The 56916-nt window shown below is 59.7% G+C and carries 57 protein-coding genes and 2 pseudogenes (2 of these 59 cut by a window edge); 20 read left to right on the top strand and 39 right to left on the bottom strand.

Annotated elements, in window-relative coordinates; translation table 11 throughout:
- Window positions 1-200 carry the 3' end of a DUF1217 domain-containing protein gene (locus V8359_RS07210; RefSeq protein WP_336428093.1) on the top strand. 541 nt of this gene lie to the left of the window's left edge, so the window shows 200 of its 741 coding nt (coding positions 542-741); its start codon lies beyond the left edge, outside the window; it ends in the stop codon at window positions 198-200.
- A gap of 50 nt (window positions 201-250) precedes the next feature.
- Here V8359_RS07210 and V8359_RS07215 read toward each other — a convergent pair whose 3' ends face one another.
- Window positions 251-1666, bottom strand: a complete 1416-nt coding sequence (locus tag V8359_RS07215; protein WP_336428094.1) for a FliI/YscN family ATPase — start codon at window positions 1664-1666, stop codon at window positions 251-253.
- A gap of 84 nt (window positions 1667-1750) precedes the next feature.
- Here V8359_RS07215 and V8359_RS07220 point away from each other — a divergent pair, with 84 nt between their 5' ends.
- From V8359_RS07220 to V8359_RS07260, 9 genes are all read left to right on the top strand, one after another.
- On the top strand, window positions 1751-2146 hold the full coding sequence (locus V8359_RS07220; protein WP_336428095.1) for a FlgB family protein: 396 nt from the start codon (window positions 1751-1753) through the stop codon (window positions 2144-2146).
- An 11-nt stretch (window positions 2147-2157) separates the two neighbouring features.
- On the top strand, window positions 2158-2550 hold the full coding sequence (gene flgC, locus V8359_RS07225; protein ID WP_336428096.1) for a flagellar basal body rod protein FlgC: 393 nt from the start codon (window positions 2158-2160) through the stop codon (window positions 2548-2550).
- 38 nt (window positions 2551-2588) lie between these two features.
- Window positions 2589-2876: a flagellar hook-basal body complex protein FliE gene (gene fliE / locus V8359_RS07230; protein WP_336428097.1), complete on the top strand. Its 288-nt coding sequence runs from the start codon at window positions 2589-2591 to the stop codon at window positions 2874-2876.
- 3 nt (window positions 2877-2879) lie between these two features.
- The gene (locus V8359_RS07235) at window positions 2880-3149 is read left to right on the top strand and encodes a flagellar biosynthetic protein FliQ (protein WP_336428098.1); all 270 of its coding nucleotides are present in this window, start codon (window positions 2880-2882) and stop codon (window positions 3147-3149) included.
- 3 nt (window positions 3150-3152) lie between these two features.
- Window positions 3153-3869 (top strand): flagellar hook-basal body complex protein, encoded by a 717-nt coding sequence (locus tag V8359_RS07240; RefSeq protein ID WP_336428099.1) that lies wholly within the window; start codon window positions 3153-3155, stop codon window positions 3867-3869.
- Window positions 3870-3931: 62 nt separating this feature from the next.
- Window positions 3932-4717 (top strand): flagellar basal-body rod protein FlgG, encoded by a 786-nt coding sequence (gene flgG, locus V8359_RS07245; protein WP_336428100.1) that lies wholly within the window; start codon window positions 3932-3934, stop codon window positions 4715-4717.
- Window positions 4717-5133: a flagellar basal body P-ring formation chaperone FlgA gene (gene flgA, locus V8359_RS07250; protein ID WP_336428101.1), complete on the top strand. Its 417-nt coding sequence runs from the start codon at window positions 4717-4719 to the stop codon at window positions 5131-5133. Before flgG ends, flgA begins: the two co-directional genes overlap by 1 nt.
- An 8-nt stretch (window positions 5134-5141) precedes the next feature.
- Window positions 5142-5876 (top strand): flagellar basal body L-ring protein FlgH, encoded by a 735-nt coding sequence (gene flgH / locus V8359_RS07255; protein WP_336428102.1) that lies wholly within the window; start codon window positions 5142-5144, stop codon window positions 5874-5876.
- Window positions 5877-5885: 9 nt separating this feature from the next.
- Window positions 5886-6389, top strand: coding sequence for a flagellar basal body-associated FliL family protein (locus V8359_RS07260; RefSeq protein ID WP_336428103.1), 504 nt, complete (start codon window positions 5886-5888; stop codon window positions 6387-6389).
- Between the two features lie 79 nt (window positions 6390-6468).
- Here the strand turns inward: V8359_RS07260 and V8359_RS07265 are convergent, their stop codons facing one another.
- The 10 genes from V8359_RS07265 to V8359_RS07310 form a co-directional block, all read right to left on the bottom strand.
- Window positions 6469-6897: a hypothetical protein gene (locus V8359_RS07265; RefSeq protein WP_336428104.1), complete on the bottom strand. Its 429-nt coding sequence runs from the start codon at window positions 6895-6897 to the stop codon at window positions 6469-6471.
- Window positions 6894-7979, bottom strand: a complete 1086-nt coding sequence (locus V8359_RS07270; RefSeq protein WP_336428105.1) for an EscU/YscU/HrcU family type III secretion system export apparatus switch protein — start codon at window positions 7977-7979, stop codon at window positions 6894-6896. Before V8359_RS07270 ends, V8359_RS07265 begins: the two co-directional genes overlap by 4 nt.
- 2 nt (window positions 7980-7981) lie before the next feature.
- Window positions 7982-8749 (bottom strand): flagellar biosynthetic protein FliR, encoded by a 768-nt coding sequence (locus tag V8359_RS07275; protein WP_336428106.1) that lies wholly within the window; start codon window positions 8747-8749, stop codon window positions 7982-7984.
- The gene (gene flhA / locus V8359_RS07280; protein WP_336428107.1) at window positions 8746-10827 is read right to left on the bottom strand and encodes a flagellar biosynthesis protein FlhA; all 2082 of its coding nucleotides are present in this window, start codon (window positions 10825-10827) and stop codon (window positions 8746-8748) included. The genes V8359_RS07275 and flhA overlap by 4 nt, the downstream gene beginning before the upstream one ends.
- Complete coding sequence (locus V8359_RS07285; RefSeq protein ID WP_336428108.1) at window positions 10824-11618, bottom strand: transglycosylase SLT domain-containing protein; 795 nt, start codon at window positions 11616-11618, stop codon at window positions 10824-10826. The genes flhA and V8359_RS07285 overlap by 4 nt, the downstream gene beginning before the upstream one ends.
- 187 nt (window positions 11619-11805) lie before the next feature.
- Window positions 11806-14100 (bottom strand): hypothetical protein, encoded by a 2295-nt coding sequence (locus tag V8359_RS07290; protein WP_336428109.1) that lies wholly within the window; start codon window positions 14098-14100, stop codon window positions 11806-11808.
- Window positions 14100-14969 (bottom strand): flagellar motor stator protein MotA, encoded by an 870-nt coding sequence (gene motA / locus V8359_RS07295; RefSeq protein ID WP_336428110.1) that lies wholly within the window; start codon window positions 14967-14969, stop codon window positions 14100-14102. Before motA ends, V8359_RS07290 begins: the two co-directional genes overlap by 1 nt.
- A gap of 70 nt (window positions 14970-15039) precedes the next feature.
- Window positions 15040-15642, bottom strand: coding sequence for a MotE family protein (locus tag V8359_RS07300; protein ID WP_336428111.1), 603 nt, complete (start codon window positions 15640-15642; stop codon window positions 15040-15042).
- Window positions 15642-16013: a hypothetical protein gene (locus V8359_RS07305; RefSeq protein WP_336428112.1), complete on the bottom strand. Its 372-nt coding sequence runs from the start codon at window positions 16011-16013 to the stop codon at window positions 15642-15644. The genes V8359_RS07300 and V8359_RS07305 overlap by 1 nt, the downstream gene beginning before the upstream one ends.
- Before the next feature lie 9 nt (window positions 16014-16022).
- Window positions 16023-16529 (bottom strand): flagellar basal body-associated FliL family protein, encoded by a 507-nt coding sequence (locus tag V8359_RS07310; protein WP_336428113.1) that lies wholly within the window; start codon window positions 16527-16529, stop codon window positions 16023-16025.
- A 123-nt stretch (window positions 16530-16652) separates the two neighbouring features.
- On the opposite strand from V8359_RS07310, the gene fliF reads away from it, so the two are divergent.
- The 4 genes from fliF to fliP are packed head-to-tail and all read left to right on the top strand — an operon-like array spanning window position 16653 to window position 19940.
- Window positions 16653-18308 (top strand): flagellar basal-body MS-ring/collar protein FliF, encoded by a 1656-nt coding sequence (gene fliF / locus V8359_RS07315; RefSeq protein WP_336428114.1) that lies wholly within the window; start codon window positions 16653-16655, stop codon window positions 18306-18308.
- Window positions 18308-18907: a hypothetical protein gene (locus V8359_RS07320; protein ID WP_336428115.1), complete on the top strand. Its 600-nt coding sequence runs from the start codon at window positions 18308-18310 to the stop codon at window positions 18905-18907. The genes fliF and V8359_RS07320 overlap by 1 nt, the downstream gene beginning before the upstream one ends.
- Window positions 18907-19206, top strand: a complete 300-nt coding sequence (locus tag V8359_RS07325) for a FliM/FliN family flagellar motor C-terminal domain-containing protein (RefSeq protein ID WP_336428116.1) — start codon at window positions 18907-18909, stop codon at window positions 19204-19206. Before V8359_RS07320 ends, V8359_RS07325 begins: the two co-directional genes overlap by 1 nt.
- The gene (gene fliP, locus V8359_RS07330; protein WP_442970337.1) at window positions 19203-19940 is read left to right on the top strand and encodes a flagellar type III secretion system pore protein FliP; all 738 of its coding nucleotides are present in this window, start codon (window positions 19203-19205) and stop codon (window positions 19938-19940) included. Before V8359_RS07325 ends, fliP begins: the two co-directional genes overlap by 4 nt.
- 485 nt (window positions 19941-20425) lie before the next feature.
- On the opposite strand, the gene V8359_RS07335 is transcribed toward fliP, so the two are convergent.
- The 15 genes and pseudogenes from V8359_RS07335 to V8359_RS07405 form a co-directional block, all read right to left on the bottom strand.
- On the bottom strand, window positions 20426-21538 hold the full coding sequence (locus V8359_RS07335; protein ID WP_442970347.1) for a flagellar basal body P-ring protein FlgI: 1113 nt from the start codon (window positions 21536-21538) through the stop codon (window positions 20426-20428).
- The gene (locus V8359_RS07340) at window positions 21538-22545 is read right to left on the bottom strand and encodes a flagellin (protein WP_336428118.1); all 1008 of its coding nucleotides are present in this window, start codon (window positions 22543-22545) and stop codon (window positions 21538-21540) included. The genes V8359_RS07335 and V8359_RS07340 overlap by 1 nt, the downstream gene beginning before the upstream one ends.
- A gap of 2 nt (window positions 22546-22547) precedes the next feature.
- Entirely contained in the window at window positions 22548-24002 is a 1455-nt protein-coding gene (flgK, locus tag V8359_RS07345; RefSeq protein ID WP_336428119.1) for a flagellar hook-associated protein FlgK, read from the bottom strand.
- Window positions 24003-24064: 62 nt separating this feature from the next.
- Entirely contained in the window at window positions 24065-25366 is a 1302-nt protein-coding gene (locus V8359_RS07350) for a flagellar hook protein FlgE (protein ID WP_336428120.1), read from the bottom strand.
- Between the two features lie 115 nt (window positions 25367-25481).
- Window positions 25482-26327 (bottom strand): flagellar motor protein MotB, encoded by an 846-nt coding sequence (locus V8359_RS07355; RefSeq protein ID WP_336428121.1) that lies wholly within the window; start codon window positions 26325-26327, stop codon window positions 25482-25484.
- An 89-nt stretch (window positions 26328-26416) separates the two neighbouring features.
- A complete protein-coding gene (locus V8359_RS07360) occupies window positions 26417-28051 on the bottom strand; it encodes a peptidoglycan-binding domain-containing protein (RefSeq protein WP_336428122.1) in 1635 nt (544 codons plus the stop codon).
- 23 nt (window positions 28052-28074) lie between these two features.
- Entirely contained in the window at window positions 28075-29295 is a 1221-nt protein-coding gene (locus V8359_RS07365) for a phenylacetate--CoA ligase family protein (protein ID WP_336428123.1), read from the bottom strand.
- 20 nt (window positions 29296-29315) lie between these two features.
- Window positions 29316-30140 carry an ABC transporter ATP-binding protein gene (locus tag V8359_RS07370; protein ID WP_336428124.1) on the bottom strand — a complete coding sequence of 275 codons (825 nt, stop codon included), beginning with the start codon at window positions 30138-30140 and terminating at the stop codon, window positions 29316-29318.
- Window positions 30141-30256: 116 nt separating this feature from the next.
- Entirely contained in the window at window positions 30257-31537 is a 1281-nt protein-coding gene (locus V8359_RS07375; protein WP_336428125.1) for an ABC transporter substrate-binding protein, read from the bottom strand.
- Window positions 31538-31611: 74 nt separating this feature from the next.
- A pseudogene (locus V8359_RS07380) lies at window positions 31612-31761 on the bottom strand (branched-chain amino acid ABC transporter permease); the annotation flags it as partial.
- Window positions 31762-31953: 192 nt separating this feature from the next.
- Window positions 31954-32877 (bottom strand): annotated as a pseudogene (locus V8359_RS07385) (branched-chain amino acid ABC transporter permease); the annotation flags it as partial.
- 35 nt (window positions 32878-32912) lie between these two features.
- Window positions 32913-33374: a hypothetical protein gene (locus V8359_RS07390; RefSeq protein ID WP_336428126.1), complete on the bottom strand. Its 462-nt coding sequence runs from the start codon at window positions 33372-33374 to the stop codon at window positions 32913-32915.
- 13 nt (window positions 33375-33387) lie between these two features.
- Window positions 33388-34401: a branched-chain amino acid ABC transporter permease gene (locus V8359_RS07395; RefSeq protein ID WP_336428127.1), complete on the bottom strand. Its 1014-nt coding sequence runs from the start codon at window positions 34399-34401 to the stop codon at window positions 33388-33390.
- A gap of 75 nt (window positions 34402-34476) precedes the next feature.
- On the bottom strand, window positions 34477-35295 hold the full coding sequence (locus V8359_RS07400) for an ABC transporter ATP-binding protein (RefSeq protein ID WP_336428128.1): 819 nt from the start codon (window positions 35293-35295) through the stop codon (window positions 34477-34479).
- A gap of 60 nt (window positions 35296-35355) precedes the next feature.
- On the bottom strand, window positions 35356-37329 hold the full coding sequence (locus tag V8359_RS07405) for an AMP-binding protein (RefSeq protein WP_336428129.1): 1974 nt from the start codon (window positions 37327-37329) through the stop codon (window positions 35356-35358).
- Window positions 37330-37525: 196 nt separating this feature from the next.
- On the opposite strand from V8359_RS07405, the gene V8359_RS07410 reads away from it, so the two are divergent.
- Window positions 37526-39445, top strand: a complete 1920-nt coding sequence (locus V8359_RS07410) for a hybrid sensor histidine kinase/response regulator (RefSeq protein WP_336428130.1) — start codon at window positions 37526-37528, stop codon at window positions 39443-39445.
- Window positions 39442-40143, top strand: coding sequence for a response regulator transcription factor (locus V8359_RS07415; RefSeq protein WP_336428131.1), 702 nt, complete (start codon window positions 39442-39444; stop codon window positions 40141-40143). The genes V8359_RS07410 and V8359_RS07415 overlap by 4 nt, the downstream gene beginning before the upstream one ends.
- Before the next feature lie 4 nt (window positions 40144-40147).
- On the opposite strand, the gene V8359_RS07420 is transcribed toward V8359_RS07415, so the two are convergent.
- The 3 genes from V8359_RS07420 to ubiA form a co-directional block, all read right to left on the bottom strand.
- A complete protein-coding gene (locus V8359_RS07420) occupies window positions 40148-40474 on the bottom strand; it encodes a hypothetical protein (RefSeq protein WP_336428132.1) in 327 nt (108 codons plus the stop codon).
- Entirely contained in the window at window positions 40461-42374 is a 1914-nt protein-coding gene (locus V8359_RS07425; protein ID WP_336428133.1) for an OmpA family protein, read from the bottom strand. Before V8359_RS07425 ends, V8359_RS07420 begins: the two co-directional genes overlap by 14 nt.
- Window positions 42375-42473: 99 nt before the next feature.
- A complete protein-coding gene (gene ubiA, locus V8359_RS07430; RefSeq protein WP_336428134.1) occupies window positions 42474-43439 on the bottom strand; it encodes a 4-hydroxybenzoate octaprenyltransferase in 966 nt (321 codons plus the stop codon).
- Window positions 43440-43450: 11 nt separating this feature from the next.
- On the opposite strand from ubiA, the gene V8359_RS07435 reads away from it, so the two are divergent.
- The 3 genes from V8359_RS07435 (at window position 43451) to V8359_RS07445 (ending at window position 46160) form a co-directional block, all read left to right on the top strand.
- On the top strand, window positions 43451-44185 hold the full coding sequence (locus V8359_RS07435; RefSeq protein ID WP_336428135.1) for a 16S rRNA (uracil(1498)-N(3))-methyltransferase: 735 nt from the start codon (window positions 43451-43453) through the stop codon (window positions 44183-44185).
- The gene (locus V8359_RS07440) at window positions 44182-44706 is read left to right on the top strand and encodes a hypothetical protein (protein WP_336428136.1); all 525 of its coding nucleotides are present in this window, start codon (window positions 44182-44184) and stop codon (window positions 44704-44706) included. Before V8359_RS07435 ends, V8359_RS07440 begins: the two co-directional genes overlap by 4 nt.
- Window positions 44707-44789: 83 nt before the next feature.
- Window positions 44790-46160, top strand: a complete 1371-nt coding sequence (locus V8359_RS07445) for a glutamate--cysteine ligase (RefSeq protein ID WP_336428137.1) — start codon at window positions 44790-44792, stop codon at window positions 46158-46160.
- A gap of 68 nt (window positions 46161-46228) precedes the next feature.
- Here the strand turns inward: V8359_RS07445 and pnp are convergent, their stop codons facing one another.
- The 9 genes from pnp to rbfA form a co-directional block, all read right to left on the bottom strand.
- The gene (gene pnp / locus V8359_RS07450; RefSeq protein ID WP_336428138.1) at window positions 46229-48370 is read right to left on the bottom strand and encodes a polyribonucleotide nucleotidyltransferase; all 2142 of its coding nucleotides are present in this window, start codon (window positions 48368-48370) and stop codon (window positions 46229-46231) included.
- A 169-nt stretch (window positions 48371-48539) separates the two neighbouring features.
- Window positions 48540-49409: a DMT family transporter gene (locus V8359_RS07455; protein ID WP_336428139.1), complete on the bottom strand. Its 870-nt coding sequence runs from the start codon at window positions 49407-49409 to the stop codon at window positions 48540-48542.
- Between the two features lie 129 nt (window positions 49410-49538).
- The gene (gene rpsO / locus V8359_RS07460; RefSeq protein WP_336428140.1) at window positions 49539-49808 is read right to left on the bottom strand and encodes a 30S ribosomal protein S15; all 270 of its coding nucleotides are present in this window, start codon (window positions 49806-49808) and stop codon (window positions 49539-49541) included.
- 137 nt (window positions 49809-49945) lie between these two features.
- The gene (locus tag V8359_RS07465; RefSeq protein WP_336428141.1) at window positions 49946-51058 is read right to left on the bottom strand and encodes a calcium-binding protein; all 1113 of its coding nucleotides are present in this window, start codon (window positions 51056-51058) and stop codon (window positions 49946-49948) included.
- 87 nt (window positions 51059-51145) lie between these two features.
- Window positions 51146-51679 (bottom strand): DUF1643 domain-containing protein, encoded by a 534-nt coding sequence (locus V8359_RS07470; protein ID WP_336428142.1) that lies wholly within the window; start codon window positions 51677-51679, stop codon window positions 51146-51148.
- A 49-nt stretch (window positions 51680-51728) separates the two neighbouring features.
- Window positions 51729-52649, bottom strand: a complete 921-nt coding sequence (gene truB, locus V8359_RS07475; protein ID WP_336428143.1) for a tRNA pseudouridine(55) synthase TruB — start codon at window positions 52647-52649, stop codon at window positions 51729-51731.
- Between the two features lie 62 nt (window positions 52650-52711).
- A complete protein-coding gene (locus tag V8359_RS07480) occupies window positions 52712-54040 on the bottom strand; it encodes an MATE family efflux transporter (RefSeq protein WP_336428144.1) in 1329 nt (442 codons plus the stop codon).
- Window positions 54041-54184: 144 nt separating this feature from the next.
- Window positions 54185-54919, bottom strand: a complete 735-nt coding sequence (locus V8359_RS07485; RefSeq protein ID WP_336428145.1) for a phosphodiester glycosidase family protein — start codon at window positions 54917-54919, stop codon at window positions 54185-54187.
- Window positions 54903-55298 carry a 30S ribosome-binding factor RbfA gene (gene rbfA, locus V8359_RS07490; protein WP_336428146.1) on the bottom strand — a complete coding sequence of 132 codons (396 nt, stop codon included), beginning with the start codon at window positions 55296-55298 and terminating at the stop codon, window positions 54903-54905. The genes V8359_RS07485 and rbfA overlap by 17 nt, the downstream gene beginning before the upstream one ends.
- Before the next feature lie 83 nt (window positions 55299-55381).
- On the opposite strand from rbfA, the gene dapB reads away from it, so the two are divergent.
- The gene (gene dapB / locus V8359_RS07495; RefSeq protein ID WP_336428147.1) at window positions 55382-56194 is read left to right on the top strand and encodes a 4-hydroxy-tetrahydrodipicolinate reductase; all 813 of its coding nucleotides are present in this window, start codon (window positions 55382-55384) and stop codon (window positions 56192-56194) included.
- Between the two features lie 14 nt (window positions 56195-56208).
- Here the strand turns inward: dapB and V8359_RS07500 are convergent, their stop codons facing one another.
- Window positions 56209-56916 carry the 3' portion of a pyridoxal phosphate-dependent aminotransferase gene (locus V8359_RS07500; RefSeq protein ID WP_336428148.1) on the bottom strand. Its footprint extends 447 nt past the window's final position, so the window shows 708 of its 1155 coding nt (coding positions 448-1155); its start codon lies off the right edge, out of view; it ends in the stop codon at window positions 56209-56211.

Consider the following 56916-nt stretch of genomic DNA (forward strand, 5'->3'; position numbering starts at 1 on the left):
ACCGGCAGGTGGAGGAATTCTCGGACAGGGCACAGCGACAGCTTGGTCTAGAAAGCCTTTCAGAGCTTGAAGATCCAGCAAACATGGAAAAGCTGGTTAAGCTTTTCATATTACGTGATCAGGTGGCTGGGTTCGCCACTCAGACACCCGGTTCAGCCGCGCTGACCCTTTTGCAGAACATGCGCCCCGTGCGGGCGTGACACCGCCTCCATGCCGACCGCATCAGACCGGCACGGATGACGGCCGTCGCTCAGGCGCCCAAGGCGGGCCGGTCGCCCTGTGGCGGGCCCGGTGGCACGCTGGCCGGACCTTGCTGCCGGGGGGAACGCGCCGACCCGGCCCGCCGCAACATCAGCGCGAGCCGGTCGAAACTGTCGCTGATTGCCCCGGCTTCCTTTTCGGCGAGAAAGGCATCAAGTTCGGGCCAGGCGCGCACCGCCTCATCCAGTGTCGCATCTCCGCCCTCGCTATAAAGCCCTGCGCGAATCATCGTCTCGGACCGGTCATAAGCACCCAAGAGAGCCCGAGCGCGCGAGATGAGCGCATTCTCGTCATCGGTGGCCGCCGCAGGAAGGCTCCGGGAGACGGAGCGCAACAGGTCAATCGCGGGATAACGCCCGCGCTCGGCGATCTCACGGTCCATCACGACATGACCATCGAGCACACCGCGCAGGATATCGGCCACCGGCTCGTCCATGTCCGAGCCCGCGACCAGAACACTGAGAAGGGCGGTGATATCGCCCTGCGCGCCCGCTCCCGGTCCGGCCCTTTCGCATAATGACATGATCATATGCGCGGTCGAGGCCGGATAGCCGCGCAGCGCCGGCAATTCGCCTGCCGCCACCGCAACCTCGCGGTGGGCCTCGGCAAAGCGCGTGACCGAATCAGCGAGGAAGAGCACATGCGCCCCCGCGTCGCGAAAATGTTCCGCCACGCACATCGCTGTCCAGGCACAGCGCCGCCGGATCAGAGGCGAGCGATCCGAGGTGGCCGCCACGACGACCGACCGGCGCATCCCGTCGCGGCCCAGCACGGTTTCGACGAAATCCCTGAGTTCGCGCCCGCGCTCCCCGATCAGGGCGAACACGACCACATCCGCCTGCATGTGGCGGCCAAGATGGCCCAGAAGGCTCGACTTTCCGACGCCTGATCCGGCAAATAGGCCGACACGTTGACCGCGCACCACGGGCAGCATCGTGTTGAACACGGCCATCCCCGTATCGAGCCGCGGGCCCATCGCACGGCGTGCAGATGCGGCCGGCGGCCCGGACCGAAGTGCGCGCGGCACCGCCCCCCGCATCAGAGGCTTGCCATCAAGCGGTAGACCGAACGGATCTATCACACGTCTGATCCAACTCCGGGAAGGGGCGATATCATCGTCACGTTCGACCACCACGCGATCCCCAAGGGAAACGCCGACCGGCGCGTCCTCGGTCAGGATCAGGGCCGTATCGGCATCCATTTGCAGGATTTCCCCATAGAGCACATGCGCCGTAACATCGTGGCTTCGGCGTGTGATGGCGACACGGTCCCCAAGGCCCGCGCTCTGTGCAAGGCCGCAGGCGCGCAGGGTATGACCGCTGATCGACGTCACGCGACCGACGACATGCCCCGCCCGTAATGAAGCGATTTCGGCGCAGAGGCCGGACAACTCGGGTGCGAACATAGAACTCTCCAAAAATCTTCTGAAAACAATTTCTAAAGGAATCACGGTTAAGCCTTGGTTGAAACGACCCGAAGGAATTGTCCGATGTTCCAGAATCTCGAAGTATTTCAACTGGCACACATGATGGCCCGTCATGCCGGAACCCGGCAGGCGGTTGTGGCGCAGAATATCGCCAATGCGGACACGCCCGGTTATGCGTCGCGCGATGTGCAGCCCTTTGGCGATCTTATCGGCATGACCGGCGCGGCCTCCGCCACGTCGCTGCGCGCGACACGACCGGGTCATCTGGGTGCTCACGACAGCGCCACGCCCGCCGTGGTCTCTGACCGGCGCGATGCCATAGCGGACCCGAACGGCAATTCCGTATCGCTCGAGACGGAAATGATGACGGCGGTGCAGGTCAAACGCGATCACGACCGCGCGCTCGCAATTTACCGTTCCTCGCTCACCATCCTGCGCAGCGCTTTGGGCCGCAGATAAGGAGACCTGACATGAATGATTTTTCCGACGCACTGACCGTTTCGTCCAGCGGGCTCAAAGCTCAGGCGCAACGCCTTCGGCATGTGTCCGAAAATATCGCCAATGCCGATACCCCCGGCTATCGCCGCAAATCGGTTCCGTTCGAGCTTGGGACCAGCCGCCCGGATGGGCCGGCTCTGGTTTCGGCGGGTTCGGTGAACCTTGATCGCGGTGCCTTGGCACGCATCCACGATCCCGCGCACCCGATGGCCGACGCATCAGGGTATTACGACGGATCGAACGTCAATCTTGTGATCGAGATCGCAGACGCGCGCGAGGCGCAGCGAAGCTATGAAGCCAATTTGAAAATGTTCGATCAGGTGCGGCAGATGTCATCCAGCCTGATGGATCTTCTCCGCCGCTAAAAACCCCGAAAGCCCCAAGAAAAGGAGGTATATCCAGAATGGATATCAATGCACTCAGCGCAGCCCAGAAATACACCGCCCAGCGTCCTGCCACGGCCCCGAACCCGTCCGTCACACCCGGTGACGCAGCGCAAAGAATGGTCCATGATTTTGCCACGACCTTGCAGGAGGCCGAGACCACCGCAACCGGCGCCATGACCGGTGAGGCCGATCCCCACGCGCTTGTTCAGGCTCTGGCTCAGGCGGAGCTGGCAGTCGAAACAGCGGTCACCGTGCGCAACAAAGTGGTCGAAGCCTATCAGGAAATCCTTCGGATGCCGGTCTGAGCCATGGAAAGCGAAGTCGTTTTTTTCGACACGCTCCGGCAAGGTCTCTGGGTCGCGGTCATCGTTTCGACCCCGATCCTGATGGTCGCGCTGGTGACCGGTCTGGGCGTGGGCCTGTTTCAGGCTCTTACATCCATTCAGGAACTGACCCTGACCTTCGTGCCGAAGCTCGCCGCGATCGTGGCGGTCTTCTGGCTCAGCATGGGGTTCATGACCAAGACGCTCGTTTCATATTTTCAGGATCATCTGATCCCGATCATCGCAGGAGGCTGACCGATGGAAAACGCAGGATACACGACCTTGACCCGGCAATCGGGGCTGATGCGCGAAATGCAGGTCGTGGCGAACAACATAGCCAACGCCGCAACAACGGGGTTTCGGCAGGAGGGGCTCGTCTTTGCCGAACACGTGCAACGCACCGAAGCGGGGCCGTCGCTGTCGATGGCCTCCGCTGATGTGCGGCACACCTCGATGATGCAGGGCGCGCTGACCCAGACAGGCGGCGCGCTTGATCTGGCCATCGAGGGCGAGGGGTTTTTTCTGATCGAGACACCGGCGGGTGAGCGGCTGACCCGCGCGGGAAGCTTCGCGCTCTCGGCTGCGGGCGATCTTGTGACACCGGACGGGTTTCGGGTTCTCGACGCCGGCGGTGCGCCGGTCTTTGTGCCGCCCAATGCGACGGGCCTGGGAATATCCGCGGATGGCACGCTCAGCGCGGATGCGCGCCCTTTATCGCAAATTGGGCTGGTCAGGCCCGCGGATATCAACGGCCTCGTGCGCGAGGATGGCGTGATGTTCCGGTCCGAGGCCGGGCATGAGCCCGCCGAAACAGGCCGCATTCTTCAGGGCTTCCTCGAAGGCGCCAATGTCGATCCCGTGTCCCAGATCGCACGGATGATCGAAGTTCAGCGCGCTTATGAAATGGGGCAGAGCTTTCTCGATGCCGAAAATGAGCGGGTCCGGTCCGCGCTTCAGACATTTGTCCGTTCCTGACGTTTCACGCGGCCGCATGACCGAACATCCCCGTGTCGCGACCCATAGTAGAGGAGAATGATATGCGAGCCCTGAAAATAGCCGCGACCGGAATGGCCGCGCAACAGATGCGGGTCGAAACGATCTCGAACAATCTCGCGAACATGTCCACCACCGGCTACAACACCCGTCGGGCCGAGTTTGCCGACCTGCATTATCAGCAACTTGCCCGCGCGGGCACGGTAAACGCCGCCGATGGCACGGTGCTGCCCACCGGTGTGCAGCTTGGTCTTGGCGTCCGTCCCTCAGCGGTGAGTGTGCATCTTTCTCAAGGGTCGCTGTCGGCCACCGGTGGCGATCTTGACATCGCAATCGAGGGGAACGGATACTTTGAGATTGAACTGCCTTCGGGGCAAGCGGCCTTTACCCGCGACGGTGCCCTGAAACGGTCTGCCGATGGTCAGATCGTCACCTCGGACGGCTTTGCCGTCGCCCCTCAGATCACGATCCCCGACGATGCCCGCTCGATCTCGATCAACGGCGCGGGCGAGGTGTATGCCTTTTTCGCCGACGCCACGGATTCACGGCTTTTGGGGCAATTCTCACTTGCAGGTTTCACCAATCCCAAAGGTCTCGAGGCGCTGGGCGCCAATCTTTTCTCCGAGACCGAAGCCTCGGGGCCCGCCATCGTCACGACGCCCGGTCAGGACGGGCTTGGCACGCTCAGGCAGGGCTATCTTGAAGACAGCTCCGTCGATCCGGTGCGCGAAGTGACGGAACTGATCGAGGCGCAGCGGGGCTATGAGCTGAATTCCAAGGTCATCTCGGCAGCCGATCAGATGCTTGGCGCGACGACACAGGTGCGCTGATGCGATTGGTGTTGCCCCTTCTCCTCGCGCTTGCCGCACCCGCCGGGGCCGAAACGGTTCTGGCCGCGCGAACATTGCGCGCGCAAACCATCGTCACGGCGGCGGACCTCGTGGTCAAAGATGTGAACGTGGCCGGGGCCGCCCGATCCATCGACGAAATCGTCGGGCTTGAAACACGTGTCGCGCTCTATGCGGGCCGTCCCGTCCGCCCCGGCGACGTGGGACCGCCCGCAATCATCGAGCGCAATCAGATCGTGCCGCTTGTCTTCGACCGTGCCGGCCTCATGATCCGGAGCGAAGGCCGGTCCCTCATGCGGGCCGCAACCGGCGACTACATCCGCGTCATGAACCTTGAATCGCGCATCACGGTCAGCGGCCGGGTGAGCGCGGATGGCCGCATTTACGTATCAGACTAGGAGTTGTCATGACCTACCGGATGGTTCTTATCGGCGGTGCCGCCACGCTTATTCTTTCGGGATGCGGTCGCATGGATCACATTGGCAAACCGCCCAGCTTCAGCCCGACCATGAACGGCGATGAGCATGTGGCCATGCTTGACCCCGGACTGCCAAGGGCGACCGAGCGCAGACGCGCCATGGACGGCTCATCGCTCTGGACCGCCGGACAGCGCTCGCTTCTGGGGGATCGGCGCGCGATCAAGCGCGGTGACATCCTGACCGTGGTCATCGAGATCGACGAGGAGGCGGAGATTTCCAACTCTACCTCGCGCTCGCGCAGCGGGTCCGAAAACATGAGCGTGCCGCATCTTCTGGGCCTGCCACAACGGATCAACGAAGAGCTACCCGAGGGGGCGAGCATGGATAACGCCGTCGCACTCGACAGCAGTTCGCAGTCGGGCGGTGACGGATCGGTCAGCCGCAGGGAAGAGTTGACGCTTCGCGTCGCGGCAACGGTCATGCAAGTGCTGCCGAACGGAGTTCTTGAGATACAGGGCTCTCAGGAAGTGCGGGTGAATTTCGAGCTGCGCGAGCTTTTGGTCACCGGCTACGTCCGCCCCGAGGACATCTCGCGCCGCAACGAAATCACCTATGACAAGATCGCCTCGGCGCGCATTTCCTATGGTGGGCGCGGACAGATCACCGACGTTCAACAACCAAGGATCGGCCAGCAAGTTCTGGATGCGGTCCTTCCCTTCTGAGGTTGGCCCATGAAGAAAATGCTTCTGATACTGGTGATGATGATGCTTGGAACTGGTGGCGGCGTGGGCGCGGGATTCGCGTTACGCAAACCGCCGGTAACACATGACACGACCGAAACTTGCGTGCCCGCAGCCGATGCCCCGCAAGCGGCGCAGACCCCCCCGGCCCAAGACAAAGGTGCGGACAGCCAGTATGACTATGTCAAACTCGACAATCAGTTCGTGGTGCCCCTTGTCGACCGCGACGAGATGCGCGGGCTGATCATCATGTCGCTCAGCCTCGAGCTTGTGCGCGGCAGCGCCGACACCGTTTATGTGAAAGAGCCGAAACTGCGCGACGAGTTCCTTGAAGTGCTGTTCGAACATGCGAACATGGGCGGATTCAACGGTGATTTCACAGCAGCCGATCGCCTTGAAGCATTGAAGGTCAGCCTCGGCGAAGTGGCACTGCGCGTTCTGGGCCCCATCGTGTCCGACGTTCTCATCACAGATATCGCGCGGCAAGCATCCTAGAGCCCGATACCGACACCGCGCGTCGCCGGCCAAGTCAGAAACAGACGGGGTGCGCGATACGCCTTTGGCCTCGCCACTGTCAGAAGCGCGGGTCGGCGATGGACAGCAGAAGCTGCGCCAGCCGTGCGTCTTCATCGGTGCGCGCCAGACGGCGGCGCCGATCTTTGCGCGCGGTCGCGGCAATATCTTCAGCGGCGCATTGTTTGCCATGTGCCCGGCTGAGGCGGGTCATCACCGCCTCCTTTCCCGCAAGATGCCGCGCCAGACGGCGCATCAGGTCCATCCGCTTGGCATCATGCCATGCGGACCATGCGATTTCTGCGCCAATGGCCCGCGCCCCATGCAAATCATCGGGTGAGAGCATCGCCATATCGCGCTTGTGAGCATCGAGCCTTGCTATGTCGCTGCGCAGGGCGGCCTCTTTTTCAAGGAAAGCACGCAACCGGTTCTTCTCGGCTTCGAACGCAAGCCGGGTTACATCGATCAGGTCATCTCGGGTCCCGCTCATCCGAATGCCCGTGCCCGGCGGCGCATGGCATCGGCAAAGCGGATCGCCGCCGCCACGGCGCGATATTGGTCGGTCGGAATTTCCTCTCCGATTTCGGCGGCCGCGAAAAGCGCGCGCGCCGTGGGCGGGTCATGACGGACCGGCACTCCCGCCTTTGTCGCGGCGTCGCGGATGGCAAGCGCCATGTGATCAAGTCCTTTGGCCACACATTCGGGTGCCGACCCCGGCGCACGGCTCCATTTGAGGGCCACAGCGTAGTGTGTCGGGTTCACGATCACCACATCTGCGCCGGGCACATCGGCCATCATCTGGGATGAGGCGATTTCGCTCGCACGCTGACGACGCTGCTGTTTCATATGCGGATCGCCCTCGTGCTGTTTATGCTCGTCCTTCATATCCTGATGAGACATTCGATTGCGCCTTAGATGATCAAACCGCTGCCAGAGAAAGTCTCCTCCCCCGATGATCAGCGCGACCGGCACGACCACCAGCATGAAATCGAACATTTGCCGCACCATGAGAAAGCCGATGCCCCGCGGTTCGGCATGAACGGCGCCCGACATGACAGGCAGGCGTTGAACCAGGAAAACAGCCAGAAGCACAGAGTAACAGGTCAGCTTGGCAAAGCTCTTGGCAAACTCAAAAAGACCCGACGGCCCGTATTTTTGCTTGGCGTTCGAAAGAGGATTGATCCGCTGAAGCTTCGGCTTGAGCTTATCGGGGGCTGGAACGAAGCTTCGTGTGCCGATAACCGCGAGCAGCGCAAGACAGGCAGGGATGAGAAACCACGCCAGAAGCCCACCGGCCACCGACCAGATCAACCCGCCAACCACCGGCTGTGCCGGGCCGTCGAAGAATGTCGCGCGCAACCTGTCGGGCTGTGCCAGAAGCGTCATGAGCGCGTTGGCCACATGCTCGACGCTGGGCCCGCCCACCACAAGCGCGGCAAGCAGGACGCCCGAATATCCCGCCGCCGATGTCAGGTCCGCCGAGCGCGCGAGCTCACCCTTTTTGCGCGCTTCGTCAAGCTTGTGCTGTGTCGGCTCGTGCGGTTTGTCGGTATCGGGATCCTGCGCTGACATGGTCAGCCTCCGAAAGGATTGGCGACAAAGGTTTCAAGCGCACGAATCCAGACGCTCAGCATCACCGGCGACAGAAGCATGAGCCCCAGAAGCCCGGCCGCACTTATCGCGGGGGCCCCGACAAAGACGACCATGAGCTGTGGCATGGCCCGGTTTATGATACCGAGAGTGAGATTGTAGAGCACCGACACGATGAGAAACGGCGCCGCCAGCCGGAAGGCCAGCGCGAAGGCCGCGCCGACCTGTGCGATACCCCAGTCCGCCACGGCCGCGGCATCGGGCAGGGCTCCGATGGGAAAAACCCCATAGGTCCTGATGAACATCTCGGCCATGCGCACATGCAGGCCAAGAAGCATGGCAAGGGCCAGTGCAGCGATGACAAGCACATGTCCCATGGCAGGCATCGGCGTGGTCCCCGCCGATCCGAGGATCTGTGACAACGATGTCGCCTGAGCTGCAATCGATCCTGCGGTCTGAAGCGCGAGAAGGAAGAGGCGAAGGCCTATACCGATAAAAAGACCGATACCCGCTTCGATCAGGATGAGCGGTATCAACGCCGTAAAACCGGGTGGTGCGCCGATATAGGGCCGGATCGCCGGCGTCACGATCAGCGTGAGCGCCATGGCAAGCCCCAATTTGACCCGCACTGGAACCGAGTTTTCGCCGAACCCCGGAAAGAGCGACATCACCGGACTCGCACGCAGAAAAACAATAAAATGCGCCCACACGATTTCGTGGCCAAGCGACAAAAGGGCAGCTGCACCCGTCATGCGGCGACCACCCCCACGAGCGATGGCTGCGCCTCAACACCGACCTCCTCGAACGAGAGCACCGGGTTGGTGATATTTCGGGCCATAAGCACCGTGCGCAGGAATCGACGCCGCGTCGATGCCGTGACGATTGCGGGAGCGATGCCTTGATTGCCCGCAGTCTCCACCTGTTCGGCGACCCCGCCTGTGAGCGAATTGAACAGATGCGGCGGCAGCGCCACATCGAGCCGCCCGCGATCACCATCCATCTGGTAGCTGGCGAAGATATCCTCCCACTCCGGGGCCAGTTGAATCAGCGGCAGCGTTCCGTCATCACGCATCAGTGCCGAGACAAGCTGAAATCCCAGCCTTTGGCGCACATGCTCGCAGATCGCCTCTGGTTGGCTATTGGTCTGACGCGCTTCGGCAACCGCCTCGATGATAAGTGGCAGATTGCGGATCGACACCTGTTCGGCCAAGAGCAGCCGCAGCACCGAATGAAGAAGGTCCGTTGGCACGCGATCGGGGATCAGCTCATCCAGGAGTTTGCGGTTCGCCTCGCTCCGTGCCGGATCAGACAGGTTGACCATTTCATCAAGCAGCCTGCGCATCGCCTTCATGCTCAGCAAACGGCTGAGGTTCTTGCGGATGATTTCAAGAAGGTGAGTCGCCAGTATCTCGGGCGGGGCGACGACCGTTGCTCCGCCCAGCGCCGCGTCTTCTTGGCTTTCCGACCCGATCCAGCGGGCGGGCGCCCCGTAGACAGGTTCGCTCACCGCTTCGCCAGGGGGAAGACCCGGAATATTGTCGGGATCGAGAACGAGAACCTGCTCCGCCCTGAGCCAGGCCCGGGCCCGCTCCACGCCAAGTATCCGGATCACATAGGCCCCGGGGGGCAATGACGGATCATCAGTCAGGCGGATTTCGGGAAGGATAAGGCCGTAACGCGTCGCGACATGCGCGCGCATGTTGGCAATCCGGGCGTCGAGCCCGGTCCCTTGGTCAAGAACCATGGACACCAGGTCCGGCGCGAATTCGACGTGGATATCATCAAGCTCAAGCACGTCGCCCATCGTCTTCTGTGAAGGCACGGGTGTGTCGCTGACCTCGGGGGACTTGTCTTGCAGGACCTTTGCCCGGCCATTCAGCACATAGGCCGTCACGCCAAGGCCGACACCACCGATCATGAAGGGCAGGAATGGCAGCCCGGGGATAAGCGCGAAGAGCCCCATCAGCACCGCAACCGTCGCCAACGCGATGGGATGCCTGCCAAGCTGCTCGCTCAGCGCGAGATCAGTCGATCCGACCGCACCGCCGCGCGCCAAAAGAAGTGCCGACGCGATGGAAATCACCACCGCCGGTATCTGGGTCACAAGACCGTCGCCCACGGTGAGGATCGCATACGTCTTGAACGCCTGGGCCAAGGGCATGCCATGCACGACCGCCCCCATGATCAGCCCCATCACAAGGTTCAGCAAGGTGATGAGAAGCCCGGCGATCGCGTCACCCTTGACGAATTTCGACGCCCCGTCGAGCGAACCGAAAAAGGTGGTTTCCTGTTGTTCCCTGTCGCGGCGCGCGCGCGCTTCTTCGTGGGTGATTGCCCCGGCGGACATATCACTGTCGATGGCAAGCTGTTTGCCGGGCATCCCATCCAGCGCGAACCGGGCCCCGACCTCGGCCATTCGCGCCGCGCCCTTGGTGATAACCATGAAATTGACGATCAACAGAACCGCGAACACCACAAGCCCGAGAAATACGCTTCCCCCCATCACGAAGCTGGCGAATCCCTGAATGACATCTCCTGCCGCACTGGTGCCCGTATGACCCTGACCGATGATCAGCTTGGTCGAGGACACGTTGAGCGACAGACGCAGCATGAGCGACGCCAGAAGCACCGTGGGAAAGGCCGAAAAATCAAGCGGCCGTTCGATGAACAAGGTTGTGGTGAAGATCAGGATGGCCAGGGCAAAGGACGCGGCCAGCCCGATATCAAGCACCCAGGCCGGCATGGGCAAAATCATCATGACGATGATCGCCATGAGCGCCATCGACAAGAGCACCGTCGGTTGAAAGAGCGCGCGCAAGGATAGGCTCATCTGGACGACCTCGCGCCTGTCACGTTTGATTTCGTGACGAACGCCCGGTCTCGGCTTTGCCGGGCTGGCACCAACGATCCCAGCCGCCCACCGCCATTGCTATTCGCAAACAGGGGGCGGCTTTTGGTCGCCACGGCCCGGCTGCGGGTCTGACGCGGCGTTTTATGTTCGGGCGGCAGCGCCTTGAGCTCTTGCTCATAGCGCGCGATATAGCGCTTTGCGTAGGCCGGTGTGCGAGAGTGATAGGTACCGGCGGCAAGTGACCAGTCACCCGTCTCGCGATAGAGGCGATTGAGGAATTGCGCCGCATAGAGTGCGTTCTGACGTGGATCAAACATGGAATCGATCGACGCGAAACCCGCGTGATGCCAGCGGTAGTTGATCTGAAAGCATCCGACATCAAAGCTTTGCGCGCCTCGGTCAAACGCCGCTTGCGCGAATATCCGGGCCTCTGCGCGCGTGCTGAACCAGTGTCCCTTGCCCTCCATGTTGACGGTCCAGGGCCATGGCTGTGAATGGCCGTCACGATAACGCCCGGTTTCGGTGCGTGTGATTGCCCGCAGGACCGTGATTGGAACCCCTGTCGCGACAGAGGCGTGGCGGGCGGCAAGGTCACAGCTTTGTTTCGGTGCGACCTCGCCCGCTTTGGCCGCCGCCGGGGCCGCGCCCGGCATCGTTCCGAATGACATGAAAAACACGATTAAACCGCAATTAAGCATCCACACAGGCGGGCCGGAGCGATGTTCCAGCCCTTGCCTTGGGCGGGTTTTCAGCACGGGCATATCGGTCATTCTGTCCTCGCCTCATGGCGGCGTTCTGCCGCTCCGATTCCGTGTCTAGGGCCAAAGCCTTTAGATTCGGTAAGCAGGATCAGGAGCGCGAAGGAACTTGATCGGGGGCCGCCCCTGCGGCGGGCCACACGCCATGGGTCTCGCACCCCGACACATCCTTGAAATACGGCGGCGCCGATGAACGACCTCAATCATCGGCAAGCGGACGGGCGCTCAGCATGGCCTTGATACGCTGCCGCGAGACGCTGCTTTCGGTCAAAAGAGCCCTGCCCGAGCCAAGCGGCGCTTCGGGGTTTTCAGGTTCGGCGCCATCCGTCAAACCGGCAGCCAGCTCCGCGATATCCGGCGCCGTATCACCGGGAACCTGAGCCCAGTCTTCCGCCTCTATTGCGGTGCGCCGGGCATCCTTGTCGCGCCCGGCGGAGGCGAAAAGAATGCGAGCAGCATCGGTCTCACCGGTCATTTCGCGTGCTTGGGCCCGCAAAAGATTGGCCTCATCATCTTGTAACCCAAGAAGCGCAACCTCGGCATTTCGGGGGTGTCCCAGCGACAGGGCGATCTCGGCGCGGATGATCCGCCGGTCACGTCCGGCACGACCCTCCGCCGGCTGATCCACAAAGCGCGACGCCGCATCCGGGAAGCCAAGGGAGAGCAGACGTTGCGCCACCGTGTTGGCGACCACAGTATCGAGCAACGGCACGTCTTCGGGTGAAAACCGGATGGATTGAGCGATGAAGGTCAAATCCTTCGCGTTCCGCTCAAGAAGCTGCATCAGGACATCGTTCAGCCCAATTACCGCAGCTTCGTCCAAGTCAGGTGTGAGGCGCTCAAACTCAGTGAATGCACGGCCAAAATCACCCGCCCCGGCAATCGCGGCGATGTAGGCACGGATGAGGTCTTTTCCCACAGGTTCGTCCCGAAATTCGAGCGCATAGGAACCGGCAAGTTCGGCCATGTCCTCGGCTATCCCGCGGCCCGCCGCGAGCCGTGTGTCGATGCTATGGACAAGGGCGGTTGCCGCATGATTGGAATTGCCCGCGACCACGGCATCAAGATCGGCCTCCGAGGCGCCCTCCGTGCCGCTTGCCAGTCCGGCTTCGGCTCGCGCGAGACGCTCCTCGTCCGACGCCGCTTCCGGCGTCCTGTTCAATCGCCGCAATATCCGGTCCGCCGCCTTACGATGGCCCGCCGCCAGAAGCCGCCGGGCCAAAACAGGGCCAAGATGATCCCGCAGATGCGCAGGAAGCTCACCAAGAGTCCGCTGCATCGCATTCTGATTGATCGCCAGAGCGGGCGGCAGCGGATCCTGCGCCAACGCAGACCAGAAGGAAGCATTCGTATCGCACGCGGCCTGACCATCCAGAACACCGGGGGCAGAGGCCGATCCGTTATCCACGATCTCGGCCATGGCCCGGACGACCCGGGCAGCCACGGTATCCTCCCCCTCAATCAGCATAAGTGCCTGACGCGCCTCGGCACCGAACCCGAAGAAAACGAAGGTGCGAGCCAACCGAAGCGCGGTTTCAGGGTCTGTTTTGTCGAACTCACCACTCATCTCGGACCGCAACCGTCCGATCGAAACGGAAAACTCGGTGTCATCGTTCCAAGCCGCGACGTCGAGATATTCAGCCTTGAGGCAAGGGCCGCCATCCGGCGTTTGCGCCGTGGAATGCATGGCACCTGGCAAGTTCATAGCCGTTGTGGTGGCCATGTTCGCCTGACTCAGGGATGTTTCAGACGGTGTTTCAGACCCCGATGTGGCCTCTTCGCTCTGTGGGCGGTCAGGGGCACCCTTGGCCCCTGATTGTGGCGTGGGCTCGGATTGATGGCGCCGGGGTGTGAGCAGATTTTGAGCGGTGGCGCGCGAAATCTCACGCAAAAGGGTGTGGCGCATAGAAATGGTATCGACCTTCGCCACCTTGTTTGGCGATGATTCCGAAGCCGTAGCTAAACCAGAGACTGTTTCACCCGAATATGACCCAAACTGAAACCCCGCAGCGACAAGATCACGCGCGGTGGCAACCAGCCCGCTACCTTTCGGAGTGAGCGGGACGGCAAAGCTGGGTGCTTTAGACAAAGCTCTGTCAGGGGTGTCACCGGTAGCCCGTTCTGGCAGTTCCGCATTCGGATCCTCACGGATGTCGAGAACAAGCATCGCCGTGCCCGCCCAACTGGCGTCGACCCGGCACTGACACGCCAGTTCAAGCCGCAGCCCCGATCCGGTGCGAAGCGGGGCCACAGCGGCCAGCCGTTCCTTGCCGATCCGGTCGAAAATACTGTTCAGACGGAATTCCATCCCGTCGCGTTCAAGGGTGAGCCGATGGTCGGACCCATCTTGCAACATCCGAAAGCCGACGCGCTCGGGCATATGCAAAACAAGTCGCGTGAAAGTCGGATGAACGCCAGAGCGCACCTCGACCGTCTCAGCCTGCACATCCGCTGCCAGAAGGCTGATCGCGATGGCTCCTACCAGGCGCCACATCAGGCCGCCTCCTGCTTGATGGCCTTGAGCGATTCTTCGAGATCGTTGAAATCGGGTCGCGCATGCGACGGTGTGTTTTGCCGCCCCACCTCGATACAGATATTGGTGGCATGGTTGTGCAGGTTGGCGACCAGAACCTCACGGATCAGTTGATAGAAATGGCCGTCTTCCTCGACCACGGCCTTGACCTTGTTCGCGAATGGCCCAACCAGCCCATAGGCCAGAAACACGCCCAGAAAAGTCCCGACAAGCGCGCCACCGATCATCTTGCCCAGAACTTCCGGCGGCTGATCGATCGAGGCCATGGTCTTGATCACACCAAGCACCGCAGCCACGATCCCCAGCGCGGGCAGCGCATCCGCCACAGATTGCAACGCGTGACTCGAATGGAGCGCATGGTGCAGGTTTGCCTCCATTCGCTTTTCAAGAACTTCTTCGACCTGATGAGGATCGTCATAGTTCATCGACGCGGAGCGCAACGTATCGCTTATCAGGGCCACCGCCTCACGATCCTTCAGGATTTTGGGGTATTTGCCGAAAATCGAAGAGTCGGCGGGCGCTTCTATATGTTCTTCGATGGCGACCGGATTTTGCCGTGCAAGATGGATCAACTCAAAAAGCAGGCACAATAGATCGCGGTAATCGGCATGCTTCCACTTCGGCCCCTTGAAGACCTTGGCGATATCCCGGGCGGTTTGCTTGACCGTGCCCATGTCGTTGCTCAGCAGGAAGGCGCCTGTTGCGGCGCCGCCGATCATCATCATCTCGAACGGCAGCGCCTTCATGATGATTCCAAGCTTGCCGCCAGCGGCCAGATAGCCGCCGAACACCATCACGAAGATCACCAGAATTCCGACGATACCGATCATTGCATGCTCCCGGGCTGTTCATCGGATGACTGTCGCAGGTCCAAGTTAATATTCCTTGAGCGTCAGCAACTTATTCAGTGGGAACATCGGCGTTTCGTCCCGCCAGAATGACGCTGATTCCGAGCGCGGCCCCGGCACTTAGTCCGGCCATGACGCCCGCCGCCGCCTCGGGCCGCATCCGGCCGAGAAAACCCGCCGCAAACTCGGGACTCATTTCCTCGAAAAGCGCCGCGGCCTGTTTGGGTTTCATGCTTTCATAGACCCTGACAAGACGCCCTATGTCGTCCTCCGCCGCCGTATCGGCGATGGAAATGGTTTCAGCCAGCTTTTCTTCGGCGGCGACAAGGCGGGCAAGCTTGCGCTCGATCTCTTCATCGGCGACGCGAAGCGCCTGCATCCTTTCGGAAAGCGCGGTTTCCCGTTTTTGAAGGCGGGCCTCGCGGGTCTCGAACGCGGTGAGCATCTCCTGAAAATCCGGCGGTGTCTCACAGTGAGTGGTTTGACCCGCGGCCGCGAGAGCGGTCGCCTCGGTATCGCTTTGCCCTTTGGCCCATGCCTGACCGGCGTCTTGCCCCATCCGAAGCATGGCCGAACAGATCATCAGGCCCGCCACGATCATGAGCGCGCCCTTCATGCGGCGCGGGCGCCGACGCGGTTTTGTTCCACCCGTCATCACGCGGCGCCCTCCATCTCACGGCGGCGAAAGACCGGGCCCACGGGCGATGTCTCTGTGGGGGTTTGCGCCGGTTCCGGCGGCTCTTCCTGAAGGTCATGCATGGACGCCACCATGAGTTCTAGCCGCTTGGCCACCCCCTCCGCACGTTCGGTGAGTTCGTCCAGTGACTCTGTTGATGCGACGGCGGTTCCTTGCGCGGCCTGCAATGTGCGGGTCAGATCATCGACCTGCGCCGAGAGCACCGCGACAGCGCCGCCCATCCCCTCCTCGAGATCGTTGAACCGGCTTAGCCTACGGGCCAGAACGAAGCAGTAGAACGCGGCGCCAAGGGCCCCGGCCACAAGCAGAATATCAGCAATCATTTCCATGACATGTCCTCAGTTCAAAACGAATTCCATGATCAGCAGGTCTTTGACCCGCTCACCACCAGCGACAATCCGGACGCGCCGCAGCATCTGAGACCTGAGCCGGGTCAGTGACGCCCGATCCGTGAGATCGCGCACATCCAGCGCCCGCAGATAGCTGTTGAGCACATCGACGACCCGCGGCATCAGTGCCGCGACCTCCTCCTGATGACCTGCGCCAACCTCAAGCTGAGCGTAGAAACGCAGGTGCTTTCCGGTCGCCCCCTCGCCCAGCGAAACCACAAGCGCGGGCACCGGCACATAGGCGACATCAGGCAAATCCGGGAGCTCCGACGCCGCGGATTTCTCGGTGTCGGAGGCCTTCGCGGTCTTTTCCGATTCGGGGCCAAAGAGCATGCCGGAACTCACTGCGAAAAATCCACCACCGCCACCAAGGGCAGCAAGTAAAACCCCGATTATCAAAGGTAATTTCGAAGGTTTTTTCGAGACGCTCTCTTCGTTTTCGTCTTCTTCACTCATTCGGGCACCCGTGTTCTGTCACTTGGGCAATTTAACCGGGAGGCACTAACCGATTGTTAAACCTGATCGGCGAAACAGGGAGTCGCAGGATGGGCAGAACGCCCGCCATGAGGAGGCGAAGAATTGCAGCAGATCGTGAATGCCTGGTCCGGGCTCGACCTCAGGAAGCGTGTGATCGCGGGTGTGGCCACGCTCGCCATGTTCGGTGCAGTTCTGGGTCTGGGGCAAATGGTGGCCACGCCATCGCTCTCGCTACTCTATTCAGGTCTGGAAAGCGGATCTGCGGGCGATGTCGTGAGCGCGCTGGAACAGCGTGGCGTCGCCTACGAAGTGCGTGGCGGCTCGATCTTCGTGGACGCCGCGAAACGTGATGCTCTTCGCATGACTCTCGCCGCCGAAGGGCTACCCGCAAACTCGGGCAAGGGATACGAGCTTCTGGATGGGCTGTCGGGCTTTGGCACCACCTCACAGATGTTCGATGCCGCCTATTGGCGCGCGAAAGAAGGCGAACTGGCGCGCACATTGGTTTCAAGCGCGAACATCACCTCGGCCCGTGTGCATCTCGCCAACACCGGCGGCAACCCGTTTCAGCGGGATATCTCGCCATCCGCATCGGTCATGGTCACCGCGCCGGGCACAGACGTGCCGACGAAACAGGCACAGGCGATCCGATATCTCGTCGCGTCGGCCGTGCCCGGCATGACACCCGAAGATGTGTCGGTCATAGACAGTTCCGGGGGCCTTATTGGTGCGCCGGACGATGTTCAGGGCGACGCGGGCGAAGACCTGACCGATACCTTGCGGCAGCGCGTGCATCGCCTTCTCGAGGCGCGTGTAGGGGCGGGGAATGCCGTTGTCGAACTGAGTGTTGATATCGTCAAGACAACCGAGCATATCCGCGAACGCAGCATCGACCCAAGCAGCAGGGTGGCCATCTCGACCGACACCGAGGAGCGCACCAACTCGTCATCCGACAAGGGCGGTGGCGACGTGACGGTGGCCTCGAATCTTCCGCAAGGCGATGCCGCTGGCGGCGGCAACTCAAGCAGCCAGACAAACGAAACGCGGGAACGCGTGAACTATGAGATTTCGCAGACCGAGCGGGAACTCACACTTGCGCCCGGCGCGGTCAAGCGGCTGACAGTTGCAGTGTTGGTCAACGGCAGCACCGAAACTGCCGCGGACGGGTCCACAGAATTCGCGCCGCGCCCTGAAGAAGAGCTTGCCGCGCTGCGCGAGCTTGTCTCGTCGGCCATCGGGTTTGACGAAACGCGTGGTGACGTGATCACGATCAAGACCATGCAGTTTTCCCCCCCGATCGAGGCGGGCACCCTGCGAGAGCCATCATTCCTGACCTCGCTGGGGATCGACATGATGTCACTGGCGCAGGCCCTCGTTCTGGCGGTCGTGGCGCTGATATTGGGGCTCTTCGTGATCAGGCCAATCCTTTCGGGTGCGCGCTCGGGCGATGTGGCGCGGATCGCCCCACCTGCCGCGGGCGAAAGACCATCTGGCGATATCTCGGCTGCCGAAACAGGGGCTCCGCTTGCTTCGCTGACCGGTGAGATCGACGACGGCGATCTCGATCCTGCCACGATGTCCCTTGTCCCCACCGATCCGTCCTCTCGCACTACGGACCCTGAAACCGCGCTTCAGTTGGCGCGCGAGGGTGCCAATGGTGATCCGGTGGACCGGCTTCGCGCCATGATCGGTGAACGCCAGACCGAAACGGTCGAAATTCTGCGCAACTGGCTTGAAGGCGAGGAGGAAAAGGCGTGATGGGCATATCTCATCTGCTGGAAGATTTCGGAGCCGGGCGCGCGCAGGATATGGCTGATCTGGGCGAGGGCGCTCTCGAGGACCTGCGCCTTGACGCCTATGAAGACGGGTATAAGGCCGGATGGGACGATGCCGTCACGGCACAAGCGGAAGACACCCGGCGCATCTCGTCAGATTTCGCCGGCAACCTCGCAAACCTGTCCTTCACCTACGAAGAGGCCCTTCAGGGCATGCTCCGCGATCTGCGCCCTCTGCTGGAGGAAATGGTGAGCAAGGTGTTGCCCCCTCTCGCACAAGATAGCCTTGGCCCGCGCATTTCAGAACTCTTGCTCGCCGCCGCCCAAGACGGGGCCAAGCCACCGATTGAGATCGTCGCGGCGCCCGAGCATGCGGAGATGCTGGAAAGGCTCTGTGAAGAGAGCGGCACATTGCCGGTGTCGCTGAAATCGGAACCGACACTCGGGCCGGGTCAGGTTCATCTGAGCTTTGGCACGCGCGAGCATGAGTTGAATCTCGATCGGCTGCTCTCGGACATTTCAGACGCGGTCGCGACATTCTTCGACGCTCTTCCCCAACAGGACCAGAAGGAAACAGCCTGATGACCGATGCTTCCCGATCCGCTGACAGCCGCGCGACCGATCCCGGCAACCCGTTCGCAAGTGTGCCGATTGAAATCACGATTTCGGTCGGGAAGGCGCGTCCTCTTATCCGCGATCTGCTCAGCCTGAGCCGTGACGCCGTGCTGCCGCTGGACAAGCGCGTGGAGGATCCTGTCGAGCTTTATGTCGGGGACAGGCTTATCGCGCGCGGTGAGCTTGAGGAGATGGAGGGCGAACATAAAGGGCAGCTTTCGGTGCGCCTGACCGAGGTTGCAGATCTGCGGGAAAACCTGGGATGATCAGGCGCGCCCTCTGGCTGGTCGCATGTCTGGTCGGGGTACTGGCCATGGCCACACCCGGCTTTGCCCAGGATGTTTCGATTTCTCTGGGCGAAGATGGAGGGCTATCGGTCCGGACGATTCAGCTTATCGCGCTGATCACCGTCCTGAGCCTGGCGCCGGGGCTGGCGATCATGATCACCTGCTTTCCGTTCATGGTCACTGTGCTGGCGATTTTGCGCCAGGGGATCGGCCTTCAACAATCGCCACCGAACATGCTGATCGTGAGCCTTGCGCTTTTTCTCACCTATTTCGTCATGGAACCGGTGTTCAGCGAAGCCTGGACGCTTGGTATCGAACCGCTTCTTGCCGAAGAGATCGCGCCCGAAGATGCCTTTTCCCGCGCTATCGGGCCGTTTCGGGAATTCATGGCGGCACGCATGGACGGGGAAACATTCGCCTCGATGGCGGCCCTGCGGCCCGACACCCAAGGCCTCGTGCCCGGCCCCGAGGCGCCGCTATCCGTCATGATACCGAGCTTCCTTCTGTCCGAAATTTCGCGCGCTTTTCAGATCGGCTTTCTGGTCTTTCTGCCATTTCTGATCATTGATCTGGTGGTTGCGGCAGTTCTCATGTCGATGGGTATGATGATGGTGCCCCCTGCAATCGTCTCACTTCCGTTCAAGCTGGCCTTTTTCGTGATCGCCGATGGCTGGCGCCTCATCGCCGATAGTTTGGTGCGAAGTTACTTCTAGCACGTGATCTTTCGGGTGCTTTGAGTAGCTATCGGTCCACGCCTACGGCAGACTATATTTGCCTTGGGCCACCCGGACGGCGAATGCGGCACGCACGCGTTGGCCGGTTTACGAACCCTGTCGGCGGTGCGTCTCAGAGGCCCATCACGCGCATGTCTATCCAGAGCGCTCTTGACCAAGAGGGGATGCCCGAACAGCCCTTACCCGCCATTGTGGATGCATATGACGTGCGAGGGCCGATCTTCTGTTGCCTCGGGCGCGAGACCCGATAGCCCATAACGCGTTCAGTCGAGAGCTCGGGCATCATGGGGCGAAGCAACCATGACAGCCGGGACGCGCGGGGCGGTCCAAGTCAAACTTCGCCTCAAAACTGGATTGCACTTGGCAGACAGGCCCTTGCGTTGCCTCCTTGCGCGCCGGCATCTGGTGTGGCTCGCTGCGCTGTTGACCTTAACGCGACTTGCTTGAGAGCGAGCCCGGCAAACTCAGCGCACCACGAACTCCGCGTGAAGCGCCCCTGCCGCCTTGATGCTTTTGAGGATGTCGATCATGTCACGCGGTGACACCCCCAGCGCATTCAACCCGGCAACCACTTCCGAAAGCGTCGTGCCTTCGGGCACTTCCGCCAAACCTGTGCCGGGCTCTTCCTCGATCTCTGCCTTTGTTCGCGGGACGACGATTGTCTCGCCCTCGGCAAATGGGTTGGGCTGAACGACGACCGGGGTCTCCTCGACCCGAAGCGTCAAGTTCCCTTGTGAAACCGCGATCCGGGAGATGCGCACATCGTCCCCCATGACGATTGTCCCCGAGCGTTGATCCACGACGACCCGCGCTTTGCGCTCGGGCGCCACGAGGATATTTTCCACAGTCGCGAGCGCATGCGCCGGTGAGGCCGCCCGCGTGCGCGCGATATCAAGCCGCACGGTTCCCGAGTCGAGCATGACAGCGACCGGGCGGCCAAAGGCACGGTTGATCTCGGTTTCGATCCTGCGCGCCGTTGTGAAATCGGGCTCTCTGAGCGCCAGTCGCAAACTTTCCAGTGAGGACAGATCGAAATCCACTTCGCGCTCGACCCGCGCGCCCGAGGGAATCACACCGGATGTCGGCACGCCTTGAACAACTGCGGCGGCATCGCCCTCGGCGGCGGCCCCCCCGGCGATGATGGTGCCTTGGGCCACGGCATAGATGTCACCGTCAGCGGCGTTCAGGGGTGTCATGACCAGCGTTCCACCCAGCAGGCTGTTGGCGTCACCGATCGCCGAGACGGTGACATCAACCTTGCCACCTGCACGGGCAAAGGGCGGCAGACTGGCCGTGACGATGACCGCAGCCACGTTCTTGGGGCGAAATTGCTCACCGCTGACGTTCACGCCCAGCCGTTCGAGAATGTTGGCCATGATCTCTTCGGTAAAGGGTGCGTTTCTCAGGCCATCACCGGTGCCATTGAGACCGACGACAAGGCCATATCCGACCAGATCATTGCCCCGCACCCCATCAAATTCCACCAAATCCTTGATCCGGATCTGGTTGGCCCGGGCCGGCTCGAAAGAGATCACAATAGCGATTAAAAAGAGGGCGAAAGATCGGAGATATGCCATCATGAGAGGAAATTCATCAGGTTGAGGCGCGCTGACCGCGCGGTCACGGTGTAAAGCATCTCGAGCTGAAACTGAACATTCTCAAGCTCGGTCGCCGTGTCAAAGGGATCGACCGCCAGAAGGTCGTTTCGCGCCAAGCCCAGGCTTGTCTGCTCTGCCGCGATCCTGCTCGAGGCGGCATCAATACGCGATTGCGCATACCCCAGATCGGCCTGCGCACCTGCAACCGCGGCTTCAACGCCAAAAAGCCGCGCACCGGCATTCGACATCAGGTCGGCGCGTTCGCCCTCGGTAAGCGGCAGCGCAGCATCCCCCGCGACCACCAGTGTGATCGTATCGCGAAGGGCGTCGCGAAAGACATCGCTATCGGCGCGCAGATCGAGCGCGATCGACTGACCGGCGCCAAGCTCAAAGGGCGACATGTCGGTGGTGCCCCCGGTATAGACCAAGGTTTCATAAGCGCCGCCCGGCGCAAAAAATGCGTCCATCGCCGCATTGAGGGATGCCGGATCGGTCACACCCGACGCCGCCGCTCTTGCGGCTATGAGAATGTCATCCGCGCCCGCAAGCGCGGGGCCGGACACATCTGTGCCGGCAAATAGGGGACGTCCGGCGACATTGATATTGAGAGCCGAAGTCACCGTATCAAGGACACCTTCGGCAAGCGAGGTGACCGCCGCACGTTGTTGTGGTCCGGCACTGTCGTTGATCAGCACCGCCGCAGAGGCGAGGGTCGAAACTTCGTCCCGGATGGTCTCCATTGCGGTCTGCATGGCCTCGGTGACAAAACCTGCCTCCTTGCTGACGTTGGCCAGCGCGGTGTTCACCGTGATCTGATGTTCGATATCTGAGAGGTGCGACAGGTTCCCCGAAAGATGCGCACTCAGGTCCGCGACCTGGCCCGACGCCAACTCCTGCGTCAGCCGGGTCAGCTGTGTTTTGAGCAAACTGTTTTGCCGCGTGGTCATCAGGCTCTGCGACAAATCACCGATTGACGTGAAACTCATGGTCATATCCTCAGTAGCGATTGCATCATGTCATCCACCACCTCAAGCATCCGCGCATTTGCCGCAAAGGCCTGTTCGATGATCAGAAGGCGCTGTGTCTCTGCGTCCGAGTCCACCCCACCTTTCAGAAGAAATGCATCCAGCTCGCCTTGTCTGGCCCCTGCGAAACTGACGCTCTGTTCTTGGGTCAAACGCTCTTGTGCGATCGAGGACAGGAATGTTCCCGCGTGACCGGCGAGAGAGGCCCCAGCACCAGAAAACCCGGTCGACGGGATGGGTTGGCGATCCGCGATTGCTACCCGCATAGCATTGAGCAAAGTGGCATCACCTTCGGCACCGGGGGTCGTGGCACCAAGCCCGTCGCGTAGTTTTCCGATGTCCCCTCCGGCATCCGGGTCGACACGCGCATTGAGTTGCAGACGCCCGGCGAGGCCAGTCTCGTTGCCGGGCGCAAAGCTGGCCCCACTGTCGGTGAAAAGCCCCGGCTCACCTACGGCGCGGCTGGTATCCAGGCCAGGGGCCTGAATCCTCTCGACGAGGTTTTGCGCAAGCGCGTCGAGGCGGGACTGTGCGGAAACGGCATGATCGTCACGCAGCTCGAAAAGGGCCGCCATGCGCCCACCTTTCATTTGGGCGGCGCCGCCGGATGTCGCGACAGGCTCACCATTCATGCGCAAGGCCGAGAGGGCGCCGCCCTCCACGGTCATGTCTGCCACGATGGCATTCGCCTGCGTGAATTCGAACTCGGTTGGGACGCGGTCAAGAAGCACGGCCCCACCTGTCGACACGAGACCCACCCTGCCATGATCGCCGGGCACCTCCCTGACCGGGACAATCTCGGCGATCCGGTCCACGATGACCTGTCTCTGATCCTCAAGCGAGGAGACGTCGAAACCGCGCAGATGCGCATCCTGTATCTGTGCATTCAGGCTCTGAACCTGCGTCAAAGAAGTGTTGAGTGTGTCAACCGCGCCTGCGATCTGAGCCTCCGCGGATTGGCGCTGCGACTGAATTTCTTGGGAAATGGCGTTGAAGGCTGTCGCCACAGCCGCAGCACGCGTCACAGCCGCAGAAAGCCTTTCCGGGGCCTCCGGGCGGCTCGCCGCTGTCGCAAGCGCGGCGTCGAAGGCGGCAAGCCGCGCACCGAGCGAGCCGGGATTTTCCGGCGTTCCGACCACGCTTTCGAGCCGCTCAAAGAATGCGGCCCCCGTTTGCGCGTGCGCCATCGCGCCATCCGCAGCACGACGATCAGCAAGGACACCGCGATCCATGTGGCGGACGATAGACTGAACCTTGACGCCGCCGGAGCTTCCCCGCGCATCTGCGCTTAGCTCGATTTCGCGGCGGCCATAACCCGGCGTGTGCAAGTTCGCCAGGTTGGACGACACGACACTCGCCGCCCGCGAATTCGCTGTGAGGCCGGACAGGGCATTGGACAGTGCATGCGTGAGCGACATGGCGCACATCCTCCTTGTTAACGGTGTTTGGTGGCGATAGCCGGACCGTGGACGGGACGGCATCAACGTTTGATGTTGGTGGTTTCCTGCAACATCTCATCGACGGTCTGGATCACCTTGGCGTTCGAGGAATAGGCCCGCTGCGTTTGAATCATGTCAGTCAACTCACCGGCGACGTCTGTTGCCGATTCCTCGCGGGCGAAAGAAACAACATCACCTGTCGGGCCATCGCCCGCATCCCAAAGGAAGAACGACCCGCTGTCCGGCGAGGGCATATAGGTCTGCTGATCAAGTGAGACCATGCCGTTCGGATTGGGCAGATCGACCAGCGGCACCTGATAGATGATCTTGGTGATGCCCGTGTCGAACGACGCATGAACGAACCCGTTTTCATCAACCTCCGCTTGGGTCATATTGCCAACGGGCGAGCCATCCTTCGAGATCGAAAGAGGTGCGAAACTATCGGAAAGCTGCGTGAGGCCGTCGGTACTGCCAAGCTGACCGATGTTGATCTCCATCGGCCCGCCCTCGACATTTACGATGACCTGACCTGTTGCGGCATCGTAGGTTCCGCCGGACACGGTGTTCACGCCCAGAAGTGTCCCACCACTCGCGCGGGCATCATCGAAATCAAGCGTGTATTCCCCGACAACCGCATTTCCTTGCGCCGAATCTTTGAACGTCATTGTCCATTGGTTCGAATTGCCGGTTGCCGGCACAGTCGGGGTGAATTCAACAAGAATGTTTTCCGATTTTCCGAGGTTGTCGAAATATTCCACCGAGAGTTGTTGCCCCGTCCCATCCGCAGCTGCGGCGGTTTCGGTCGCGGGCAGGTTGAGGCCAAGGCGGATAGCGGTTGTCGGTTCGCCGGTGAGCTGATTGACGTTGATCTGAACCGGCTCAAGCCCGTCGCTCGTGTCGCGCGGAAACTCCGGCACGGACCCGTCCGCGTTCGCCGGCCAACCAAGAAGAACCAGCCCCGAATCCGTTTTGAGTATACCGTCGGCATCGGTGCGGAAAGATCCGGTTGTCGTCAGCAACATCTGGCTTCCGCCGTTGCCGACCTCGACCTGACTGGCCGCAGCGACAGGAAGAAACCCCCGGCCTCGCACCGCGAGATCGGTTGGATTCGATGTCGTCACGAGTGAGCCGCTCTCGTCAATCAGGCGCTGTGTCGAAGACCGGACGCCCCCGGCGGAATAACTTCCCCCGTTTCGCGAGATCACCAGAGACTGAAAATCCGCTTCAACCCGTTTATACCCATGTGTGGCCGAGTTCGCGATGTTGTCGGAGATCGCCGCAAGCCGCGTTGCATTCGCGCTTAGCGCTGCGACACCGGCATTCAACGAAGAGGAAATGGTCATGGACACGCCTTTCTGCTGCATCATCTGCTGTTGGCATCAGGCATAAGGCCGGTCGCTTAACACCGGGCTAACAGATAAAATTACGTGCAACTCTCCCTGCTCAATCGGATGTCGTTCACTCCCTCCCGGTTCTGAGAAAGATCACTTCAAGCCGGTTGTTCCGAAGCGCCATCGGGTCGCGCACAGCAGCAGAGCGATCTGCATGCCCCGTCACGCGGCGAAAACGCAGAGCTTCAACGCCGAATTGTTCCAACATAAGACGCCCCCGCTGGGCCCGCGCCGTACTCAGATTCCAAACGGGATTATCCTTGAACGGCACCGCTTCGGCACGCGTATGAGCCGCCACCGCCATCGGGTTGACGACAATTCCCGACAAGCTTGCCACAACTTCGGTCAGAGCCTCCAGGAGAGCAGTGGGCGCGTCGCTCTGGCGCTCGAACAGCGTGGCACCGTCAAGATCGAAGAGCTCGATCACGAGACCCTCGTCGGTCACCCGCGTGATGATATGCCGTTTGAGATCGAGACTAACGAGGCTTTCGCCGGTCAGTCCCTTCAGCGCCTCGTCGATCGTGCGTTTGAGTGCCTCGGACTCGGCTTGCGCCCCCTCGGAGGCAAGCCCCGTTTCACCGCGTGCCACTTGGGATTCCGTCACATGTTCGCGCGCGGCACCTGTGCCGTCTTTTGGAAGGGTATCCTCCGCAAAGACATTTTCGCCACCGAAATCACCGTTGCCACCGCCAGACACGCGGCTGATCGGGATTGTCGGGCTGAAGTAATCCGCCAACCCCTTGCGTTGCTTTTCGGTCGTTGCGTTCAGCAGCCACATCAACAAAAAGAAAGCCATCATGGCAGTCACGAAATCGGCATAAGCGACTTTCCAGGCACCCCCATGATGCCCGTCGCCACCAGTGACTTTTTTCCTTTTGATGATAATGGGCGCCGCATTGCTTTGCGCGCTCATGACTCACCACCTTTTCTCACCCGGGATCAGGGGTAGCAGGGCGGCACTTACTGCGGCCTTAACAAATCAAATTACAAATGTTTTTCGCGCTACTGGCCCTGCAAAAGGCGCTGCACGGTGGCATCCGAGACATAGCCGGTGGCGGCAAGTCCGCGATCGGTCTGATACTGTCGTATCGCCTCGCGGCTGCGCGCGCTGAACGTGCCGTCGATTGTGCCGGGGTTGTAGCCCAGAGACCGAAGCCGCTGCTCCACAAGAAGGCGTGCCACCGTGTTTCCCGCCGCCCGGCGCTCTTCGGCGCGGGCCTGGGCTATCTCGGCCTGTGTCGGGCCGGGGGTCACCATGATATCGAGTTGCTTGCGCGCGTCTCCGGCAAAAAGCCCGTCTGGGTAAGCTTCGAGAAACGCACGGTAATCATCCGGTGTCCCGCCCTCGCGCGCCTCTTCCCACGATGCACGTTCCTCGGCCTCACGGGCTTCGCGCTGATCTGCCTCGATCTCCTCAAGCCGCTCCTGCGCAAGTTCGGCAAAGGTGCCCTCGGGATACCGGTCCAGATACGCCCTCAGGCCATCCTCGCCGCCGTCCCGGCCGGTATCCCGCCAATAAGCCCGATCCCGGCGCTCGCGGTCTTTGCGCGCGCGGTCTTCTTCGGCCTCAATCTCGGCGCGTTTGGCCGCCGCCATGTCCTTGAGCCGAAAAAGCTGATTCCCGGTCAGATAACCGGTCTCGACAAAGCCGTTTGCACGCTGCCAAGCCGAGATGGCGGCACGGCTTCCGGAACCAAACAATCCGTCGATGCCACGGGGATCAAAGCCAAGCAGCTTGAGGCTCTGTTGCACCTCCCGGCGCGCGGCGCGTGTCAGGTTGAGGGCGGCTTCGGCGGCCTTTGCCTCGCGCGCCGGCGTTTCCCTGAGATAGGCGATGCGCGCTCTGGCTTCCTGACCATGCCGTCCCTTCGGATAAGCGTTCAGATAGCGCCGGTAGCCATCGATCAGGTCTATCTCACGCATAGCGCGCCAATACCCGGCCTCCTCGGTCACCTCCGGGCCTGCGGTTTGCGGCGCACCGGTAAAGCCTTCGCGTGCAGATGTGAAACCGGCCATGTTCACCTCTGATGGCAGGGAGCGCGCCACGTCCGCATAGGTTTGATCGGGGTCAAGCAACTGTGTTTTGAGAAGATCACGAAGCTGTCCGACGTCACCTTTGAAATATGTCACACGTCCCACCGGCATGATCTCGCCCGGGCCGGGCCGGAGACCGGGGCCAAGTGCGCGCGGCGCAGTGCCCGGAGCGATCATGACAACACCACGGTTTGCCCGCGCGGCAAGGTCCGAGAGCGCATTGATCGAGATACCGACCGCCCCGACAGTGACACGCGATACACCCACAGCATCATTCGAGAGCGCCCATGAATCGCGCCCGTTTTCTGCAAAAGGTCCGGTGACAAGGACAAGCAGACGCCCGACCGCGCCCTCTTCTAGCCGCGTCTCGAGACGGCGCGCCGCCTCTCGCATACTCTTGGCGTCGCGGTCCGCCGCTTCGATCACGTCAAACCCGGCCTCGTCGAGGGTATCGGCAATTCCCGAAGAACCGCCGCCGGAAAACCCGCCAAAAAAGGCGGATTGCCCGCGATCACCAAGGATAAGCGCGACATCCGCAGCCTGCGCGCCAGCCGCGTAAGCCAGCCAGAAAGCCACAACAGCAACAGTCCTGAGACCAGACATCCCGCCCCTCCGCGACGCTCATGTCACTCGTAGTTGCGCTGATCTTCTATCACTTTTCCATCGTTGGGAAGGCTGCCACGCGGCACGATCTCGATCCGGCCTCTCATCTTAAGCGCCTCAACCACAGATCCGGCGTAGCGATCACAATCGTCACATTCGGTTTCGATCTGGACAATCATGGCATCCATTTCCCCCTCGCGACGGGCAACGACGCGGGCGCGGGCCACTTCTTCGTGACGGGCAACAAGCGCGGCCACCTGCTCGGGGCGCACGAACATGCCCTTGATCTTGGTCGTCTGATCGGCACGGCCCATCCAGCCTTTGATCCGAATATTCGTTCTGCCACAAGGGCTTAGTCCATCCATGATCGCGCTCAGATCACCTGTGGCAAACCGGATCAGCGGATAGTCGGGGTTAAGCGTCGTCACGACAACCTCCCCCACCTGACCCGGCGCAACCGGATCGCCGGTGCCCGGTGTCACGATCTCGACGATCACACCTTCGTCCACGATCATGCCCTCCTGAGCCGGGCTTTCATATGCGATATTCCCCAGATCAGCGGTGGCATAGGATTGCAGGCAAGTGATACCGCGGTCGGCATATTCCTGCCGCAGAGAGGGGAACAGCGCGCCCCCTCCGACCGCCGCCTTAGCGAAGCCAAGGGCCATTCCCATCTCATCGGCTTTGTCCAGAATCACCTTGAGATAGTCTGGCGTCCCGGCATAGGTCGTGCACCCTAAATCATGGGCGGCGCGCACCTGAAGTTCGGTCTGGCCGGTGCCCGCAGGGAGCACTGATGCACCCACGGCCCGCGCGCCGCTTTCAAAGATCATACCCGCCGGGGTGAGGTGATAGCCAAAACAATTATGCACGATATCGCCGTGGCCCACGCCACAGGCATGGAGGAAGCGCCCCATACGCCACCAGTCATGCGCCCCGCCCCCCGGCTCATAGATCGGACCGGGGCTCTGAAAGACATGCGCGAAACCGCTTGGAGCCCGCGTTGTCAGCCCTCCGAACGGGGCCGCGTCAGCCTGCGCACGACCAAGATCGGACTTGCGAAGCACCGGCAGACCGGCCAGCGCCTCGGCACAGGTGATATTTTTGGGGTCAATGTCTTTCAGGGTGCCGCCATAGCCCGGCAAGGCGCGGGCGCGGGCGATCTGTTCGGGCAGTGACCTCGCCGTGTCTTTGGCCCGCTGCTCTGGACTGCGCGTTTCAAGTTCATCGAAATATCGGGTCATGTCACCACTCCATGCTCCACTCACGACAACCATCTCTTGCGCCGCCTGTAGGACCGCACATCGCGAAAGCTCTTGCGCCCCTCATCCGACATTCCAAGATAGAACTCTTTCACATCCGGATTTTCCCGCAGCTCTTTGGCGGGGCCGTCCATCACCACGCGACCGCTTTCCAGGATATATCCGTATTGCGCGAAGCGAAGCGCCACATTGGTGTTCTGTTCAGCCAGAAGAAATGTCGCCCCTTCGTTTTCATTTAGGCTTTTGACGATGTTGAAGATTTCTTCAACAAGCTGTGGCGCAAGCCCCATGCTTGGCTCATCAAGCAAAATCATCTCGGGCCGACTCATCAGGGCGCGACCAATGGCCACCATCTGCTGCTCCCCGCCCGAGGTATAGCCCGCCTGACTTCTGCGCCGTTCCTTGAGGCGCGGGAAATAGCTGTAGACAAGGTCCAGATCGGCGTTGATATCGCCACGTCCCGCCTTACGCGTATAGGCCCCGGTCAGAAGGTTTTCCTCGACCGTCAGGTGTTCAAAGCAATGCCGCCCCTCCATCACCTGAATAACGCCCTTCTTCACAAGGTCCGAAGGCGCCAGATCCTGTACCCGCTCTCCGCGATACCGGATATTGCCCTTGGTCACCTCTCCGCGCTCGGATTTGAGGAGGTTCGAAATCGCCTTGAGTGTCGTGGTCTTGCCTGCGCCATTCCCTCCCAATAGCGCGGTAATCCCGCCCTTGGGCACGCTCAGGCTCACGCCCTTGAGCACGAGGATCACGTGATTGTAGATCACCTCGATATTATTGACCTCAAGCAGTGTCTCGCGTGTCTGGCCAGCGTCCAGCATGTCCCGTTTCTCCGTTCAGGTCGGCGCGGATCAGGTTCCCGCCCCTGCTTTCATCGTTCCAGAAATACTCAGATGTCCCGGCCGCGATCCGCACCGCGGCCGGGGATTTCAGGTGATCATTCGCACCGCAGCTCGATGTCGTTCTCTTCGGCATACGCCATCGAGTCTTCCATCACGAGCGGCATGATCAATTCCCGGTCGGCTACCATGAAGTCGGTAATCGCGTTCCAGGACTTCTCGTTCGCGTCCCATTGCTGAACAAGCGCCTTGCCCGGACCACTATGGTTCTCGCAGGTCACCTCGAAGGTCGGCGCGAAGCCGGGCAGGCCAAGGGCCTCAAGCTTTGCATCCGTGATCTCGAGGTTCTCCATGCCGTCGCGCATCATCGCCCGGTCGATCTCGGAGACACCATGCATTTCCTGCGCGGTCTTGATCGCCTCGGCTGCCAGCATCGCCGCGAACATGCCACGGTTATACTGAACCTGACCAAGGCTGGTGCCGTCGCCGGCCGCCTTGTCGGCATCCACGACAAATTTCTGAATGTCGTCAAAAATCGGATAGTCGGTGCCCGTGCCGGTGAAATTCACCGACTTGTAGCCATGCGCGCTGTCGCCTGCCGGAAGCACATCAGGCTCGGCACCCGACCACCACACGCCGATGAAATTTTCCATCGGAAAGCGAATGTTCGACGCCTCTTGAATCGCGACCTGATTCATCACGCCCCAGCCCCACATGAACACGTAATCGGGCCGCTCGCGGCGAATCTGCAACCACTGCGACTTCTGTTCCTGTCCGGGATGGTCCACCGCCAGCAGGCTCAGCTCAAACCCGTGCTTCTCGGAAAGCTTTTCCAGCGTCCGGATCGGTTCTTTGCCATAGGCCGAGTTGTGATAGACGAGCGCGATGGTCTTGCCTTCAAGACTGCCTTCGACATCCAATGCGTGCTTGACCATGATCGAGGCCGCATCCCAATAGGTGCCCGGATAGTTGAAGACCCACTTGAACACCTTGCCATTCGCAGCCGAGGTCCGACCGTAACCCATCGAATGCAGCGGGATTTCGTCTGCGGTGACCTTGGGGATCAGCTGATAGGTGATCCCGGTCGAAAGCGGCTGATAGACAAGCGTGCCTTCGCCCTTGGTGGCTTCGTAGCACTCCACGCCTTTCTCGGTGTTATAGCCGGTCTCGCACTCGACGAGGCGCACCGGTTCACCGCCGATACCGCCGTCACGTTCATTGAGCAGGGTGAAGTAGTCCTGATAACCGTCCGAGAACGGAATACCGCTCGCGGCATAGGCTCCGGTCCGATAGCTCAGGTCCGGGATGACCAGTTCGGCCATCGCCGGGCTGGCGGCCATGACCGCCGCGGCCATCGCTGTCATGAGTTTCTGTTTCATCGGTTTGTATCCTCCCTAGGTTTTCCCGATTTGGTATAGGATGAGCCTTGGCTCACCATCTCAGCCACCGTGCCCTAGTGCGGGAACGGCCATAGTCTCAGCTTCTCTTTCGACACGCGCCACAACTGCGCAAGCCCATGCGGCTCGGCCACAAGGAAGGCGACGATAAGCGCGCCGACAATCATCAACTGGAAATGCGCCACGAGATCCGTCGGCCACCCGAGGCCGCCTGCGCAGAAGGCCGACAGGAAGAAGAACACGATGGTTAGCCCGAACAGGAACGGCCCCATGCCCGCCCATATCTCCGATCCGGCAAGGCGGAGCACACCACGCAGCAGCGCCAGAGCGCCGGTGATGCACATGACCCCGAAAAACAGCCATGAAAGAACAAGTGACGTGTCGCTCACGGCGGCCGAATCCGCCAGAGCCACCTTGAGGAACACAGGCAGAATGACAAGGAACGCGGCGCCCGCGAAACTTCCGAAAATCGACCCTAATCCACCGATAATGACCATGAAAAGCACAAGAAACGACTTGGTGATCCCAAACGCTTCGCCCACCTCGACCGCGCCCAGATAGACCGCGAAAAAGAGCGCGCCCGAAATACCGACAAAGAACGAACTGACCGCAAAGGCACTGAGCTTGGCGCGCAACGGATCGACCCCGATAATCTCGGCGGCGATGTCCATGTCGCGAATGGCCATCCATTTCCGGCCCACCATGCCACGGGTCAGGTTGCGTGCGACAAGTGCGCAGATCACGGTAAAGACGAGGCAGAAGAGATAAGCCGCCCACGGCACGGTTTCGGCCCCTGTGACCGAGACGCCAAGCACCGAGCGCTCGGGCGCGCTGATTTGTCCCGACGCCGAATAATTGTAAAACCACGGCACACGATTGAAGAGCCAGACAAGGAAGAACTGCGCCGCAAGCGTTGCGACGGCAAGGTAGAACCCCTTGATCCGCAAGCTTGGCAGGCCGAAAAGAACACCCACCGCCGCCGTGATGGCACCCGACAGAATGACATGCAGGATAATGCTCACATCCGGAAAGGCCGTCATCAGCTTGTAACAGGCATAGGCCCCCACCGCCATGAACCCGCCCGTGCCAAGGCTCACCTGCCCGCAATAGCCGGTCAGGATATTGAGCCCGATCGCGGCAATCGCGTAGATCAGGAACGGCAAAAAGATGGCATTGACCCAGTAGTCGTTGATGATGAACGGGATGATCGCGAAACCGACCACGAGCACCGCATAATACCGATACCGATCGAACTTGATCGGAAAGGTCTGGCTGTCATCCACATAGGACGTCTTGAAGTCGCCCGCTTCACGATAGAACATTTGCGTCCCTTTCGTTGCTCATCATGTGAGATTTCCTATTCATGGTGTAGGTTCAAAAGGGCGCGGAAATCCGAGGAACCATCTATTGTCGTGATCTCGCGAAAGTCATTTTCATATGATGAAAAGTACGCCGTCATACCTTCACAACTCGGAATCTCGAACGCCAGATGTTTGAGAACCTGTTCGAGGTCGTCCTCGCTAGGCGCACCACCGTCATCTCCGATGACTTCCGCTTCTACCTTCCCACCTGGGATGACCTTTAGTTTCCATAGGGGTCCGTATTCTGAATCGGTCACTCTTGCGCTACCCACTGCGTGAAGAACACCATCCATTACGCAAACCGAGTTCCATTTTTCGAAAAGTCCTGCATCCCCAACAGTCAAATCAGCCAATTGATATTCATCAAACTTCTCGAGCAGCGCGTTTCTCTCGACATTCATATCGAATGCCAAACAGGGCTGCGCAAAGAGCGCAAAGGAAAGCGCCGCAAATGCCACTAGATTTACTTCCCTAAACCCTCTCAATGATCTTCTCCCCAAATAGACCTTGTGGCCGGAACACGAGAAACAGCAGCGCCAGCACGTAGGCGAACCAGTTTTCTGTGGCACTGATGGTGAATCCGAACCATTGACCGGCCAGCGCGTCGCTCGACATGATGAACTCGAAAATCTTCTCGCCCACGCCAATGATCAGCCCGCCGACGATGGCGCCGGGGATCGAGGTGAAGCCACCCAGCATCAGCACCGGCAGCGCCTTGAGCGCGATAAGCGAAAGCGAGAATTGAACACCTGATTTCGTGCCCCACATGATCCCCGCGACAAGGGCGACAAACCCTGCCAGCGACCAAACCATCACCCAAATGAAGTTGAGAGAGATCCCGACACTGAGCGCCGCCTGATGGTCATCGGCCACGGCCCGCATGGCCCGGCCCTGTTTGGTATATTGTGCAAAGATAACCAACCCGATCACCAACAGCGCAGCGACCAGCGTGGCCCATAGATCGAGGTTGTCGATAAAGAACCCGTAGTCGAAGAGGTTGTAGGTCACCTCGTCGATGGCAAGGTTGATCCCCTGCGGCAGGCCGACATCCAGTTTCTTGATGTCCGACCCCCACATGATGTCGCCGACACCTTCGAGGAAATACGCCAGACCGATCGTCGCCATGAACAGGATGATCGGTTCCTGATTGACCAGATGTCGGAAGATGAATTTGTTCACCGCCCATGCCAGCGCGATCATCACGACCATCGTAAACACGATGGCCAGGAACGCGGGCACATGCCAGCCGAAGTGGTGAATCTCGGTGCCGAAGACGGCATTGATCAAGTGACTGAACGGCACCTGCCCTTCCATGATCCCGACAAGTGTCAGCGCGGCAAAAAGCGCCATGACCCCCTGCGCATAGTTGAAGATGCCGGAGGCCTTGAAGATCAAGACAAAGCCGAGCGCGACCAGTGCATAGAGCACCCCTGCCATGAGGCCGTTCAGAAAGACCTCCATCCCCCAGATCAGTTGCTCAGGCATGATAGTGGCCTCCATGCTGACCGGTGCGCCGAACGCACCGACGTGAATACCGACGTGGATGCCGACCCCGAAAGTTCAGTCATGGGCCACCCCCAGATAGGCGTCGATAACCGCCTGATTTTTGCGCACCTCGTCGGGTGTGCCGTCTCCGATCTTCTTGCCATAGTCCATGACAACGACCCGGTCGCTCAGGTCCATGACCACGCCCATATCGTGCTCGATCAGCGCGATCGTGCTTCCAAATTCGTCATTCAAATCAAGGATAAAGCGGCTCATGTCCTCCTTCTCCTCGACATTCATACCGGCCATCGGCTCGTCCAGAAGAAGGATGCTCGGTTCGGCGGCCAGTGCGCGCGCAAGCTCGACCCGCTTCTTCAACCCATAAGGCAAGCGTCCGACCGGCGTTTTGCGGATGTGCTGAATTTCCAGGAAGTCGATAATCTTTTCAACGGCTTCCCGGTTTGCGACCTCTTCCCGCTCGGCCGGTCCCTTCCAGATCGCCTGCGCCCACAGGCTCGTTTTCATCTGACGGAAACGCCCTGTCATGACGTTGTCGAGAACCGTCATCCCTTCGAAGAGGGCGATGTTCTGAAACGTCCGGGCGATGCCCTGTCGCGCCACCTGATAAGGTTTCATCTGTGGGCGTTTCTTGCCTTTGTACCAGACCTCGCCCTCCTGCGGATTATAGAACCCGCTGATGACGTTGAGCATGCTGGATTTACCCGCCCCGTTGGGTCCGATGATCGCGCGGATTTCGCCTTCTCGGATATCAAAGGAGATGTCCTTGATCGCCACCACCCCGCCAAAGCGCAAGGTGATATTCTTCATCTCCATCACCACTTCGCCAATCCTGCGGCCATCCTCGGTGGTATAGGCCTCGTTGGTATCAAGCATGGAACTTTCCTTTCATACCAACTGTTTGGCTACGTCGGTCGGAACTGGCTGCAAGGTAACTCATTCCGCCGCCACCTTTTGTGTTTCGGTTTGCACCACGTCTGCGTCGATGATCTTGAGCGTCGCGCTGATCGCGCCTTTGCGCCCGTCTTCATAGGTGACTTCGGTGGTGGTAAAGATTTCCTCGGACCCGTCATAAAGCGCAGCGAGAAGGTCATCGAACTTCTCGGAGATCACGTTTCGGCGCACCTTGCGTGTTCGCGTCATCTCGCCGTCATCGGCATCAAGTTCCTTGTGGAGAACGAGAAACCGGTGAACCTGACAATGCGCCAACATCGGATCTTCGGCGAGGCTGCGATTCACCTCTTCGACATGACCCTTGATCGTGTCGAGGATGCGCGGATGACCTGCCAGCTCCTGATAGGACGCATAGCCGATATTGTTCCGCTCAGCCCAGTTACCGACAGCCGACATGTCGATGTTGATAAAGGCGGTGCATTCCTCTCGGTCATTGCCAAAGACAACCGCCTCTAGGATGTTGGGATAGAACTTGAGCTTGTTCTCAACATATTTCGGTGCGAAGAGCGCACCATCGGCCATCTTGCCGACATCCTTGGCGCGGTCGATGATTTTAAGATGACCCGTCGCCTCGTCGAAGAAGCCGGCATCACCCGTTGCGACCCAACCTTCCGGATCCTTGGTCGAGGCGGTGCTTTCGGGATTCTTGTAGTATTCTTCAAACGTCCCTGGGCTGCGATAGTAAACCTCACCGCTGTCTGCGATCCGAAGTTCGACTCCAGGTGCGGCCACGCCGACCGTATCGTTTCTGACTTCGCCATCCGGTTGAAGCGTTATGAACACGCTTGCCTCTGTCTGACCGTAAAGCTGTTTGAGGTTGATGCCGAGGGATCTGTAGAATTCGAAAATCTCGGGGCCGATCGCCTCGCCCGCTGTGTATCCTACCCGAACCCGTGAAAAGCCCAGTGTATCCTTGAGCGGCCCATAGACGCACCGCTGCCCGACACCGTACCAAAATTTATCCCAACTCCCCACTGGCTTCCCATCAAGGATATCAGGACCAACCTTGCGCGCGTGCTCCATGAAATGATCAAAGAGCTTCTTCTTGAAGGCGCTCGCATCCTCCATCCGGATCATCACATTGGTCAGCTGGGTTTCGAAAACGCGGGGCGGCGCGAAGTAATAGGTTGGTCCGATTTCACGCAGGTCCGTCTGCATGGTGTCCGCACTTTCGGGACAATTGACGCAGAACCCGCACCAATATGCCTGACCGATCGAAAAAATGAAGTCGCCCACCCACGCCATTGGCAGGTAAGCCAGCACCTCTTCGGTTTGGCGCAGATTGTCGAACTCGGACGACGATTTAGAGGCTTCGATGATGTTACGATTGCTGAGAACGACGCCCTTGGGTTTGCCGGTCGTACCGCTGGTGTAGAGCATGACACAGGTGCTGTTATAGGTCAGCTTGCTGCGACGCGCTTCAAGCTCGCTCGCGTATTTTTCACGCGCGGCGCGCCCTTCTTCCTGCATCTCGCTGAATTGGTGCAGCTTTCCGTGGTCATATTTCCGAAGCCCTCGCGGGTCGACGTAGATCATATGTTCGAATTCAGTCAGGCTATCCTGAATGTCGATAATCTTGTCGACCTGCTCTTGGTCCTCGACGATCGCGAAGCGCGCGCCGCAGTGATCCATGACATAGGCCATCTCCTCGGCGGCGCTGTCCTGATAGACAGGGACAGGAATTGCGCCCACAGATTGGGCCGCGACCATCGCCCAGTAGAAATAGGGCCTATTGCGACCCGCGATCGCGATGAAATCGCCCTCGTTCACACCCAGATCAAGCAGGCCAAGCGCGACCGCCTCGATCTCATCCGCCGCTTCCGCCCAAGTCCAGCACTGCCAGATACCGTATTCCTTTTCACGGTAAGCGTGGCGCGAGCCATAGTCCCGGACGTTCCGGTCAAGCAGGGCCGGAAAGGACGCAAGTCCTTCGGCCGCCTCCGACGCCTGTGCCAAATCTTTTCCTCCCTATGTCCGGGTTTGCCCGAACTTGTCCGCAGACGCGGTTTAATTCCCCTTTGAGGGTGCACGAACATTTCTCTTGGTCAACTCTTTCCGCAAGTTTGCTAAAATCTTACGAATTGTAACAGGACCGCTTTGACCTTTGGCAAGACGACCGGAGGGTGGTAGCCGTTTCGTCAGGGATCTGAAAATGACCGAAAAAGACACGTCACCTCCAGCCACTGACTCGATGACGATGGCGGGGCTGAATCTTATACAGCAGGCACTCACGATCTACGATCGGGACCTGCGACTGGCGGTTTGCAACGCGCGGTTTCAGGCGATGTTCGATCTGCCATCTCATCTGGTAACGGCCGGGGCCAATTTTGACGATACCATCCGATTTTTGGCACAGCGCGGAGATTATGGAGATGTGGGTGATCTGGAAGAGTTCGTCCGTGGGCGGGTCGAAATCGCCCGCGCTTTCGAGCCTCACTACATGGAGCGCACCCGCGCCAACGGGCGCACGATTTCGGTAGAGGGAACGCCCTTGCCCGAAGGAGGGTGGGTCACTGTCTATACCGATATCACGAGAACCAAGCGGCAAGAGGCGCTTCTCAAGTCGCGGTCCGACGAGCTTTCGGATCGGCTTTCAGGATATTCCGAAGAGCTCACCGCGACCAACCGAAAGCTTGAGGCCACCATTACCGCGCTCGAAGAAGCCAAGCGCCGGCTTATGGCTTCGGAGGCGCGCATGCGTCTCACCACGGAAATGATGCCAGCCCATATCGCCCATGTCGGGCCCGACGGTTTCTATACGTATTCAAATCGCCGCCTGAGTTCGATCATGCCCGGGAGCGAGGCTCTGATCGTGGGAAAGACCGTGAAAGAAGCACTTGGTGCCGATGATTTCGCCGTGATCGAAGACCAGCTGAACGCCGCATTTTCCGGCAAAGCGTCGGTGTTCGAATTCACTCATGCCACCAGTTCCCGCCGTATCAGAGCCGCATTTACACCAGACGAGCAAACCGGCGGCGTCTACATTCTTTCGATGGATATCACCGAGGAAGCTCAAACGCGGGCCGCGCTTCAACAGACCCGACGACGCGAGGTCGCCGCACAAATGACATCCGGTCTTGCTCATGACTTTTCGAACTTACTGACAATCATTCTTGGTATGCAGTCAAAGCTGCGACGTATGGATCTGTCGACCGATGCCAAGGAGCTTGTCGCGGCGACCGTGGCCGCGGCGCAACGTGGCGGAGGTCTGCTCAACCAAATTGCCGACATGACCGGTGAGCGCGCACATTCGCCGATTCCGGTGGACATGGGTGTGTTTCTCAGTGACCTTGAGCCCTTAGCCCGATCCATTCTGCCGCAGGGCGTGTCGTTCCACGTCAAGAACACACTTTCGCGAGGGCAATTCCTCATGGATCCGGGAATGTTGCAGGATTCATTGCTCAACCTCGTGCTGAACGCTCGCGACGCCTGCGCCCCTGTGGGCCATATTTCAGTGAGCGCGCGGGAGATTCAGGATACCTGGGTGGAATTGGCGGTTCACGACAGCGGCGGAGGTTTTTCCGAGACAGCCCTGAACCGCGCGTTTGAGCCCTTTTATACCACCAAGGGCGACGACGGATCGGGGCTCGGGCTGGTCATGGTTTATGACATGACCGTGGTGGCCGGCGGACGTGTCCAGCTTGGCAATGTCGCGGGTGGTGCCTGTGTGACCCTGCGCCTGCCGTTACGGCGCGTCACAACCAAAGAAGAGCCCAGCCTGATCCTGCTGCTTGAAGACAATGCCGAAATTCGGATCGCGCTTCGTGATATGCTTCGTGATGAGGGGCACGCGGTTATCGAAGCTTCATCCGTCGCGGAAGCCCGTGCGTTGCAGGCGGAATTACCGCAGATATCCGCACTTGTTTCAGATATCGTTCTTGAAGGTGAAGAGACCGGTCTTGATCTTGTTCGGGGTATGGGAGATAGCGGATGCCCTGTTGTCATGATGACATCTCTGCCAAATGATGATCCCCGCCATGTCGCGGCCCGCAAGATCGCCCCTGTTCTTCGGAAACCAGTCACGGTCGAACAGTTGCGCGCCCTGTTGGGTCGAAAGGATGATGGACAATGACGGCGCCGCTTATTGCCATACTCGATGACGAGCCCGCCATTCGGACCATTCTCGTGGATACGTTGGAAGAGGCCGGGTATCGAACGGTTTCCTTCGGTCGTGCGACCGAGTTCGAAGCATCGCTCAATCGCGTTACGCCGGATGTCTGCCTTGTCGACCTGTCGTTGCCTGACCGGGACGGGCTTTCGCTCGTACATCGGCTCGCGCTTGAAAAGGGGGCGGTGGTGATCATCATTTCGGGGCGCGCTCAGGTGCGGGACAGGGTAACCGGACTCGAGCTTGGGGCAGATGATTATATCATCAAGCCATTTGACCCGGTCGAAGTTGTTGCGCGGATTCGCGCACGCCTTCGCCGTGACGCGCCTGCCACGTCGGGGCGAAATGTTGCAACCTTTCTAAACTGGACGGCGCGCTTTGATCGCTTCGTTCTTGAGCGGGACGACGGCTTGGAAACATCTATTTCCCACGCCGAAGGAGAAGTCTTGCGGCTTTTCCTTGAGCGCCCAAAGCGGCTTGTTACGCGGACCGCGATGCTGGATGAATTGGGTGGTGGTGCTGGTGAAAGCTTTGACAGGGCAATGGATGTGCGGATTTCGCGACTGCGCACGAAGCTTGGTGAAGACCCGAAAAATCCAAAGCTGATCAAGACGATCTATGGCGCGGGATACATATTCCTGGCCGACGTGGCATGGTCGTGATGCTTTAGCCGGCGCTCTTACGTTCAAGATGCGCGCGCATCATCTCGGCCTCTTGCCGGGCTTCGCGCAGGCCCTCCATCGTTGCCGAGAGTTCGGCCTCAGTCTGGGAGAGCTGGTTGGTCAGTTCGGCTTCGCGCTGTTGCAGATACGTGATCGCCTGATCTCGGGTCTCTTCTGCTTCGTGAAGCTCCTGTGCCATCCTATCAAGCTCACCCATTTCGGACTGATTTACGCGAATGAACCGATGCACAAGCCAGTTTGCAAACCATCCAAGACAGAACGCCACAAACAGAATGATCGCTGTGGCGATGATAAATTCAGTTCTGTTCATCTTGGCTGTCGTCCTGATCGGTCTCTTGTGATGTTTCTTCTTCGCTGTCTTGCTCGAGGCTTTCAAGCCCCGTTTCTGTGTCTTCTTCGGGTTCGGGCCTAATCAGCTTGAACTCGATACGCCGGTTTGCCTCGCGGCCTTCCTCGGTATCGTTGTCGGCGATTGGGTCGCTTTCACCATATCCTTCGGCGGTGAAGGTCGAGGTGATGACGCGGCGCGCGCGCAAAGCCTCAAGAACAGCGAGGGCACGGTTCTTGCTCAGTTGCTGATTCATCGACTCACGTCCTTGGCTGTCCGTGTGGCCACCGATCTCAATCTCGATCTCACCGCATTGCTTAAGAACTTCGGCGATATCATCCATGATGTCGGCACCGCTGGCGTCGATGGTATCAGAGCCGGGCTCGAAGTTGATCTTGCGCTCGGACACGATGAGTTGAATCCGCGACACGCACTCCTCCGGCGTGGGAAGAGCCGCGATTGGATCAAGGCTTTCTTTGTATGTCACGTTGATCTCGTACTGGGCACTTTCGCTGAGAGCTTCGGAAAAGAATCCAGAGATATCGGCACTGGCGGTCTTCTTGCCGGTATCGCCACTTACGTTGATCGTATCAGGCGTGACGGTGACGGCGCCATTCGTGAGATAGGATAATGCTTCGAGCCCAGCCAGCACGCGAACCGGCCAGTCCTCGGGCAAACCTTCGACCACGCGCGCCCTTGTATACACGCCATCGGACGAGAAGCGCGCACGCGCGAAACTATCCGCTGTCTGCCTGAGCTTGTCACTTCCGACCCGTCCGCGCATTTGAACCAGACCTTCGGGAGAAAGCGTGGCCACGAATTCCGGCACGACCGGCTCTGCATCCGAAGCTGGAGGCGGTAAGACAGCGTGCAGGGCGAACACATCCGGCAGGTCCGATTGAAGCCCACCGACGATATCGTCGAATTTGGACTGATCCGTTCCCTGAATCGCAAGCAACGAGATATCGGCGTCTGAGAATGTCACCGACCCACCACCCAGTTCTCCGATTGCCTTGATCGCGAGTTCGGCCGCACGCCCCCACTGCGGTGTCGGGACGCCAAGCCCGATCGTGCAATCAATGCTCCCATCAAGGCCTGCGGCCCGAGCAGCCGCAATGATTTGCTTTCGGGCCTCTTCGGTATCCGCCGAGCAGGCATCGAATCTTGCGACACCCTCTTCGATGAGGAATCGCAAGTTGAATGGTGTGATGACAGGGCGTGGCGCGGAAATGTCGGTTATCACCTCGACTTCGGGTGGAACACGGCGCGACAACGCAGCCTCGAGTTCGCGTCTGGCTTCGGGCGAGTCGGTCATTGCTTTGACCGACACGAGGCCGGCCTCTATCGAGATTTTGGCCCTCGGCAGCTTGTCAAGCTTGGACGCAGCATAGCGCACCGCTTCGGTCCAGCCGGGTGGGACCGGGTAATCGGCACGGTCTATGAAATCGGTAACCTCGGCACCATCGGCAACGTCGTTGACGGTTTCGAACAGGGACTCGCTGTTGGCATTGGTCGGGATGAGACCAATAAGCGAAATACCTGCATCATTGCGCAGTATTTCAAGCGAAAATCTTGGAGGCGCGATTTCGGCGGCGTCCTCGACAAGCATCTGATCTATGATACGCGTAGCATCCACGATCCCACCGGCAATCGAAACCGCCTTGAAGCGGCTGGCTTCTGTGGGGGCGGTTCCGGCAAGAAACACCTGAAGCCCGTCGGCATCCACCTCGGTCCAGCCCATGTCTGCGAGTTCGAGCGCGCGGCGCACCTCGGTCTTGGAGCCATCCTCAATAAACTGGGCCGAGAACCCTGCGGCGATGACCGCCAGCACTCCGGCAGCCAAAAAAGTTCCGATCAATGCAAAGATGGAAGACAGTCGCATGCTTCAGGGCCACCAGAGGTTCAAAGGGGCCTCGCCCCGCGGAGCGCCGGAATGGCGCGCTATCCGCACATATTTATGCTGATGATTCCATGAATTCAATCAGATGAGGATGGCGACGGCGAAAAACGGCAAAGGCAACAAACCGGCATTGCGATTGGAGCGGAAAAGCCTCAGCAAGGATGAGCTGTCTTGAGGGTCAAACTGCCTTGTCTGCCAGTAGAGATGTTGCCCGAGCGCCCATGGACCAAGCAAAGCAACAAGGCGCGCCCAAAGGTCGCCACCGACCGTTGCGAGGATCACCGCGAATGTCATCAGCAAGACGGTCGCAACAAGAAATCGCCCAAGCCACGAAGGGGTGTTGTCTCCAAACAACCGCGCGGTTGATTTGACACCAATGAGGGCGTCATCCTCGGCGTCCTGATGGGCATAGATGGTGTCATAGAAAAGTGTCCACGCGATGCCGGCGAGGTAAAGGATGATCGCCGGCAATTCCAGCGCGCCGGTATGTGCCGCCCAGAGCAGCAGAGCGCCCCAGTTGAACGCGATTCCAAGAAAAACCTGTGGCCACCACGTGAACCTTTTCGCAAATGGATAGATCGCGACCGGCCCGAGCGAAACAATTCCGAGGATGATCGCAGGTAGATTGAATGTCAGAAGAAGCCCAAATGCGATCAGCGCCTGAAGTGCCAGCCAGACAAGAGCGCCGCGCACGCTGACTTGTCCGGACGGTATGGGCCGCGACGCGGTGCGCGCGACCGAGCCGTCGATATGCCGGTCGGTGATGTCATTCCAGGTACACCCCGCGCCCCGCATCAGAAACGCGCCCGCCGCACTTGCAAAAAAGAGCCAAAGATCATGCCATCCCGCGTTACCAGTATGGAGCATCGCAAGCAGAAGCCCCCACCAGCACGGCAAGAGAAGAAGCCATGTGCCAATCGGGCGGTCAGCCCGGCTCAACCGTAGATAGCCGCTCGCCCAAACCGGGGCATAGCGATCCACCCAGTTTTCCGGAGGTGCATCCGCAACATGGGTCATGGGCTCTGGCGTCTTTTGGGTGCCGGTCATATGTTGCCTTCATGTCGGCTACTAATATCAGACTTTATGTAGATCACACGCTGGGGGCGGGGCAATCGGTTCTTCTTGGCCGTGACCAAGCGAATTATCTGTTCAATGTGATGCGGCTCAAGCCCGGGGACAGTATTGCGCTGTTCAATGGCCGCGACGGAGAGTGGTGCGCCACTGTCGCGGAGGCAGGCAAACGGCGGGGCACGCTGGAAGTGCAGGAGCAGACAGCGCCCCTCAGGCTGCCACCTGATCTGTGGCTCATGTTTGCACCGATCAAGAAAGCGCGCACTGATTTCATCGTTGAAAAGGCCGCTGAAATGGGTGCTGCGCGCATCTTGCCCATTCAATCCGAATTCACCAATTCCGAGCGCATCCGGCAAGACCGGCTTCAGGCCCATGCGATCGAAGCCGCCGAGCAATGCGGCGGAACATATGTTCCCGAGGTGGCACCGCTTGCGCGGCTGGATACTTTACTGACGGAGTGGCCCGAGGAACGGCAGCTCATGTTTTGCGATGAAGGGCTGGCGGGTGATAAAGGGCCGCTGCCAGATAAGTCGAGCGGGCAACCCTGGGGCATCCTGATAGGGCCAGAAGGCGGCTTTTCGGAACGTGAACGCAAACGTCTGCGGGATTTGCCATTCACCCATGCCGTCAGCTTGGGTCCGCGCATCCTGCGCGCCGATACGGCGGCGGTGGCCGCAATGACACTTTGGCAAGCCAAGCTCGGTGATTGGAGCCAGTCATGATCCGGCAGGACGCGATCGAGGCGCTTCTCAAGTGGCGGGACATATTGGTTGGCGGGGCGATCATTGTGCTTGGTCTTTGGTCGATCATGGTCAGTTTCGGTGTTCTCATGTGGCTGGGCTGGCTTGCGGTTGCGGCGGGGGTCTTGTTTCTCTGGACAGGGTGGCAGCGTCTTCGCTTTAGCGCGATGCGGGACGGTCCGGGGGTCGTGACTGTCACCGAGGGGCAGATCAGCTATTTCGGCCCCCTTACAGGCGGCGCGATCGCAAGATCGAACCTCAATTCTCTTGACTATGACCCGAGCGGAAAGCCCGCGCATTGGGTTCTTGGTCACAGCGGGGGGCCCGACCTTCATATCCCCGTCACGGCCTCGGGCGCGGATGCGCTGTTCGACTATTTTTCGAGCCTTCCAGGCATTCGGATCGAACGCCTACTCCGTGCCGCCAACGGGCATGATACGCTGCGCACGCGCCTTTGGCAGCGCGAGGAAAAGCCACTGCCCGATGCAGTCACACACCAATAGGAGGCAAATGGCCCGCGCCATCGCGCCTTGACACCCATGCGGTTCCTCGCCACGACTTCCCAAACTTTCCTGCGGAGACAGCCATGTCCATTCCCCAGTCCGGCGGCGGACCTATCGAACATCATAGCCAACTGGCCGGGTACCTTGAGAGTGGCTGCAAGCCGCAAGAAGATTGGCGCATTGGCACTGAGCACGAAAAATTCGGATATTGCCGTGACACGCTCGCGCCGATCCCCTTTGAAGGTGAACGCAGTATTCTGGCCGTTCTCGAAGGGCTTCGGGATGGCCACGGCTGGGCACCTATAGAGGAAGCCGGCAAACTCATCGGGTTGGAGAAAGACGGCGCCAACGTAAGCCTTGAGCCGGGTGGGCAGCTTGAACTGTCGGGCGCGCCTCTCGAGACCATTCACGAGACATGCGACGAAGTGAACGCCCACTTGCGTGACGTGAAGGATATCGCAGACAAGGTCGGCGTGGGATTTATCGGGCTTGGTGCGGCACCGCAGTGGACTCATGACCAGATGCCCATGATGCCCAAAGGCCGTTACAAGCTGATGGATGCCTACATGCAGAAAGTCGGCACCATGGGTCAAGCCATGATGCGGCGCACCTGCACGGTGCAGGTCAATCTGGACTTTTCCTCAGAGACCGACATGGTGAAAAAGCTGCGCGTTGCGTTGGCGCTTCAACCTGTTGCGACCGCGCTGTTTGCCAACTCTCCCTTCTTTGAAGGACAACCAAACGGACACAAAAGCTGGCGCAGCCGGGTCTGGCGCGATCTGGATGCCGATCGCACCGGAATGCTTCCTTTTGTGTTTGAGGACGGGTTCGGCTTTGAAGCCTATGCGGAGTATGCGCTCGATGTGCCCATGTATTTCGTCTATCGTGACGGCGAGTACATTGATGCACTCGGCATGTCGTTCCGTGACTTTCTGAAAGGTGAACTTCCGGCACTGCCGGGAGAGAAGCCGACGCTGAGCGACTGGGCCGACCACCTTACGACAATCTTCCCCGAGGCGCGGATCAAGAAGTTCATGGAGATGCGCGGTGCCGATGGCGGCCCGTGGCGCAGGCTATGCGCGCTGCCCGCTTTCTGGGTCGGGATCATGTATGATCAAAGCAGCCTTGATGCGGCGTGGGATCTTGTCAAAGGTTGGGACGCGTCCACCCGCGAGGCTATGCGTATTGCCGCAAGCGAAAGCGCCTTGGATGCGCGTGTTGATCACATACACATGCACAATCTGGCGCGCGAAGTTCTGGACATATCCGAGGCCGGTTTGCGCGCACGCGCGCGAAGTGGTGCAGGCGGACTTGTCCCTGACGAGACGCATTTTCTCAACGCACTGCGCGAAAGCGTGGATAGCGGCAAGGTGCCCGCAGACGAACTTCTTGACCGGTATCACGGTGAATGGAACGGTGATCTGGATCGGATTTACCCAGAGTATTCCTATTGATTTTCCGTAGATAACGAAAATGGCCCCGGCGTTTCCACCGGGGCCACTCACTTCACTGTCCAAAGTGATCAGTCGTCGTCTTTTTGCTTTTTCTCCGGCTCGATTTCTTCGCCGGTTTCCTGATCGACGACTTTCATCGACAAACGCACTTTGCCGCGATCGTCAAAGCCCAGAAGCTTGACCTTCACGTCTTGACCTTCCTTCAACACATCGCTGGGATGGTTTAAGCGGCGGTTCTCGATCTGGCTGACATGGACCAAGCCGTCGCGCTTACCGAAGAAGTTAACGAAGGCGCCGAAATCAACAATCTTGACGACTGTGCCGTCATAGATCTGACCTTCTTCGGGCTCAGCCACGATCGAGTGGATCATGTCGTAGGCTTTTTTGATCGAGTCACCGTTGGGCGATGCAATCTTGATAACGCCTTCATCGTTAATATCGACCTTGGCCCCAGACACCTCGACGATCTCGCGGATGACCTTGCCGCCCGACCCGATCACTTCGCGGATTTTGTCGGTCGGGATGTTCATCGTCTCGATGCGCGGCGCGTGAACAGAGAAGTCTCCGGCGCTGCTCAGGGCTTTGTTCATTTCGCCCAAAATGTGCATCCGCCCATCTTTGGCTTGGGCAAGTGCCTGCTTCATGATCTCGGGCGTGATACCCGCGACCTTGATGTCCATCTGAAGCGAGGTGATCCCAGACTCGGTGCCTGCGACCTTGAAGTCCATGTCGCCAAGGTGATCCTCGTCACCCAGGATATCGGTGAGAATGGCGAAATCGCCGTCATCTTCGAGGATGAGCCCCATGGCGACACCGGCCACCGGCGCCTTGAGCGGAACACCTGCGTCCATCATCGACAACGAGCCGCCGCAGACTGACGCCATCGAAGACGAGCCGTTGGATTCGGTGATCTCCGAAACGAGACGGATCGTGTAGGGAAAGTCTGTCGCGGCCGGCAAAACGGCCTGAAGCGCGCGCCATGCAAGTTTACCATGACCGATTTCACGGCGACCCGGAGGACCAACGCGACCCGCTTCACCGACCGAGTAGGGCGGGAAGTTGTAGTGCAACAGGAAGTTTGACCGGAACGTGCCGTGCAGCGCATCGATGAACTGCTCATCGTCGCCCGTGCCCAGCGTGGTCACGACGAGGCCCTGCGTTTCACCGCGCGTGAAGAGCGCCGAGCCGTGTGTGCGGGGCAGGAAGCCGGTTTCGCAGACGATCGGGCGCACCGTTGTCGTATCACGACCGTCAATGCGTTTTCCGCCTTTCACGACATCTCCGCGCAGGATGCTCGCTTCGAGCTTCTTGAGAGCGGCGCCAAGATTGGGGTCTTCGAGTTGCTCTTCGGTCAATGCGCCCTTGATGTTTTGACGGGCAGCGGAAACCGCAGCTGTGCGCTCTTGCTTGTCGGTGATGGCAAATGCCGCACGCATCTCTTTTTCACCCGCGGCTTTGACCGCGTCATAAAGCGCGGAGTAATCCGGCGGCTGAAAGTCGAACGGTTCTTTGGCGGCGTCTTCTGCCAGATCAATGATCAAGTCTACAACAGGCTTGATCTGATCATGCGCGAAAGTTACGGCGCCGAGCATTTCTTCTTCGGAGAGTTCGTATGCCTCGGACTCAACCATCATTACGGCGTCTTTGGTGCCAGCAACGATAAGATCAAGGCGCTGATCGGGATTCATGCGCAGTTCATGCATGTCATCCACGGTCGGGTTCAGGACGTATTCGCCGCCCTCATATCCCACACGGCAGCCAGCAATCGGGCCCATGAAGGGCGCGCCTGAGATCGTCAGGGCAGCACTTGCTGCGATCATCGCAACGATATCGGGATCGTTGACGAGGTCATGGCTCAGCACAGTGCACATGACGAGCACTTCGTGCTTGAACCCGTCCACGAAAAGCGGCCGGATTGGACGGTCGATCAGACGTGCTGTCAGCGTCTCTTTTTCGGTTGGGCGCGCCTCGCGCTTGAAGAAGCCTCCGGGCACCTTGCCCGCAGCGTAGTATTTTTCCTGGTAATGAACCGTCAGCGGGAAAAAGTCCTGACCCGGCTTCGGTTCCTTTGCGAAGGTGACGTTTGCCATCACCGTCGTTTCACCCAATGTGGCGATGACCGAGCCATCCGCCTGACGGGCAACCTTGCCCGTTTCCAGTGTCAGCGTTTCCTCGCCCCACTGGATCGATTTTTTAACTTCGTTGAACATCTATCGTTTCCTGTCTGGAGGCGCTCCGGGCCCCTGCCCGGTCCTCCGTTTCAATGGCGGCCCCATTGCCGCCGACCCCAATCGTGTCTCATGCGCCCGGGATCGAAGGCGTCACGTCTCAGATGCGCGGGCCATACATGAGTTTCGGTGATTTGGAAAGCGGGGAGTGCTAGACTCGCCCAAGGTCCTGCCGCCTTACAGCCAGAAGCGTGCCGAAACCTGACAGCGCGATAAGGACCAGCCCCAAGAGCGAGACGGCGTCAGGAAGCTCATCGAAGACAAGCACGCCCAATATCGTGGCCGCGAAGAGCTGATTGTAGATGAACGGTGCGATGATCGTCGCGCTTGCCATACGACTGGCCCGGACCAGAAGGTAGTTTCCCATTGCCGAGGCCACGGCGCTTGTCAAAATCAGGAGATAGGCAGTGCGCGAAGGCTCCGGCCACGGAGATGTGGCGCCAATAGGGGCAAGCAGGATCGCCCCGACCACCAACTGCGATAACAGAAGAAATCGGGGGCGCAAGTCGCCCGAGATCGCGCGCGTCATCGTCAGGTACGCACCGTAGAAGCACCCTGCCAACAACGCGAAACCGATACCGGGCGTGGCGCCAAAGCCGGGCTTGACCACAAGCATCACGCCCAAAAATCCAATCAAAAGGAGGATCGTGCGTAACTTTGTGATGGGCTCTTTTAGAAATACGACCGCAAGAATATAAGAGACCATCGGCCCGATGAAAAATGCCCCGAAAACATTGGCAATTGGTTCACTGCGCAACGCTGTCAGAATCGAGCAGATACCCCCGGCTATGAATACCGCGCGCATCACGACCTTGGGGTTCAGAAAATTCCGGATTTCTCCAATATGTATGCCGCTCAGCGGGAGAATGATCAGAGCGCCAAGTGCGAAACGTGCCCAAGCGACGAAAACCGGACTGACGCCGCCTTGGGTGAGAAGCTTACCGGCCGTGTCACCGACGACAACCAGACTTGTCGCGACCAATACGAGGCCCGCGACAGTGAGGAGAGTGGTGGTTTGCATTTTCTGCGGCCTTGACCTGAAACGTCCGTGGCAGGTTTGCCGGAGACGGAAAGGCAATTGAAGCCCTATCAGACGAAAAACGCCTGCCTCGGTTAAGAGGCAGGCGCATGACCCGGTTGGATCGAAATCTTAGCGGCGGATGCCGAGACGCTTGATCAGGTCGCGATAACGGCCTTCGTCCTTGTTCTTGAGATAGTCCAGCAGCTTCCGACGCTGTGCGACCATCTTCAAAAGACCACGGCGGCCGTGATTGTCTTTCTTGTGGGTTTTGAAGTGCTCGGTCAGCGTGGTTATCCGCGTAGTAAGAATTGCGACCTGAACCTCGGGCGAACCAGTGTCGCCGTCTTTGGTCGCAAAGTCTTTCATGACGCGTGCTTTTTCTTCTGCAGTGATCGACATCGGGGTCTCCTTTCAGAGCTGAAGGTGAAGGGCGCAAGCCGGGATGTCGTCCAGCAAGGTCCAATGGAGAATCCAGCCTGACCAGCAGGCGGAATGCGAGCGTATAGGACGCCTGCGTGAAAAAGAAAAGAGGGAATTCAGACGCCCGTGGCCGCTTGGAGTGTGCTTTGGCCGACAAGGTTTATGTGAGAGACGTGCAGCGCAAGCCCTGAATGAATCACCGCAATACGTTCATCATTGAGGCTTATGTATTGCTTGGTCGGATCCTGTTCGTCCGGCTCTACCGCGACTTCGGGATCAGCATCCATCAGATCATCGTAAACGATCATGAGTGTGTCGTGATCATGCGAGAAATCAATAATCTCGGCCTGATGATCCGAGGTCAGCCACTCCCCCAGAGCGACCCGATCGGTGCCGTCACCGGTGGTGACAATGTCGTCCTGTCCGGCGAAAATCAGGTCATCACCGCCGCCACCATTCAGAAAGTCGCGGCCTGCTATCCCTTCCTGATCATCGTGACCGGTGATGGTGTCATTTCCCCAGCCGCCAAAAAGCGAATCCTCGCCCAAGCCGCCGGAGAGCGCGTCATCGCCCAAGCCACCATGCAGAACATCGTCTCCCGCGTTGCCAGAAAGGGTGTCGTCGCCAGCGCCGCCGATGAGTGTATCGTCGCCATCTCCTCCGACAAGAGTGTCGGCGCCGCCATACCCCATCAAATCGTCGTCACCGTCGCCCCCATCCGCGCTATCATCTCCTTCGCCTCCGTGAAGGGTGTCATCACCGGGGCCGCCTTCAAGCGTGTCATCGCCAGCTTCGCCCCAAAGCCCATCATTTGCAGCATCTCCGGCAAGTGTGTCGTCGCTGCCATAGCCATTGATCAGATCGCGTTGTGGGCTTCCTTCTTCGGAGTCTGGCTGTTCGGACCCTGCGATAATCCGTTCCGCGTCATCGGGCGTGACAGCTTCGTTTTTCGGGACTTCAGGCGCCGTGGTATCGTCGGTATCAAGGGGCTCTTCATCTTCGGCGTCACCGCGCTCTTGCGTCTCGTAGGGCTCATCCGGCGTGTCGGCAGTGGCGAAAGACGTTATGGATTGATCATCTTTCTCAGCGCCTTCGCCATTGGCATCCGGTTTCGCCTCGGCCTCAGGACTAGGGACGGTTTCTTCCTCGTCTTCGCTATCCGAAGACATCCCGAACATTGCGGTCGCACCAACCGCCATCGCACCCAAAAGACCCGCAAGCAGGAACATCTTGTCACCATCCACAATACCCCTCGGGCATTCGGCCACAGTCTTTCAAACCGTTCAATTCAGAACTGGAAGGCTGGTTAACGGATACTAGTCCGCGAGGCTGGCGAGATCCGTGGTCAACCATGGCCGAGGCGCTTCGGAGTAACCGATATAGAGCGGATGCTTGGGATGGCCCGCCTTGGTCAAACCAAGGTGAAAAACTGGCTGACCCGTATCACGCAGAAGTCTCGCAACCTCGGCCCCGCGATTTCGGTGAGCGCCGTGGCTTCCCCAAGCCGCGATGACCTGATCGGCCCAAGGCATGCTTTCGAGGATCGCCGCATCGTTTTCAGGCCCGACCGGGTCGAGTGCGGCACGCATTGCCTTTGGGTCGGTGTCGCGCCATGCAAAGATATTGGTGACCCGAAAGGCCCCGAAGCCAAGAGCGCGCGCGCGGCGTTCGCAGCGCTCTACGGTCGGATCATTCTGAATCTCGGTTGCCGTGGACGGGTTAAGCATGATGAACAGCACGCGCTTTGCAGTCGTATCCCAGACGCGTGTCAACAGATAGCGGTACTGCTCACAGTCCGAGTAAACGGCAGTGGACTGGGCGTCGCCTTTGAGATGGGTACGCGTGATCATCGCCGTTATGTGCCCCGCTCCTGTAGCCGTTGCAAGAGGAGGAAACGACTCAGGAGCTTGAACTGTCGACAAAGACCCGGGAGGGATGCACCTCGCCTGCCTTGTAAACTCCGACCGCTACCGCGCGGCCATCGAACGAGGCCCAGCATTCCTCACCATACTCAGTGTCGCCGGCGGCGAAAACCATACCGGGGTTGCCATTGCGCATTCGTGCCGCACCCTCCGGGGTTGCGCGAAGCTCGGGCAAATCGGAAAGCCCAACTTCCAATGGCAGAATATGCGCATCCAAGTCAGGATCATGTGCCAGACGTTCGATTTCTTCAGTTGAGATGCCCTGCTCCGCTTCGAAAGGGCCTGACCATACACGACGCAGCCACGCCACATGCCCGTAACATCCGAGTGCCTCACCCAAGTCGCGCGCGATCGCGCGCACATAGCCACCCTTGCCGCAGACCATTTCCAATTCGACCCGATCCGCGTCGAGCCGATCGATCAGTGTCAGTTCCTCGACCCATAGCGGTCGTGCCTCGATCTCGACATCCTCGCCGTCGCGGGCGAGCTTGTAGGCGCGCTGACCATCTATCTTGACGGCGGAGAATTTGGGCGGAATCTGCATGGTCTCGCCCACGAAGTTCCCCAGCTTAGCTTTGATCTCGGCGTCCGTCGGGCGCAGGTCGCTCGAGGCTGTCACCTCTCCTTCGGCGTCATCGGTATTGGTTGCCTGCCCCAACCGCACGACAAAGCGATACGCTTTGAGCGCATCTGTCACGAAAGGCACCGTCTTGGTGGCTTCGCCAAGCGCGACGGCCAAGACGCCGGTTGCCTCGGGATCGAGCGTTCCAGCATGCCCTGCCTTCTTGGCCTGCAATGCCCAGCGGACCTTGTTCACCACGGCTGTGGACGTAATTCCGGCCGGCTTGTCCACCACCAGCCAGCCAGAAATGTCCCGTCCCTTACGTCTGCGTGCCACTCGAACTATCCTCGTGCTTCCCGGAAAGGCGCGACCTAGCCCAGCCCTGCGGGCCTGTCAATTCAAGCGCGCTCAAGCTTCGACCGAACCCATTCAGCAGGCACAGATATCAATCTCTGCCGCACGCTCAGCAAGCCCACCGCCTGACACGCGATTAGCGCGCCCCAAGCCGTAAGAACATTCGCAAAAACAGTTGAGAATAGCACTCCTGAATAACCAACCACCCAGACGGCGATCCATGTCAGCGGGACGTAAATCACGAAAATACGTGTCGCGCTCAGTGTCATGGACCAAAGCGCGCGATCGCGGGCATTCATGGCGGCGTTTGCGGTGATCAATATGCCGTATCCGAAGAAACCCCAGCTCACATATCTCAGGTAGGAGGCGGTGTAACTCGCTGCGCCATCGCCGCCGGTCATGAGATCGGCGACGGGATCGGCAAGCACCAGAAGTGTCGCCGCCACGGTCAGCCCGTAGACAAGGCAGGTCAGGAAACAGAGCCGCACAGCATTCCTTGCGCGCTCGGTCTTGTCCGCTCCCCATGCCTGTCCAACGACCGGCCCGATGCCTGAAGATAACGCCAGCATCGGCACAATCAGGAAGGCCTGAACACGTCCTGCCGCACCAAAGCCCGCAACCGCTGAGTCGTCGATCGTGGCAACTGCGGCCGTTACAATTGCCATCCCCGCCGGGTTGATGGCATTCGACAAGGCGGCGGGGGCGCCGACGCGCCCGATAGCGCGGAACGAAATCCAAATGTTGCGCAAGGGCGCGCAATCAAATCGTAGCGCACGGACCTTTGCCGCGAAGAGGCACACGCCGGTGAAAGCGAGTGCGCGGGCGATCAACGTCGCGAGACCAGCCCCCGCTGTGCCTTGCTCGGGGATGGGACCAAGCCCGAATATCATCAGCGGGTCGAGTGCGATATTGGCTGCTGCCTGAAACACCATCACGATCGCCGCGACCTCGCTTTTCCCGGCTGCCCGGAAGGCCGAATTCAGGGACATGCCCATCACGAGCAGAGGAAAACTCAGACACCAATAGGGCACGTAACCCAAGGCCGCCTCCAGCACCTCGTTCCGAGCTCCCATGAGCGAGAACAACTCACGAGCACCGCTGTAAAAAACGATGGCAACGGCGCAAGACAGGCCCGCCCCCAAAAGGATGGCATGAAGTGTCATGCGGACCTGTGCATCGCTTTGCGCGCCACTGCCGATAGCGCGAGAAAGAACGGCGCTTGTCCCGGCCGAGAGACCGATGGACAGTGAGGTGAGTGCCGTGATTACCGGAAAAATGAAACCTATGGCGGCCAAGGAGGCTTCGCCGTGACGCGCAAGAAAAAACGCGTCGGCCAAACCGACAGACAGAATACCCAATATGCCAACGGTCATCGGGGCGCTTACACGTGTAAGCGCCCGCCCGACAGAACCGCGATTGAGGTCCTGATCCGTAATCATTTTGAACGGTGGCGTGTCATCGAAACGCTAACTAGCAGGGAGGCGGAAAAGGTCCACGTCAGACGGCGCCTATTGCCGCTATTCCACAACGCCCACTATGGGGCCCATCGGAAAACCGCGATCATGTCGGTTCATTTGCGGCGCATATAGGCGCGACACCTTACCATCGAAATAAAGTGCATTTGGGAGTTTGAGCACATCGCGGAAAAGCGTTCCGAATGTGTGGAAATTGATCCGGTCTTCGGAAATCGCAAAAACCACGGTTTGACCGTCACGGGATGTGCCGACCCCGTTGCGGATGTGAATGCTATCGCTGTCTTCAAGAAACCTTGGATGCAACTTTCCGTCGATCACCAACATGGGGCCCGATTGAGTGGCAAAGCGACAATTCGGTTGCTCCTCGACGAAGCGCAGACTCTCGATGACATCCGCGCGGCCGCTGCGCACGCAAAAGACGCCATTGGGAAGCAGGCCGAAATTCCCTGGGCCATCGGAGGTTACGATGCGGGCGGTCTCCACGCCTTCTTCGATAAAGAGCCCGACCGGCGAAAGATCATTGTGATACATTCCCGCGTTCATAGCGAAGGTGAGGGTTTTTCCCTCGGACTCCAAATGTTGGGCAACGCGCGGAAAGCTTCCCAAAACCTCACCGTTGTAACTGTGGAAAAGGCGGACATGCTCTTTGATCACGTCGACTTTGCAGATGGTGAACGCTGCACCGCGATGCGTGACACGTTCACACTCTACTGCACCGGCCACCTGTGGCGACAAAATCAGGCCCAAAAGGCCCGCGAGGCTAGTCCTCCACGTCACGGCGAACGTCGTCTTGCTCGAACAAACGGCGCGTCTCGTCCATCCGGTCGAAGGTTCTATCTAGCCTGAAGCGAAGTTCTGGCGCGTATTTCAGCGAAAGCTTTCGACCGATGATTCGGCGCAACTCGCCCTGATTGCGGGCAAGCAGGCCCACGATCTCATCCTGCCCCTCTCCGCCAAGCGGTAACACATATGCTGTGGCCACCTTGAGATCTGGTGATGTTCTGACTTCACCAACCGTTACCGAAAAACGATTCAGGTCCGGGTCGTGAATATCGCCCCGCATGAGCACATCCGAGAGAGTCCGCCGGATAAGTTCTCCGACGCGAAGTTGTCTTTGCGAAGGGCCGGGCCCGTCATGAAACTTGTTCTTTGCCATTCGCCCCATCTAAGCCTTCTCACGCCCTTTGCCAAGCCGGCGGCATGGCGCTAAGGAAGGGCGGAAAGAAGGGGAGTCCAGAAATGACAGAATTGCCGGGCATTGTGATTACTGGCGCGTCGGGGCGTATGGGCCAGATGCTGATCCGGACCATCACCGAAAGTGGCAAAGCCCGCGTATCAGGCGCCATCGAACGTGTTGGGCACGCTTGGATCGGTCATGATCTTGGGGAAGCTATGGGCGGCGCCAAGCTCGGGGTTATTGTTTCGGATGATCCGCTTGAACCCATCGCGCAGGCTCAGGCCGTGATCGATTTCACTTCGCCTGCTGCCTCGGTCGACTATGCCGCGCTCGCGGCGCAGGCCCGTACTGTTCATGTGATTGGAACAACTGGTCTGACCGAAGACGACACGGCCAAGATTGACGCCGCCGCGCGCCACGCAACTATCATTCGTGCCGGCAACATGAGCCTTGGCGTCAATCTCCTCGTTCAACTTACTCGCAAGGTCGCGGAAGCGCTTGACGAGGATTTCGATATCGAAGTGATCGAAGCGCATCATAATCAGAAGGTCGACGCCCCGTCCGGCACCGCGCTGATGTTGGGGCAGGCCGCTGCGGAAGGCAGAAACGTATCGCTTGATGCCGCAGCGGACCGTGGGCGCGATGGGATCACGGGAAAAAGAGAACGCGGGCATATCGGTTTTTCCGCCATTCGCGGCGGAGACATCGTCGGAGAGCACGATGTCCTTTTTGCAGGAGCGGGCGAGCGTATCGTTTTACGCCATGTTGCCACTGATCGTGGTGTTTTTGCGCGGGGCGCACTCAAGGCCGCGCTTTGGGGGATTGGCAAAGGGCCTGGTGCCTTCGACATGCTGGATGTTCTTGGCTTAAGCTGAAATCAGTCTCTGTTTCATCTTAAATGGGCATCCAACGCGGCAAGTCCCTGATCCAGACCGCGCCGCCCAAACCCAAGACGAAACCGGTCTTTCGGTGTGTCCGTCAGACTGGATGAATAAATAGTGGACGGCAGCAGAAGCACACCCGCCTCTTCGACCAATGATCGAGCGAATTCCTCGACGCCCTCAGAGCCAAGGTAACGCGGAAAGGCCATGCATGAGCCATCGGGACGCTGCCATTCGAAAAGATCAGGGTGCCGGGCGAAAAACGCATCCCATTTCGGCAGGTTTTCGTCCACGATCCCGCAGTTGCGCCTCAGGATTGCTTCGCGGTTCTTGAGTGCGATCAGGGCTAGCCGCTCGCTCGGCCCGGAATTGCATATCGAAAGATAATGCTTCAATCGCTCCATTTTTGAGAGCACGGTCCGATCCTGACAGGCGATCCAGCCAACCCTAAGCCCTGGCAGCCCGTAGGATTTCGACATCACACCAAGGGAAAGCCCCCGTTCGTATTCATCGGCAACGAAAGGAAGATGCTCGGCGTCGCTTGGTCCAAGCCCGTGAAATATCTCGTCATGCAATATCCAGATTCCATGGTGCCGGCACAGGTCAATTAGCGCGAGATACCTGTCATGCGGGAGGATTGCTCCGGTCGGGTTATGGGGAAAGTTTATGGTGAGAAGCCGCGTGTTCGGGCGAATCGCATGTTTCACGCGATCAAT

Source organism: Roseovarius sp. E0-M6, assembly GCF_037083845.1.
Classification (GTDB): Bacteria; Pseudomonadota; Alphaproteobacteria; order Rhodobacterales; family Rhodobacteraceae; genus Roseovarius.

Coding starts and splice junctions, on each gene's coding strand:
- V8359_RS07340 (WP_336428118.1), bottom strand. CDS start 22,545: ATGAGTTTCACGTCAATCGGTGATTTGTCGCAGAGCCTGATGACCACG.
- V8359_RS07310 (WP_336428113.1), bottom strand. CDS start 16,529: ATGAGTGAAGAAGACGAAAACGAAGAGAGCGTCTCGAAAAAACCTTCG.
- V8359_RS07470 (WP_336428142.1), bottom strand. CDS start 51,679: ATGATCACGCGTACCCATCTCAAAGGCGACGCCCAGTCCACTGCCGTT.
- V8359_RS07440 (WP_336428136.1), top strand. CDS start 44,182: ATGATCCGGCAGGACGCGATCGAGGCGCTTCTCAAGTGGCGGGACATA.
- V8359_RS07455 (WP_336428139.1), bottom strand. CDS start 49,409: ATGCAAACCACCACTCTCCTCACTGTCGCGGGCCTCGTATTGGTCGCG.
- V8359_RS07400 (WP_336428128.1), bottom strand. CDS start 35,295: ATGCTTGATACCAACGAGGCCTATACCACCGAGGATGGCCGCAGGATT.
- V8359_RS07335 (WP_442970347.1), bottom strand. CDS start 21,538: ATGGCATATCTCCGATCTTTCGCCCTCTTTTTAATCGCTATTGTGATC.
- V8359_RS07360 (WP_336428122.1), bottom strand. CDS start 28,051: ATGTCTGGTCTCAGGACTGTTGCTGTTGTGGCTTTCTGGCTGGCTTAC.
- V8359_RS07480 (WP_336428144.1), bottom strand. CDS start 54,040: ATGACCGTTGGCATATTGGGTATTCTGTCTGTCGGTTTGGCCGACGCG.
- flhA (WP_336428107.1), bottom strand. CDS start 10,827: ATGAGCCTATCCTTGCGCGCGCTCTTTCAACCGACGGTGCTCTTGTCG.
- V8359_RS07215 (WP_336428094.1), bottom strand. CDS start 1,666: ATGTTCGCACCCGAGTTGTCCGGCCTCTGCGCCGAAATCGCTTCATTA.
- V8359_RS07275 (WP_336428106.1), bottom strand. CDS start 8,749: ATGACGGGTGCAGCTGCCCTTTTGTCGCTTGGCCACGAAATCGTGTGG.
- motA (WP_336428110.1), bottom strand. CDS start 14,969: ATGATCGGTATCGTCGGAATTCTGGTGATCTTCGTGATGGTGTTCGGC.
- V8359_RS07395 (WP_336428127.1), bottom strand. CDS start 34,401: ATGCCTGAGCAACTGATCTGGGGGATGGAGGTCTTTCTGAACGGCCTC.
- fliP (WP_442970337.1), top strand. CDS start 19,203: ATGATCAGGCGCGCCCTCTGGCTGGTCGCATGTCTGGTCGGGGTACTG.
- pnp (WP_336428138.1), bottom strand. CDS start 48,370: ATGTTCAACGAAGTTAAAAAATCGATCCAGTGGGGCGAGGAAACGCTG.
- V8359_RS07365 (WP_336428123.1), bottom strand. CDS start 29,295: ATGACCCGATATTTCGATGAACTTGAAACGCGCAGTCCAGAGCAGCGG.
- V8359_RS07285 (WP_336428108.1), bottom strand. CDS start 11,618: ATGACCGATATGCCCGTGCTGAAAACCCGCCCAAGGCAAGGGCTGGAA.
- flgH (WP_336428102.1), top strand. CDS start 5,142: ATGACCTACCGGATGGTTCTTATCGGCGGTGCCGCCACGCTTATTCTT.
- V8359_RS07375 (WP_336428125.1), bottom strand. CDS start 31,537: ATGAAACAGAAACTCATGACAGCGATGGCCGCGGCGGTCATGGCCGCC.
- V8359_RS07355 (WP_336428121.1), bottom strand. CDS start 26,327: ATGAGCGCGCAAAGCAATGCGGCGCCCATTATCATCAAAAGGAAAAAA.
- V8359_RS07220 (WP_336428095.1), top strand. CDS start 1,751: ATGTTCCAGAATCTCGAAGTATTTCAACTGGCACACATGATGGCCCGT.
- V8359_RS07445 (WP_336428137.1), top strand. CDS start 44,790: ATGTCCATTCCCCAGTCCGGCGGCGGACCTATCGAACATCATAGCCAA.
- V8359_RS07420 (WP_336428132.1), bottom strand. CDS start 40,474: ATGAACAGAACTGAATTTATCATCGCCACAGCGATCATTCTGTTTGTG.
- flgA (WP_336428101.1), top strand. CDS start 4,717: ATGCGATTGGTGTTGCCCCTTCTCCTCGCGCTTGCCGCACCCGCCGGG.
- rpsO (WP_336428140.1), bottom strand. CDS start 49,808: ATGTCGATCACTGCAGAAGAAAAAGCACGCGTCATGAAAGACTTTGCG.
- V8359_RS07320 (WP_336428115.1), top strand. CDS start 18,308: ATGGGCATATCTCATCTGCTGGAAGATTTCGGAGCCGGGCGCGCGCAG.
- flgK (WP_336428119.1), bottom strand. CDS start 24,002: ATGTCGCTCACGCATGCACTGTCCAATGCCCTGTCCGGCCTCACAGCG.
- V8359_RS07325 (WP_336428116.1), top strand. CDS start 18,907: ATGACCGATGCTTCCCGATCCGCTGACAGCCGCGCGACCGATCCCGGC.
- V8359_RS07235 (WP_336428098.1), top strand. CDS start 2,880: ATGGAAAGCGAAGTCGTTTTTTTCGACACGCTCCGGCAAGGTCTCTGG.
- dapB (WP_336428147.1), top strand. CDS start 55,382: ATGACAGAATTGCCGGGCATTGTGATTACTGGCGCGTCGGGGCGTATG.
- V8359_RS07465 (WP_336428141.1), bottom strand. CDS start 51,058: ATGTTCCTGCTTGCGGGTCTTTTGGGTGCGATGGCGGTTGGTGCGACC.
- flgC (WP_336428096.1), top strand. CDS start 2,158: ATGAATGATTTTTCCGACGCACTGACCGTTTCGTCCAGCGGGCTCAAA.
- ubiA (WP_336428134.1), bottom strand. CDS start 43,439: ATGACCGGCACCCAAAAGACGCCAGAGCCCATGACCCATGTTGCGGAT.
- V8359_RS07305 (WP_336428112.1), bottom strand. CDS start 16,013: ATGGAAATGATTGCTGATATTCTGCTTGTGGCCGGGGCCCTTGGCGCC.
- V8359_RS07240 (WP_336428099.1), top strand. CDS start 3,153: ATGGAAAACGCAGGATACACGACCTTGACCCGGCAATCGGGGCTGATG.
- V8359_RS07435 (WP_336428135.1), top strand. CDS start 43,451: ATGTCGGCTACTAATATCAGACTTTATGTAGATCACACGCTGGGGGCG.
- V8359_RS07260 (WP_336428103.1), top strand. CDS start 5,886: ATGAAGAAAATGCTTCTGATACTGGTGATGATGATGCTTGGAACTGGT.
- V8359_RS07290 (WP_336428109.1), bottom strand. CDS start 14,100: ATGTGGCGCCTGGTAGGAGCCATCGCGATCAGCCTTCTGGCAGCGGAT.
- V8359_RS07425 (WP_336428133.1), bottom strand. CDS start 42,374: ATGCGACTGTCTTCCATCTTTGCATTGATCGGAACTTTTTTGGCTGCC.
- V8359_RS07270 (WP_336428105.1), bottom strand. CDS start 7,979: ATGTCAGCGCAGGATCCCGATACCGACAAACCGCACGAGCCGACACAG.
- V8359_RS07265 (WP_336428104.1), bottom strand. CDS start 6,897: ATGAGCGGGACCCGAGATGACCTGATCGATGTAACCCGGCTTGCGTTC.
- flgG (WP_336428100.1), top strand. CDS start 3,932: ATGCGAGCCCTGAAAATAGCCGCGACCGGAATGGCCGCGCAACAGATG.
- V8359_RS07410 (WP_336428130.1), top strand. CDS start 37,526: ATGACCGAAAAAGACACGTCACCTCCAGCCACTGACTCGATGACGATG.
- V8359_RS07350 (WP_336428120.1), bottom strand. CDS start 25,366: ATGACCATTTCCTCTTCGTTGAATGCCGGTGTCGCAGCGCTAAGCGCG.
- rbfA (WP_336428146.1), bottom strand. CDS start 55,298: ATGGCAAAGAACAAGTTTCATGACGGGCCCGGCCCTTCGCAAAGACAA.
- V8359_RS07415 (WP_336428131.1), top strand. CDS start 39,442: ATGACGGCGCCGCTTATTGCCATACTCGATGACGAGCCCGCCATTCGG.
- V8359_RS07370 (WP_336428124.1), bottom strand. CDS start 30,140: ATGCTGGACGCTGGCCAGACACGCGAGACACTGCTTGAGGTCAATAAT.
- V8359_RS07300 (WP_336428111.1), bottom strand. CDS start 15,642: ATGACGGGTGGAACAAAACCGCGTCGGCGCCCGCGCCGCATGAAGGGC.
- fliE (WP_336428097.1), top strand. CDS start 2,589: ATGGATATCAATGCACTCAGCGCAGCCCAGAAATACACCGCCCAGCGT.